General features: G+C 50.5%; 38 protein-coding genes (1 of these 38 only partly in view). 14 read left to right on the forward strand and 24 right to left on the reverse strand.

What is annotated here, in order from left to right:
- From AC1RVX_RS19075 to mutS, 3 genes are all read left to right on the forward strand, one after another.
- Positions 1–247, forward strand: the end of a protein-coding gene (locus AC1RVX_RS19075; protein ID WP_186945702.1) for an inositol monophosphatase family protein. It extends 545 nt beyond the left edge of the window; only the last 247 of its 792 coding nucleotides appear in the window; the start codon falls outside the window, past its left edge; it ends in the stop codon at positions 245–247.
- 92 nt (positions 248–339) lie between these two features.
- Positions 340–1,725: a DEAD/DEAH box helicase gene (locus AC1RVX_RS19080; protein ID WP_493218182.1), complete on the forward strand. Its 1,386-nt coding sequence runs from the start codon at positions 340–342 to the stop codon at positions 1,723–1,725.
- Between the two features lie 486 nt (positions 1,726–2,211).
- The gene (gene mutS, locus AC1RVX_RS19085) at positions 2,212–4,842 is read left to right on the forward strand and encodes a DNA mismatch repair protein MutS (RefSeq protein ID WP_493218183.1); all 2,631 of its coding nucleotides are present in this window, start codon (positions 2,212–2,214) and stop codon (positions 4,840–4,842) included.
- 69 nt (positions 4,843–4,911) lie between these two features.
- Here the strand turns inward: mutS and AC1RVX_RS19090 are convergent, their stop codons facing one another.
- The gene (locus AC1RVX_RS19090; RefSeq protein WP_493218184.1) at positions 4,912–5,472 is read right to left on the reverse strand and encodes an FKBP-type peptidyl-prolyl cis-trans isomerase; all 561 of its coding nucleotides are present in this window, start codon (positions 5,470–5,472) and stop codon (positions 4,912–4,914) included.
- A 78-nt stretch (positions 5,473–5,550) separates the two neighbouring features.
- On the opposite strand from AC1RVX_RS19090, the gene AC1RVX_RS19095 reads away from it, so the two are divergent.
- Both AC1RVX_RS19095 and AC1RVX_RS19100 read left to right on the forward strand, forming a co-directional pair.
- Positions 5,551–6,684 (forward strand): JmjC domain-containing protein, encoded by a 1,134-nt coding sequence (locus tag AC1RVX_RS19095; protein ID WP_493218185.1) that lies wholly within the window; start codon positions 5,551–5,553, stop codon positions 6,682–6,684.
- Positions 6,685–7,028: 344 nt separating this feature from the next.
- Complete coding sequence (locus AC1RVX_RS19100; RefSeq protein WP_422982528.1) at positions 7,029–7,283, forward strand: hypothetical protein; 255 nt, start codon at positions 7,029–7,031, stop codon at positions 7,281–7,283.
- Positions 7,284–7,604: 321 nt separating this feature from the next.
- On the opposite strand, the gene AC1RVX_RS19105 is transcribed toward AC1RVX_RS19100, so the two are convergent.
- Together AC1RVX_RS19105 and AC1RVX_RS19110 are read right to left on the reverse strand one after the other, a co-directional pair.
- Positions 7,605–7,958: a c-type cytochrome gene (locus tag AC1RVX_RS19105; protein WP_493218186.1), complete on the reverse strand. Its 354-nt coding sequence runs from the start codon at positions 7,956–7,958 to the stop codon at positions 7,605–7,607.
- Positions 7,959–7,973: 15 nt separating this feature from the next.
- Positions 7,974–8,297, reverse strand: coding sequence for a c-type cytochrome (locus AC1RVX_RS19110; protein ID WP_423033160.1), 324 nt, complete (start codon positions 8,295–8,297; stop codon positions 7,974–7,976).
- A 338-nt stretch (positions 8,298–8,635) separates the two neighbouring features.
- Here AC1RVX_RS19110 and AC1RVX_RS19115 point away from each other — a divergent pair, with 338 nt between their 5' ends.
- Positions 8,636–9,499 (forward strand): AAA family ATPase, encoded by an 864-nt coding sequence (locus tag AC1RVX_RS19115; RefSeq protein ID WP_493218187.1) that lies wholly within the window; start codon positions 8,636–8,638, stop codon positions 9,497–9,499.
- Between the two features lie 183 nt (positions 9,500–9,682).
- On the opposite strand, the gene acs is transcribed toward AC1RVX_RS19115, so the two are convergent.
- Entirely contained in the window at positions 9,683–11,677 is a 1,995-nt protein-coding gene (gene acs / locus AC1RVX_RS19120) for an acetate--CoA ligase (RefSeq protein WP_493218188.1), read from the reverse strand.
- 364 nt (positions 11,678–12,041) lie between these two features.
- On the opposite strand from acs, the gene AC1RVX_RS19125 reads away from it, so the two are divergent.
- The 3 genes from AC1RVX_RS19125 (at position 12,042) to murI (ending at position 15,150) form a co-directional block, all read left to right on the forward strand.
- Positions 12,042–12,641, forward strand: coding sequence for a YqhA family protein (locus AC1RVX_RS19125; protein WP_493218189.1), 600 nt, complete (start codon positions 12,042–12,044; stop codon positions 12,639–12,641).
- 70 nt (positions 12,642–12,711) lie between these two features.
- On the forward strand, positions 12,712–14,232 hold the full coding sequence (locus AC1RVX_RS19130; RefSeq protein ID WP_493218190.1) for a fumarate hydratase: 1,521 nt from the start codon (positions 12,712–12,714) through the stop codon (positions 14,230–14,232).
- A 57-nt stretch (positions 14,233–14,289) separates the two neighbouring features.
- Positions 14,290–15,150: a glutamate racemase gene (gene murI, locus AC1RVX_RS19135; protein WP_493218191.1), complete on the forward strand. Its 861-nt coding sequence runs from the start codon at positions 14,290–14,292 to the stop codon at positions 15,148–15,150.
- Positions 15,151–15,174: 24 nt separating this feature from the next.
- Here the strand turns inward: murI and AC1RVX_RS19140 are convergent, their stop codons facing one another.
- The 5 genes from AC1RVX_RS19140 to AC1RVX_RS19160 form a co-directional block, all read right to left on the reverse strand.
- Complete coding sequence (locus tag AC1RVX_RS19140; protein WP_493218192.1) at positions 15,175–15,522, reverse strand: hypothetical protein; 348 nt, start codon at positions 15,520–15,522, stop codon at positions 15,175–15,177.
- Between the two features lie 19 nt (positions 15,523–15,541).
- Positions 15,542–16,057, reverse strand: coding sequence for a hypothetical protein (locus AC1RVX_RS19145; RefSeq protein WP_493218193.1), 516 nt, complete (start codon positions 16,055–16,057; stop codon positions 15,542–15,544).
- Positions 16,058–16,159: 102 nt separating this feature from the next.
- Positions 16,160–16,633 carry a hypothetical protein gene (locus tag AC1RVX_RS19150; RefSeq protein WP_493218194.1) on the reverse strand — a complete coding sequence of 158 codons (474 nt, stop codon included), beginning with the start codon at positions 16,631–16,633 and terminating at the stop codon, positions 16,160–16,162.
- A gap of 59 nt (positions 16,634–16,692) precedes the next feature.
- The gene (locus AC1RVX_RS19155) at positions 16,693–17,886 is read right to left on the reverse strand and encodes an amino acid aminotransferase (protein ID WP_493218195.1); all 1,194 of its coding nucleotides are present in this window, start codon (positions 17,884–17,886) and stop codon (positions 16,693–16,695) included.
- A 232-nt stretch (positions 17,887–18,118) separates the two neighbouring features.
- Positions 18,119–21,391 carry an amidohydrolase family protein gene (locus AC1RVX_RS19160; protein WP_493218196.1) on the reverse strand — a complete coding sequence of 1,091 codons (3,273 nt, stop codon included), beginning with the start codon at positions 21,389–21,391 and terminating at the stop codon, positions 18,119–18,121.
- 228 nt (positions 21,392–21,619) lie between these two features.
- On the opposite strand from AC1RVX_RS19160, the gene AC1RVX_RS19165 reads away from it, so the two are divergent.
- Positions 21,620–25,540 (forward strand): ATP-binding protein, encoded by a 3,921-nt coding sequence (locus AC1RVX_RS19165; RefSeq protein WP_493218197.1) that lies wholly within the window; start codon positions 21,620–21,622, stop codon positions 25,538–25,540.
- Positions 25,541–25,554: 14 nt separating this feature from the next.
- Here the strand turns inward: AC1RVX_RS19165 and AC1RVX_RS19170 are convergent, their stop codons facing one another.
- The gene (locus AC1RVX_RS19170; RefSeq protein ID WP_493218198.1) at positions 25,555–26,706 is read right to left on the reverse strand and encodes a CaiB/BaiF CoA transferase family protein; all 1,152 of its coding nucleotides are present in this window, start codon (positions 26,704–26,706) and stop codon (positions 25,555–25,557) included.
- Between the two features lie 37 nt (positions 26,707–26,743).
- Positions 26,744–27,886: an acyl-CoA dehydrogenase family protein gene (locus tag AC1RVX_RS19175; protein WP_493218199.1), complete on the reverse strand. Its 1,143-nt coding sequence runs from the start codon at positions 27,884–27,886 to the stop codon at positions 26,744–26,746.
- Between the two features lie 155 nt (positions 27,887–28,041).
- On the opposite strand from AC1RVX_RS19175, the gene AC1RVX_RS19180 reads away from it, so the two are divergent.
- On the forward strand, positions 28,042–28,689 hold the full coding sequence (locus AC1RVX_RS19180; protein WP_493218200.1) for a TetR/AcrR family transcriptional regulator: 648 nt from the start codon (positions 28,042–28,044) through the stop codon (positions 28,687–28,689).
- 31 nt (positions 28,690–28,720) lie between these two features.
- Here AC1RVX_RS19180 and AC1RVX_RS19185 read toward each other — a convergent pair whose 3' ends face one another.
- The 12 genes from AC1RVX_RS19185 to AC1RVX_RS19240 all read right to left on the reverse strand — a co-directional run bounded on the left by AC1RVX_RS19185 (position 28,721) and on the right by AC1RVX_RS19240 (position 38,049).
- Positions 28,721–29,062: a hypothetical protein gene (locus AC1RVX_RS19185; protein WP_493218201.1), complete on the reverse strand. Its 342-nt coding sequence runs from the start codon at positions 29,060–29,062 to the stop codon at positions 28,721–28,723.
- A 221-nt stretch (positions 29,063–29,283) separates the two neighbouring features.
- Entirely contained in the window at positions 29,284–30,582 is a 1,299-nt protein-coding gene (locus tag AC1RVX_RS19190) for an FAD-dependent oxidoreductase (protein ID WP_493218202.1), read from the reverse strand.
- A complete protein-coding gene (locus tag AC1RVX_RS19195; RefSeq protein WP_493218203.1) occupies positions 30,579–30,848 on the reverse strand; it encodes a 2Fe-2S iron-sulfur cluster-binding protein in 270 nt (89 codons plus the stop codon). Before AC1RVX_RS19195 ends, AC1RVX_RS19190 begins: the two co-directional genes overlap by 4 nt.
- Positions 30,841–31,974 carry an NAD(P)/FAD-dependent oxidoreductase gene (locus AC1RVX_RS19200; RefSeq protein WP_493218204.1) on the reverse strand — a complete coding sequence of 378 codons (1,134 nt, stop codon included), beginning with the start codon at positions 31,972–31,974 and terminating at the stop codon, positions 30,841–30,843. Before AC1RVX_RS19200 ends, AC1RVX_RS19195 begins: the two co-directional genes overlap by 8 nt.
- A 1-nt stretch (position 31,975) precedes the next feature.
- Complete coding sequence (locus AC1RVX_RS19205) at positions 31,976–32,872, reverse strand: dihydrodipicolinate synthase family protein (protein ID WP_493218205.1); 897 nt, start codon at positions 32,870–32,872, stop codon at positions 31,976–31,978.
- A 342-nt stretch (positions 32,873–33,214) separates the two neighbouring features.
- Positions 33,215–33,817, reverse strand: coding sequence for a HupE/UreJ family protein (locus AC1RVX_RS19210; RefSeq protein ID WP_493218206.1), 603 nt, complete (start codon positions 33,815–33,817; stop codon positions 33,215–33,217).
- A gap of 31 nt (positions 33,818–33,848) precedes the next feature.
- Positions 33,849–34,493, reverse strand: coding sequence for an urease accessory protein UreG (gene ureG / locus AC1RVX_RS19215; RefSeq protein WP_493218207.1), 645 nt, complete (start codon positions 34,491–34,493; stop codon positions 33,849–33,851).
- 39 nt (positions 34,494–34,532) lie between these two features.
- The gene (locus AC1RVX_RS19220) at positions 34,533–35,213 is read right to left on the reverse strand and encodes an urease accessory protein UreF (RefSeq protein ID WP_493218208.1); all 681 of its coding nucleotides are present in this window, start codon (positions 35,211–35,213) and stop codon (positions 34,533–34,535) included.
- Between the two features lie 2 nt (positions 35,214–35,215).
- A complete protein-coding gene (ureE, locus tag AC1RVX_RS19225) occupies positions 35,216–35,734 on the reverse strand; it encodes an urease accessory protein UreE (protein ID WP_493218209.1) in 519 nt (172 codons plus the stop codon).
- A gap of 3 nt (positions 35,735–35,737) precedes the next feature.
- Positions 35,738–37,435, reverse strand: coding sequence for an urease subunit alpha (ureC, locus tag AC1RVX_RS19230; RefSeq protein ID WP_493218210.1), 1,698 nt, complete (start codon positions 37,433–37,435; stop codon positions 35,738–35,740).
- On the reverse strand, positions 37,432–37,737 hold the full coding sequence (locus AC1RVX_RS19235; RefSeq protein WP_493218211.1) for an urease subunit beta: 306 nt from the start codon (positions 37,735–37,737) through the stop codon (positions 37,432–37,434). The genes ureC and AC1RVX_RS19235 overlap by 4 nt, the downstream gene beginning before the upstream one ends.
- Before the next feature lie 9 nt (positions 37,738–37,746).
- The gene (locus AC1RVX_RS19240; RefSeq protein ID WP_110253278.1) at positions 37,747–38,049 is read right to left on the reverse strand and encodes an urease subunit gamma; all 303 of its coding nucleotides are present in this window, start codon (positions 38,047–38,049) and stop codon (positions 37,747–37,749) included.
- Between the two features lie 458 nt (positions 38,050–38,507).
- On the opposite strand from AC1RVX_RS19240, the gene AC1RVX_RS19245 reads away from it, so the two are divergent.
- From AC1RVX_RS19245 to AC1RVX_RS19255, 3 genes are read left to right on the forward strand one after another with little or no spacing between them, the layout of a single operon-like run.
- A complete protein-coding gene (locus tag AC1RVX_RS19245) occupies positions 38,508–39,113 on the forward strand; it encodes an RNA polymerase sigma factor (RefSeq protein WP_493218212.1) in 606 nt (201 codons plus the stop codon).
- Positions 39,110–39,616, forward strand: a complete 507-nt coding sequence (locus AC1RVX_RS19250) for a hypothetical protein (RefSeq protein WP_493218213.1) — start codon at positions 39,110–39,112, stop codon at positions 39,614–39,616. Before AC1RVX_RS19245 ends, AC1RVX_RS19250 begins: the two co-directional genes overlap by 4 nt.
- Positions 39,617–39,666: 50 nt before the next feature.
- Positions 39,667–40,842: a hypothetical protein gene (locus AC1RVX_RS19255; RefSeq protein ID WP_493218214.1), complete on the forward strand. Its 1,176-nt coding sequence runs from the start codon at positions 39,667–39,669 to the stop codon at positions 40,840–40,842.
- A gap of 63 nt (positions 40,843–40,905) precedes the next feature.
- Here the strand turns inward: AC1RVX_RS19255 and phnD are convergent, their stop codons facing one another.
- On the reverse strand, positions 40,906–41,910 hold the full coding sequence (phnD, locus tag AC1RVX_RS19260; RefSeq protein WP_493218215.1) for a phosphate/phosphite/phosphonate ABC transporter substrate-binding protein: 1,005 nt from the start codon (positions 41,908–41,910) through the stop codon (positions 40,906–40,908).
- Between the last annotated feature and the right edge of the window lie 190 nt (positions 41,911–42,100).

The raw sequence follows: 42,100 nt of genomic DNA on the forward strand, positions 1-42,100 counted from the left end.
AAGGCCGGGTTCCGCTGCACTTGACCTGGCGTATGTCGCAACTGGCCGTCTGGATGGTTTTTTTGAAAAAGGCCTGGCCCCCTGGGATATCGCCGCAGGTGCCTTGCTGATTACTGAAGCTGGCGGCATCGTCGGTAATTTCTCTGGTGATTCAGATTACCTGTACAAAGGTGATGTACTGGCCGGTACACCCAAGGTATTTGCGCAGATGGTCAATGCAATGCAACCGTTTTCAGCTATCAAGTAATTTCTCACGCTCCGAAAATTGGAGCGCCCCACTGCCCCATATGCCGGACTGATGGCTATCAGTCCGGTCACTTAGAAACACAGTCAAACCAAATGGCATCATTCAACGAACTCGGCTTATCCGAGAACATTGTTCGCGCAGTAAGCGAACAAGGCTACACATCGCCAACCCCGATTCAGCAACAGGCTATTCCTGCTGTGATCAAAGGCGGTGATCTGCTGGCCGGCGCACAAACCGGCACCGGCAAAACAGCGGGCTTCACCCTGCCCATATTGCAGCGTCTTTCCACCTCACCCAATGCACCCAAGGACAAAACCAGCAGACGCCCTATCCGCGCACTGGTACTGACACCTACGCGTGAACTGGCTGCGCAGGTAGAAGAAAGCGTCAACACCTATGGCAAATATGTACCTCTGAATTCTGGCGTGATTTTTGGCGGCGTTGGCATCAATCCGCAAATCAAGCTTCTGAAACAGGGTGTCGATATTTTGGTGGCCACACCTGGCCGCCTGCTGGATCACCATCAGCAAGGCACCATAGACCTGCGCAATATTGAAATCCTCGTACTGGACGAAGCTGACCGCATGCTGGATATGGGCTTTATCCATGACATCAAAAAAGTGCTGGCGATCTTGCCTGCCAAACGTCAGAACCTGCTGTTCTCTGCCACATTCTCGGACGAGATCAAGACACTGGCCGACCGCCTGCTCGACAACCCAGCCATGATAGAAGTGGCACGCCGCAATTCGACGGTAGAAATCATTGCACAAAAAGTGCATCCGGTTGACCGCGACAAGAAACATCCTTTGCTGGCCCACCTGATCAAGACCCATCAATGGTCACAAGTCCTGGTATTTACCCGTACCAAGCACGGTGCCAATAAACTGGTGGAACAATTGATCAAAGATGGCATCGCTGCCATGGCCATACACGGTAACAAGAGCCAGTCTGCGCGCACCAAGGCTCTGGCTGAATTCAAGGACGCCAGCCTGACAGTACTGGTAGCGACTGACATCGCTGCACGAGGCATCGACATTGACCAACTGCCGCACGTCGTCAATTATGACTTGCCGAATGTACCCGAAGATTACGTCCACCGCATAGGCCGTACCGGTCGCGCTGGCGCCACTGGCGAAGCCGTGTCACTGGTGTGCGTGGATGAATTCAAGTTGCTGGCCGACATAGAAAAGCTCATCAAACGCCAGATACCACAAGAAATCATTGATGGCTTCATCCCTGACCCACATGCCAAAGCCCAACCCATACAGTTGCGCAGCCAGGATCACAGAGGCGGTGGCAGAGCACAACCATCAGGCCGTGGACAACGCCCACAAGGCAATGGCGGCGGTCAACAGGCACGTGCGCCAGGCAAGCCTGCGGCACCAGGCGCTGCGCAGTCCAAGCCACGTCCAACTGGCCCTCGTCCAGTAGTCAAACAGGCTGCTCCGCGCAGATCAGGTAGTCGCGGTAACGGTTAATGTAGCCCTGTCAGCCTGCAACAATGACGAAGCCAGCCTACTCGCGTAGCTGGCTTTGTTTTTTTGATGGAGCAGCGTCTGGATGCAATTACATTTACCGTCTAGATTTGCTCGTCATTATCATTGACTTATTGATGGCTTCGTACAAGCCAAACATTCGTTTATTGATCGATGATTCCCCTAACACAGGAATGCAAAAAGATATTTACCATTTTAGTAATGATTTACTACAAGCAAGATGCCAATCTCATGTTTTTTGCGATAATGTGCCATAGGATTTCCTTCGTTTGCTCTGCATATATATGCAATCCCGCATTGCAACCATAGACCACGGCAATCGTCTATGATAAGGTGCGCACCAAAATTAATGGCTAGCCTGACAAAAATACGAAAAAACCTGGCCTGCCATTGATGAGAAACAAGACCTGGATAAAAGCCATCGCAACATCCAAGGCAACAAAAAATACATTAATAAATCAAGGCTTTATGAGCACAAAAGAAATTCAGCACACCCCCATGATGACGCAATATCTGCGCATCAAGGCAGACTATCCGGAAACACTGGTGTTTTATCGCATGGGTGATTTTTACGAACTGTTTTACGGCGATGCCGAAAAAGTGTCGCGCTTGCTGGGCATTACCCTGACCCAGCGTGGCAGTTCTGGTGGCGAACCGATCAAGATGGCGGGTGTGCCCTTTCATTCGCTGGAACCCTATCTGGCCAAGCTGGTCAAGATTGGTGAATCCGCCGCCATTTGTGAACAGATAGGCGACCCGGCCACCAGCAAGGGACCGGTAGAACGCAAAGTGATGCGCGTCATCACCCCCGGTACGCTCACTGATACCGATCTGTTGCCAGAAAAGTCTGACCGCCCTTTGCTGTCGCTGTGCATGCTGCAGCAAAGAAAAACCGTCAGCATAGGCCTGGCCTGGCTGTCACTGGCTAGTGGGGCATTGAAACTGATGGAAGTATCCACCGACGAAAAATCGCTGCCACAACGCTTGCAGCAAGAGCTGGAGCGTATCAGTCCTGCTGAAGTCCTGCTGTCTGCCGGTACGCTTTTGCTGGATGAACACTATAGCCAGTTACCAGGTAAATTCTCTGAACTGCCGGACTGGCATTTTGATGTCAAGCAAGGGCAAAAAGCCTTGCAGGATCAACTCGGCACGACGTCATTGACAGGCTTTGGGGTAGAAAACCTGAACGCGGCCCTTGGTGCAGCCGGTGCCTTGCTGCGCTATGCGGAAAGCACCCAAGGCCGTGGCCTCAAGCATGTGAATACCCTGAATGTTGAGACCGAGCATGAATTCATCGGTCTGGACACAGCCACACGACGCAATCTGGAATTGACTGAAACCTTGCGCGGTCAAGAATCGCCAACGCTGTTTTCCCTGCTCGATCATTGCCGTACCGCGATGGGTTCACGCCTGCTGCGTCACTGGCTGCATCATGCACGCCGTGATCAGTCAGTTGCACGGGCCCGCCATGATGCCATCAAGGCCTTGATACAGGCAGATTCTACCGATGGTCTGGCAACGACATTGAGATCGATTCCGGATATTGAACGCATTACTACCCGCATCGCCCTGCAGTCGGCCCGCCCGCGTGATTTGTCTGCGTTGCGCGACGGCATGCAGCATTTGCCCGGGCTGCGTAACTACGTCAGCCTGTGCATCGCCGATAATCAGACCAGCCTTCTGACCAAAGTCTTGTCTGACCTGGATACCCCGACAGAATGCCTGGACTTGCTGGAACGCGGCCTGATGCTGCAACCGGCCACCATGGTGCGCGATGGCGGCGTGATTGCGACTGGCTTTGATGCCGAGTTGGATGAATTACGGGCATTATCAGAAAATGCCGGGCAATTCTTGATAGAACTTGAAGCGTCCGAACGTGAACGAACCGGTATTGCCAACCTGCGCGTCGAATACAACCGTGTTCACGGTTTTTATATTGAAGTGACCAACGGCCAGAGTGATAAAGTCCCCGACAACTATCGTCGTCGCCAGACCCTGAAAAATGCCGAGCGTTACATCACGCCAGAATTAAAGGCATTTGAAGACAAGGCCCTGTCAGCCCAGGAGCGGGCGCTGGTGCGCGAAAAAATGTTGTATGAACGGCTGTTGCAAGACTTGTTGCCACAAGTTCCAGCCTTGCAGAAAATTGCGAATGCGATTGCCCAGCTTGATACTCTGGTCAGTCTGGCCGAACACGCAACCAAGAACAACTGGTGTGCGCCACAACTGCTTAACGAGCCTGTGCTGCATATCGCACAAGGTCGTCACCCTGTAGTGGAAAATCAGATTGAGCGTTTTATCGCCAATGATTGCGATTTTTCTGCTGAACGTAAATTATTGCTAATCACGGGTCCCAACATGGGCGGTAAATCGACCTTCATGCGCCAGGTAGCCTTAATTACCTTGCTGGCCTATGTGGGTAGCTATGTACCCGCGACAGAAGCCAGCATAGGCCCCATAGACCGCATATTCACCCGTATAGGTGCGGCGGATGATCTGGCTGGTGGACGTTCTACCTTCATGGTGGAAATGACAGAATCAGCAGCGATATTGAACGGCGCCAGTGAACATTCCCTGGTCTTGATGGATGAGGTAGGCCGTGGCACGTCCACTTTCGATGGGCTGGCATTGGCCTGGGCCATTGCCAAACACCTTATCCAGGTATCCAAAAGCTATACCCTGTTTGCCACGCATTATTTTGAACTGACACAATTGCCTGACGTGCACCCCTCAGCAGAAAACGTGCATTTGTCGGCGGTGGAACATAAAGAGAATATCGTCTTCCTGCATGCTGTGCAGGCTGGGCCAGCTTCACAAAGCTATGGCTTGCAGGTGGCACAGCTGGCGGGCATACCGCAGGTCGTCATCAAATCGGCACGCAAACATCTGGCTGATCTGGAAGCACAATCCCTGCAATCGACCTCGCAGTTTGATTTATTCTCGACTGCGGTGGCTGCACCGGAACCTGAGCTTGTCGAGACCACACCTGCCAATACCGAATTGCTGGAAACACTGGATTCCATGGAACCTGACAGCATGACGCCCCGGGAAGCACTGGCAGCACTTTATGAATTAAAGGGTTTGCTAGGTAAAAACTGATACCAGTCCCAAAATAAGAGCATAAGAGCAAAAAAATGCCGCTGAATAAAGCGGCATTTTCATTTCAAATTAGTGCAACTGGTGGCTGCGATATTCATCCCCCATGCCATCGTCGTCTTCATCCTCTCCATGATGATGTCCGTGGGCACCATGTACATGACCATGAGCGATTTCTTCTTCCGTTGCTTCACGCACATCATCCACTGTCAGGCTGAAACGCAGGGCAATACCTGCCAGAGGGTGATTACCGTCAAGCACCACCTTATCTTCAGCGATATCAGTCACGGTAAAAATATGGGCGTCGCTGTCTTCAGATTCTTCAGATTCTTCAGATTCTTCGGGCATACCTTCGAATTGCATGCCGACTTCGAGCGGCGAAGGAAAGCGTTCGCGTGGCTCAACCTTGACCAGCTCCGCATCATAATCACCAAAGGCATCTTCGGGATTGAGCTGTATCGTGGTGCTATAACCTTTTTCCTTGCCTTCCAGGGCTTCTTCTATCTTGGGGAAGATAGCATCGTACCCGCCATGCAGGTACACCATAGGATCTTGCCCCTCTTCTATCAGATTGTCTTGCGTATCTTTCAAAGTATAGCGCGCGGTAACAACTGAATTCTTGCCTATCTTCATAGCAATTCCTTAAAAATTTATCTGTTTCCGAATTATACCCGTCTAGTCGGGTGCTTTACCTCGGCCTATAATGCTGGCATGAAAAAAATCACCTCCCCCCTCCCCTTGCTTGGTGGCATCTCGCCCGAAGAGTTTCTCAGTGAATACTGGCACAAGAAGCCTTTGCTGATCCGCCAGGCCATTCCCGGCTTTCAACCTTTATTATCCAAAGCTGATTTATTTGACCTGGCAGGTCGCGACGATGTTGAATCCCGCCTGATCAGCTTTTTTGGCAAGCATTGGAAAATGCAGTCCGGCCCGCATGAGCACGTACCAGTCAAGGAAAAGAAGGACTGGACACTGCTGATACAAGGCGTCAACCTGCACAATGATGCATCAGATGCCCTTCTGCGGCAATTTCGTTTCATTCCTGATAGCAGGTTGGATGATCTGATGATCAGCTATGCGGCAGATGGCGGCGGCGTTGGCCCACATTTTGATTCATATGATGTCTTCTTGCTGCAAGCGTTTGGGCAGCGCAAATGGCGCATAGGTCCGCAAAAGGACCTGAGCCTGGTAGAAGGCATGCCCTTGAAGATTTTACGCAACTTCAAGGCAGAGCAAGAGTTTGTGCTGGAACCCGGGGATATGCTGTACCTGCCCCCCAAATATGCACATGATGGTGTGGCGATTGGGGAGTGCATGACTTATTCTATCGGCTTCCGCGCGCCGTCGTATCAGGAATTGGGTGAATCCTTCCTGCAATTCATGTCGGAATCGATAGACTTGCCAGGACGCTATGCTGACCCTGACCTGAAATTTAGCGCCAAGCCAGCCGAAATCAGCACGGAGATGCTAAACGATATTTCGGCAGAAATCGCCAAGATCCGCTTCACTGACGATGACATTCTGATCTTTTTAGGTGAACACCTGACCGAGCCCAAGTCCAGTGTCTTCTTTACCGGCCCAGAAAAACCATTGACACCCAAGCGTTTCCAGCAATCTGCTATCAAAAATGGCCTGAAGCTTTCACGCAAATCCCAAATGCTATATAAAGGCAAGCATGTTTTCGTTAATGGCGAATCCTTTGCCGTTGGCAGGGAAGACAAAATTTGCCTGACCAAACTGGCCAATCAAAGGGAACTTGATGGTAGCGATGTCATTAATATATCTGCTGACGTGCTGGAAGCATTTTGCTTGTGGTATGAAGATGGCTGGCTGGAAATTCGTTAATTTCTTGGAAAATAATAAAATAACATGCCGCAGCGCAGCATTCGAATTGAAATTTGAAAGAAAATTTTCGTGCTGAGAAGAGCTATTTTCATGGAAAAATTGAAAACCGAGACTAAAATTGCCCTCTTGCCAGTAAATAATGACAGATTTGAGTGCAAAAATGCATCTATGCCTATTCCAACAATGGAAAAATCATTATAATTCCGGGTTAGGAAACTTTCGTAGGGGCCGAATGTCGTTTTGGCGAGAAGCTCGCGAATTAACCTATAGAGCGATAATTACCGGTAATTATTCATCGCAACGTTTTGATCTTCTTTTTTGATCTATTTATTGAAAGTACAAACATGAAAAAATCACTCTTGCTCGTTTCCCTGTTGGCAATCGCTTTGGCTGCTTGCGGCAAAAAAGAAGAGGCAGCATCTGCTTCTGCAGCAGCTTCCGTAGCAGCACCAGCACCAGCATCTGCTCCAGCAGAAGCCCCGGCAGCAGCTCCTGCTCCAGCAGCAGCATCTGATGCAGCAGCAGCTTCTGGCGCAGCTCCAGCAGCTTCCGCAGCAGCATCTGCTCCAGCAGCAGCTTCCGCATCTGCATCCAAGTAATTTTTAATTACTTAAGAAAAACCGACCTTCGGGTCGGTTTTTTTTCGTCTTTTGCAGGTGCACAAATCATCTTTCCCGACCAAGGACCTGTCTACGATCTGTAGTGAGCGTGCGTCAGCCAGTGAAGAGCAGCACAAAAAGAAGAATGTACTCTGGTATATAAGCCCGATCACGCACACACAGTAAGATAGAAAACAGGTTCTTAGCGAATGTAGGTAGCGCCAGCATTGAATGACAATTGGAAATTGCCCCCTCCCAGGCAAGCTCAAGATATAAAAAAAGCCACGACAAGTCGCGGCTTTTTTTACAAAGTGAAATCACTTATTTTTTCAATACCAGCTCACTTGGCAGGCTATGCAGATAGGCAGCAATATTCTGGATATCTGTATTCGACAATTCTTTTGCCTTAGGACCCATGGTTGCATTGGTACGACCATTTGCACTGGCCACATCGCCGCCACGCTTATAAGCTTTCAGGGCCTGCGCCAGGTAATCAGCGTGCTGACCAGCCAGTTTTGGATAGGACGGATCTTTTGGGGTGCTGAAATTATCGCCGTGGCAAGAAGCACAGTCGAATTTTTTTACAGCTGCTTTGCCAGCTTCAATATCGTCACTGGCTACTGCCGCGAAAGATGCCATAGACAACAGCGTTGCCAACACAATAGATTTCTTCATGGTTCGCTCCTGTTATTATTTTTGTTGGGAATAGTAAGCAGCCAGATCAGCGATGTCCTGCTCAGACAGACTGCCAGCGATACCACGCATACTCGGATGTTTGCGATCACCTTTTTGATAGGCTTTCAAGGCATTTTCTATGTACTTTGCAGATTGTCCGCCAATCATAGGCACTTGATATACTTCAGGGAAGGTAGCCTTGTAGCCAGGAATGCCATGGCAACCTATGCACATTGCGATTTTTTTGTCGGCAGCATCTTTAGCATTGCCAACCGGATCTGCTGCCGCAGCAGCTTGAGCGAGACTCGCCATGGCGAGGAGTGCAAACAATTTTTTCATAGTAGCGATTATTAATTTAGCTGGCAGATCAATAAATACAGTGTTTTGATATAACTCAGCATTTTAGCCGATTACGACCGGATTTGCGCAAAAAACATGCCGCCCATCATCTACAGAAAGATGAAAATGCAGCATTTGCACAATTCCACATGAAATTCTTTATGCGCATTTAGCATTTTCATCGCGATTGCTTTCGCAAAAAAAGAACAGGCGTTCACAAGATTGCAAATTCTGGCTTATACTCTTCAATCAGTTTCGTCGACGCAATGCATGTTATTCATGCTTGGCCACCTGCGTGGTTTTGCGTAAGTCCTATTTATAAAATCCGGGTACAAACCATGACGCAAGCCCCAAATAATTTACGTTTTGATGGTGCCGACAATTATGTCGCCACCGATGACCTTAAACTGGCCGTGAATGCAGCCTTAAGCCTGCAACGCCCGCTGTTGATCAAGGGCGAGCCCGGTACCGGCAAAACCATGCTGGCCGAAGAGGTTGCTGCCGCCCTCAACATGCCACTGATGCAATGGCACATCAAGTCCACCACCAAAGCTCAACAGGGTCTGTATGAATATGATGCTGTCTCACGCCTGCGCGATTCGCAACTCGGTGACGAAAGGGTCAAGGACATCCACAATTACATCGTCAAGGGGGTATTGTGGCAGGCATTTACCACCGATGAACCGGTGGTATTGCTGATCGATGAAATCGACAAGGCCGACATCGAATTCCCAAATGATTTGCTGCGTGAGCTGGATCGCATGGAATTTTATGTCTATGAAACCCGCGAAATGGTCAGGGCCAAACATCGCCCACTGGTCATCATCACATCGAACAATGAGAAAGAATTGCCGGACGCTTTCTTGCGCCGCTGCTTTTTCCACTACATCAAGTTTCCAGACAAGGAAACCATGCAGAAAATCGTCGACGTGCATTTCCCGAAACTGAAATCAGATTTGCTGGCACAGGCCCTGCAGACTTTTTATGAAATCCGCGATGTTGCCGGCTTGAAGAAAAAACCATCCACTTCAGAATTCATAGACTGGCTAAAACTTTTATTGGCCGAAGACATTCCACTGGAAGCCATGCGCAGCAAAGATAACAAGGCTATCGTTCCGCCCCTGCACGGAGCCCTGCTAAAAAATGAGCAAGATGTACATCTGTTCGAACGCCTGGTATTCATGTCACGTACCAACCGCTAGCCTGTATCCTGACATGTTGATCTGGTCAATCTGCTAGCATCGTTGAATAAAAAATGGCACTGCCATATCCTTGGATATGCAGTGCCTTTTTAATATTACCGGTATTTATACCAATGCTTCGTCTATGCGATTGCTGTCAGTATTTTTTCACACTTCATCTTGCTCACAATGATCTCAGGGCGATTACTGCGCCTGTTTCAATTGTTCCAGAATGGCCGGGTTCTCCAGCGTAGAGATATCCTGAGTAATTTCCTCGCCCTTGGCCAACACGCGCAATAAACGGCGCATGATTTTGCCAGACCGCGTTTTCGGTAGATTATCACCAAAACGAATTTCTTTGGGTTTGGCAATTGGTCCAATTTCTTTCGCCACCCAGTTGCGCAATTCCGTTGCTATTTGTTTGGCCTCATCACCAGTAGGACGAGCACGTTTCAAAACAACGAAAGCGCAAATGGCTTCACCTGTTGTTTCATCTGGTTTACCGACCACCGCAGCTTCAGCAACCAGCGGATTGGCAACCAGTGCCGATTCAATTTCCATGGTGCCCATGCGGTGTCCAGATACATTGAGCACATCGTCAATACGGCCAGTAATGGTAAAGTAACCAGTATCCTTATTGCGGATAGCGCCGTCACCCGCCAGATAAACCTTGCCACCAAACTCTTCAGGGAAATAGCTTTTCTTAAAACGCTCAGGGTCGCCCCATATGGTGCGTATCATTGATGGCCATGGACGTTTTACCACCAGAATACCGCCCTGCCCGTTTGGTAGATCATGGCCAGTTTCATCCACAATGGCTGCCATGATGCCAGGTAAAGGCAAGGTGCAGGAACCTGGCACCAGCGGTGTTGCGCCTGGCAATGGCGTCATCATGTGACCGCCAGTTTCTGTCTGCCAGAAAGTATCGACGACAGGGCAATTACCACGACCAATATTATTGTAGTACCACATCCAGGCTTCTGGATTGATAGGCTCGCCGACGGATCCCAGCAGACGCAGCGAAGACAGGTCAAATTTATTCGGATGAATATTAGCATCGCCATCTGCCGCCTTGATCAGGGAACGAATAGCTGTCGGCGCAGTATAGAAAATAGTTGCCTTGTGTTTCTCTATCATGCTCCAGAAACGTCCAGCATTCGGGAAGGTGGGAATACCTTCAAATACGATTTCAGTTGCGCCAACTGCCAGCGGACCATAGGTAATGTAGGTGTGGCCAGTGACCCAGCCTATATCGGCGGTACACCAGAACACATCAGCCGGCTTGATGTCAAAGGTCCACTTCATCGTCAAAATAGCCCACAGCAAATAACCGCCAGATGAATGCTGTACGCCTTTTGGCTTGCCAGTAGACCCGGAGGTATAAAGGATGAACAAAGGATGTTCGGCGCTGACCCATTCAGGTTCGCAGACTGCCGATTGGGTGGCAACCAGTTCATGCATCCACAAATCGCGCCCGGCTACGACATTGATGTTGCCGCCGGTACGTTTGTAAATAACTACATTCTTTACTTTTTCGCAATCACCCAGCCCCAGTGCCTCGTCCACAATGGCCTTGAGTGGCAAATGCTTGCCTCCCCGCACCTGTTCATCAGCAGTAATAACGGCAACCGCGCCCACGTCTACAATACGCTCCTGTAGCGATTTGGCAGAAAAACCACCAAATACAACAGAATGCGTAGCACCTATACGTGCGCAGGCCTGCATGGCAACCACACCTTCTACCGACATAGGCATATAAATAACGACGCGATCGCCCTTCGCAATACCCAATGATTTCAGGCCATTGGCAAACTGGCAGACCTTTTGATGAAGCTCTTTGTAGGTGACCTTGGTCACTTCGCCGCCATCAGCTTCAAATATCACTGCTACTTTGTCAGCATTGCCATTTTGCAGATTCACATCCAGGCAATTGTAAGAAACATTCAACAAGCCATCTTCAAACCATTTGTACAAAGGCGCATTCGATTCGTCGAGTGTGGTTTGGAAAGGTTTGTGCCAGTGCAGATTTTCACGTGCAAGACGAGCCCAGAAGCCTTCGTAGTCCTGTTCGGCTTCCTTACACAGTACATTGTAAGCATCCATCCCCGAAATGGCGGCGTTGGCCACAAAAGCAGCGGGTGGATAGAAAATGCGTGATTCGGATTTGACTTCGTGTTGAGCAGCATTGAGGTCAGACATTTGTATCTCCAACTTGTTATAGTTTGATTGAAATCATCACTTCTGTTAAGCATGGCAAAATTTTTATCGGTCGACAAAAATTTTTACACAATTTGGTAACCCATTCAGCATTCAGTATAGACGCCAGTACAGGTGCCATGCATAAAGTAGTTTTACAGGCAAACCTTAAACTTGGAGACTTACTCAAGCCTTACGGTTGTTTTTATGGAAAATGATACCACAAAGATACCATTCAATCACCACTACATAACTGATCATTTCAGTTGCTCCACACGAGCCTTGCCGGGCCATGTAAAATGTCGTTTTGCCTTAAATCAGGTGTCCACTGAGTCGCCGCCTCAGCCTCGTCAAGCAGATTGCAAACATGTCAAAACCGGAATCTCCAGTTAAATTAACCCCTCTCGCCAATTTGATTTTTTTCAGCCGCTGGCTACAACTCCCACTTTATCTGGGATTGATATTGGCGCAATGCGTGTATGTATTTCACTTTTGGGTTGAACTGGTTGATTTGATCGGTGCCGCAATGGGTAATGAAGCTGCGCTGAAACATATCGTCGATGCCGTTGCTACCGGCAGTGTCAAACCGACCAAACTGACTGAAACGACTATCATGCTGGTGGTGCTGGGGCTGATTGATGTTGTCATGATTTCCAACCTGCTGATCATGGTCATTATTGGTGGCTATGAAACCTTTGTATCCCGCCTGGGACTGGATGGTCATCCCGATCAACCTGAATGGCTGTCGCACGTAAATGCATCCGTGCTGAAGGTTAAACTTGCCATGGCAATCATCGGTATTTCGTCTATCCATTTGCTAAAAACCTTCATTAATGCGGGCAATTATGAACCTCATGTAGTGCTGTCGCAAACTGGCATACACCTGGTGTTTTTGCTTTCAGCCCTGGCCATTGCCCATTGCGACCGGATCATGACCCAAACTGCGCAAGTAGCCAGTAAGCATTGAAGTACACAATATTGCGCGCGTCCATATTTAGACACATACAGTTTTCCTTCACCTAGCCAAGAGCCATATCATGACAGTCATCAAGCAAGACGATCTGATCGAATCCGTAGCAGCAGCGCTGCAGTACATCAGTTATTATCATCCAGCCGACTATATCGCCCACCTGGCGCGCGCCTATGAGGCAGAACAAAGCCCAGCCGCCAAGGATGCGATTGCACAAATCCTTACCAACTCGCGCATGTGCGCCGAAGGCCATCGTCCTATCTGCCAGGACACCGGCATCGTGAATGTCTTCCTGAAAATTGGTATGAGCGTGCGTTTTGAAGGTTTCAGCGGCTCCATTATCGATGCCGTGAATGAAGGCGTACGTCGTGGTTACAATGATCCGGACAACAAGCTGCGTGCCTCTATCGTCGCCGACCCGCACTTCGAGCGTAAAAACACCAAGGACAATACACCTGCCGTGGTGCATATGGAACTGGTTCCTGGCGACACGGTAGATGTCAAAGTCGCAGCCAAAGGCGGCGGTTCAGAAAACAAAACCAAGTTTGTCATGTTGAATCCTTCTGATTCGCTGATTGACTGGGTCATGAAAACCGTACCGACCATGGGTGCAGGCTGGTGTCCTCCTGGCATGCTGGGCATAGGTATAGGCGGTACCGCCGAGAAAGCCATGCTGATGGCGAAAGAGTCCTTGATGGATGATATCGACATGTATGAGCTCAAGCAACGTGGTCCGCAAAACAAGACTGAAGAATTGCGTATAGAACTGTGCGACAAGATCAATGCGCTAGGCATAGGTGCACAAGGCCTGGGTGGTTTGACGACAGTACTCGACGTCAAGATCAATATGTACCCTACCCATGCCGCATCCAAACCTGTTGCCATGATCCCTAACTGCGCGGCAACCCGTCATGCGCATTTTGTGCTGGATGGTTCTGGCCCCAGCTACATAGAACCGCCAAAACTGTCTGACTGGCCAGATGTAAGCTGGGCACCTGATACAGAAAAGTCCAAACGCGTAGATCTGAACACGCTGACCAAGGAAGAAGTGGCCTCTTGGAAACCAGGACAGACTTTGCTGTTGAACGGCAAAATGCTGACTGGCCGTGATGCCGCCCACAAGCGCATCCAGGACATGCTGGCCAAAGGTGAGCAATTGCCCGTCGATTTCACCAACCGCTTAATTTATTACGTGGGCCCGGTTGATCCGGTGCGCGATGAAGCAGTTGGCCCGGCTGGCCCGACAACAGCAACGCGCATGGATAAATTCACCGACATGATGCTGGAAAAAACTGGCTTGATTTCCATGATCGGCAAAGCAGAACGCGGCCCGGTCGCCATCGAATCCATACGCAAACACCAGTCAGCCTACCTGATGGCAGTCGGTGGCGCAGCTTACCTGGTATCAAAAGCAATCAAATCAGCCACCGTGGTTGGCTTTGCCGACCTGGGTATGGAAGCCATCTATGAGTTTGATGTCGTTGATATGCCAGTGACAGTTGCCGTTGATTCCACGGGCACATCTGTCCACAATACCGGCCCTAGAGAATGGCAGGCTAAAATCGGTATTATCCCAGTCAGCGCTTGAGTCATAACAAGTAACTGAGCAAGAAACTAAGCAAACACCTGACATGAACAACCCTATATGACACACGAAATATCTGCGCCTGTAGGGGTGTTTGATTCGGGAATTGGTGGTTTGTCGGTTTTACGGCACATACAGCAGGCATTGCCAAATGAATCCCTGTTGTATGTTGCAGATTCCGGTTTTGCGCCTTATGGTGACAAATCTGCCGCCCTGATACTCGAACGCAGTATCGCTGTAACAGAATTTTTACTCAGTCAACATATCAAAGCCCTGGTGATAGCCTGTAACACGGCAACAGCTACAGCCATTGCCCATTTGCGCCAACACTATCCCGAGCTGATCATCGTCGGCATGGAGCCAGGTCTGAAACCCGCAGCGCTTCTCAGCCAGACTAAAACTGTCGGCGTTCTGGCTACACGTTCCACTCTGAACAGCGAAAAATACAAGCATCTGCGCTCGCAGTTGGGCACAGAAACCGGGGTTGAATTCATTTCGCAGGCGTGCGTCGGTCTGGTTGATCTGATTGAAAATCAGCTTGAAAATCAGATTGAAAAAGTGAATAGTGGCACAGAGCAGATACGCAGTCTGCTGAAACGATACCTGACACCCTTGCTGGATGCCAATGTAGATACCCTGGTGCTGGGCTGCACGCATTATCCCCTTGTCGCCGACCTCATACATGAACTTGTAGTGCAGCACGTCACCAGCAGCAGGCCGGTTCAATTGGTGGATACAGGCCAGGCAGTTACCCTGCAATTAAAACGTCTGCTAGTGCAGCAAGGGCTGGACATGAACACTGAAGTAAGACCTGCTTTTGCAGCCTACTCAACTGGTAATATTGAACGATTGCAGCGGGCCTGCACACAGTGGCTGGATATCGCACCCGAAAATGTCAGCAAGGCGGTATTCGACGCCTGATCTGAAGCCTGCCTCCCAAAAAACTTACTGATTCATCACAGGTACCGGCAACACCAGATTTGTCGCTTTGGAAATGGCACTCCACAGCACACCAACAACGGCATTCCAGACCTTTTCTACGGTCACCATCAACAGGCCACGCAAGGTCTTTGCAAAACTCAGGGCCATGTCTTCCAGCCCGTCAAGGAAAAATTGTTGTGTTGCCGGGGTAATCTGTTTGGTCAATATGCCGGTGCTGACCAATTCCGCCTGTTGAGCAATGGCCTGTAATTGTTGCTGGGTGAAACCACGCAAGGTAGTCACATCAGTTTGTAAAACACCCGTGGCCGCTGCCTGCATATCAGCGACGAGTTGATCAAGATCCAGGGCCATATTGCTCTTCCTTTTTGTATTAACGCTGCAAGAAATTTTCGTAAGTGATGGCCTGATCCAGATAGATCACAGCCTGGCCTTTGAATGCCAGTGCCTCGTAGGCAGTCACGCCTTGCTGGCGATCGGTGTCACGCATTTTACTCAAGGTATCCGAGACTTTCTTGATTGCATAAGCACTGGGTGGTGTACTGTCGTCATCGACCATGCCTGCACTGCCGCGCTTGTCAAGCGCGCGATTAATAGCATCGGTGACCTTGTTTTTTGGCATGGGGCGGGCACCGGCCTGTAAACTCAACGCGTCCAGGCGACCTATGAGGGAATTATATTGATCTGCCCGACTGGTAAAGCTGTTTTTATCCGTACCATTTGATGCGCTGGCAAACAGGATCATGGCATCCGTATTGACCGCCGCCAATCCATCAACCACAGTCTTGTCATAGGCAGGTGCCAATTGTGTAGCGCAGGCGGCCAACATCATGCACATACCCACCAGCCATAATCGCGTCAATAACAAGATGTTTGCAGTCCGCTTCATGGCTCTCCGCATTTTATGGTGTTAAAAACTTTATCTTAACATCATGAAATGCAATTTCAACCAAAATACTTATAACACCAGACGATTTTGAGACTATTGTGTTTATGGTTTGAAAGAAGCGGCAATATGCTTAGTGGCTTCGCCATATTTTTCACGATTGCTGCTGGCATAAGTCCATTGAAACAGACTGCACCACTTTCCATCGGTAATCAGTTTTTCGTAAAAAATCTGTTGGGCTTTGGTACCCGAAACAACAGCAAAATTTTTGCCCTTGGCATGATAGCTAATCTGTCTGGCATCCTCGACTTGATTTTTCTTTGCTTTTGCCAGAAATTCTGCAGGCGTGGTGTCCCATCCATCTGTGCAGGCACTTGCATAGACCCTTAGTTCGGCATCCTGCTTTGCTGATAAAAACACTTGACCATCGCCATTGTCAGCCTCACCTTGCGGCTGCAAATAATCAGGGTAGTCAATCGCATACCCGTAGCGGTGATTGACATAGGTGTTATAGACAGTGTCTGCGCTTGCAGAAAAGCTCAGACAGGCAAACAGGCAAACGATGGGATGTAGTCGCATAATATTCAAAGATGGCCCCCATCCCCATTTCCGTACGGAAAATGAGAGCCAGCAAATGTTTAAGCCAGCACCGCAGCAATAGCGCTTGCCGTTGCTTCAACGTTACCAGTATTCAAACCAGCAACACACATACGACCAGAACGCACCAGATAGACGCCAAACTCTTCTTTCAGGCGATCGCATTGGTCCGCCGTCAAGCCGGTGTAGCTGAACATGCCACGCTGGGTCAGGAAATAACTAAAGTCACGGCCAGGCAATTTAGCACTGAGTACATCATGCAATTTGCGACGCATGAGCTGGATACGGTCGCGCATGGCAACCACTTCAGCTTCCCACATTGGGCGCAGTTCAGGATCACTCAGAACACGCGCCACCAGCTGGCCACCATGCAAAGGAGGGTTGGAATAATTGCGGCGTATGGTTGCCTTCAATTGTCCCAATACATTGACGGCCTGTGCCGCGTCTGGACAAACCACGCTCAGAGCGCCACAGCGTTCACCGTACAGGCTCATGCTCTTGGAGAAAGAATTGGCGACGAAGAAACTCAAACCTTCATCTGCCAACAAGCGCACGGCATAGGCATCTTCTTCGATGCCGTCGCCGTAACCTTGATACGCCAGATCCAGGAAAGGAATCAGCTCACGCTCTTTCAGCACCGGCACCAGTTGTTGCCACTGTGCTTTGGTCAAATCGACACCAGTAGGGTTGTGGCAGCAGGCATGCAACAAAACGACACTTTTTTTCGCTGCACCTTTCAGTGCTTCCAGCATGGCGTCAAAACGCAGTCCACCTGTCGCTGCATCGTAGTAGGGGTAAGTTTTAACTGTCAGGCCACAACCTTCGAATACGGCACGGTGATTATCCCAGGTTGGGTCGCTGACCAGCATGGTTGTTTCTGGGAAATAACGCTTGATGAAATCGCCACCGACCTTCAAGCCGCCACTGGAACCGACGGATTGTATCGTCACTACGCGGCCAGCCTTGACCGCCGCGTTGTCGGCACCGAACAGCAAATGCTGGACTGCCGTACGGAAATTAGCCGCACCTTCCATTGGCAAATAAGGGCGGGCTCCTGCTTCTGCCACCACCTTGTGCTCTGCCGCACGGACAGATGGCAGCATAGGAATCTTGCCAGCATCATCAAAATAAATACCGATGGACAAATTGATCTTGTTAGGACGAGGGTCTTTGCCAAACGCCTCGTTCAGGGACAAGATGGGATCGCCAGGATAGGCTTCGACGTGCTGAAACATGATAAAACTCCAGATGGTTGGACATAAGATCAAAGCTACATTGATTGTATTTTTATTAAAATCAAATACAAAGCGATGTGCGTCATACCTCTATTGTGACACAAGCCGCCTTCCGCTTAGGATACAGCTACCCCTTCACGGCAATGAAAACTGTATTATCCTGATTGAAATCACCCCAAAAATGCTGCTACCAGCCATGCATAGCAGCATTAATTTCCATGCAACAATAAAATCAATGTCCGTGCGAGTGCTCCTCTGCTTCTACTGGCATGTCAGCACCGTTTTTGCCTTCAAAAAAGAAAGGCCTGCGGGTTTTAGGTGTTTTTCCAACTTCATTCATGGTCGCCGATTCATACAAACGGCCATTCAGCATCACATGGCTGACACGGTCTGAAACACGGATGTCTTTCAACACGTCACCATCAATGATCATCAGGTCTGCCAGCTTACCAGTTTCCAGCGAACCGATATCCTTGTCCAAGCCCAGATAACGTGCTCCATTCATGGTGCCGCTACGTATCGCTTCCATTGGTGTCATGCCGCCCTTGACCAAAGTCCACAGCTCCCAATGGGCAGCCAAGCCTTCACGCTGGCCATGGGCACCCAGATTTACCGTGACACCGGCACGCTGCAAGGAGGTTGCCGTTTCTGCGACTCTGAAGACATTAAAGTCTTCTTCAGGGGCGGTTTCGCGTCTGACGCTACGCGGTTCGAGGACAGATTTGGGAACATACCTGGTCAATAAAGGATGTTTCCATACATCCGTGCGAGCATACCAGTAATGCTCGCCATCCAGACCTCCATAGGCAACCCCAAGTGTAGGCGTGTAACCAACCTGGGTTTGTGACCATAACTGCCTGACATCGTCATACACTTTCTCGACTGGCAAAGCATGTTCAACGCCGGTATGGCCATCCACCACCATGGTCATATTAGTCTGGAATAATGAACCACCTTCAGGCACCACCATCATTTGTGTCTGACGCGCTGCTTCCAGAATTTGCTGGCGCTGCTCGCGCCGTGGTTGGTTATAACTCTTGACCGAAATTGCTCCGGCTGCCTTGAGGCGTTTCAGGTGCGTCAAGGCATCATCCAGATTATTGACAATGGCAGCGAAGTTACCCTTGGCACCGTACAGTATGGTGCCGGTCGAGTAGATGCGTGGCCCCAATACCTGTCCCGCTTTTTGCAATTCACTCTGGGTAAAGATTTCGCCGGTATCGTTGGAAGGATCATGAATGGTGGTGACGCCAAACGCCAGCGATGCAAAATTTACCCAGCTTTGCTGAGGAATAATGCCATTTTCCCCCATGCTGCCATGCCAGTGCACGTCAACCAGTCCTGGCAATATGGTCTTACCTTTTGCGTCAATTTGTATAGCACCGTCTGGTATGGCGATATCGCTGGCCTTGCCTACATTGACTATGCGGTTATCCTTGACGACGATGCGGCCATCTTCAATGACTTCATCCCCTTTCATGGTGACTATCCGGGCACCAGAAATCACAGTCAAGCCGGCAGGCTTGTCTGCCTGTTGACGGAAACCTATCTTAATGCCCTGCTCAACAGGTTTAGGTAATTCGGCAGATGCGCCTGGCACAAATGCAAACGCATCTTTCAATTCACGACTGAATAATTCATCGCCCAAAGAAAAATGTATGCGTTTGCTGTCGCCTGACCAGTGCAAATACTGCCCTGCGTTCACATCCAGCTGTTTTACCGGCAAGGCATCCATCTTCTGCCCTATAGTGACGGCCTTGCCAGCCAGCGGTAATGGCACGACATAGGCGTGATAACGCTCACCAAATGCCAGCCATTCACCATCTGGTGAAATCGCAAATTCGCCAGCGAATTCGCTTTTTGCCACCGGCTGTTCAGGTTTGCCATCCAGTGGCAGGCGTATCAGCGAAGTAGTCCAGTCAACCTCACCCGTATATTGGGTACGGGTTACATACACGGCTTCGCCATCCTTACCAAACTGAGGCGCACTGCCCTCTTCAGTCAGCAGACGTGGCTCGGATTTGCCATCAACATTTGCCAGATAGACCCCGGTATCCATTCCAAACCAGGGCGTCGTCAGGAAACCTCCCTTGGCTTTGACGTAAGTTACTTGCTTACCATCCGGTGAAAAACGCGCCTGCATGTATTTGCCCGGGGCCTTGGTGACCACGGCTTCTTTACCACTGGCAAGATCGACCACTCTGACTGAGCCCAGTTTTTCGTCATTCCAGCTACTGAATACCACCGATTTGCCATCGCGTGAAAAACTGGGGAAGAATTCAAAATGGGTGTTTTGCCTGGTCAGGCGGCGCGGCGTTCCATTTGGCAAGTCTTTTACGTAGATATGTCCCAGCGCCGAATACACGACCTTATCACCCTGCGGTGCCACGTTCACCCAGCGCAACTGGTGCACGTCAAACTGATCGGGAGCCACTTCATGCGAGAAGCGCAAGGCATCGCGGACTTCTCTGGTATCTTTCACATGGAAAGGAATTTCTACCGCCTTGCGGGAGAATGGATCAAGACGCCAGATTTTGCCTTTAGCCCAGACCACGATTTCCTTGCTATCAGGCATCCAGGCAAATGCCGGATAAACGCCCTGTATGGCCCAGGCTTCCTGCATGTCACGTTCCAGTTCTGGCCAGGCAGCCGCCTCTTCACCTGTCTGCAAATTTTTCAGGAATAAGGTGGACTGGTTACGGACACGGCGTACAAATGCCAGGTATTTGCCATCAGGTGATGGAACCGGCCGTACCGCGCCACCAGGGCCGCTGACCAGCGCCTTGACCTTGCCATCCTGCATGTCACGCCGGAAAATCTGGTAAATCTGCCCATTGGAATTTTTATTGTATTCAAAGGAAATCCCAGGCGTTGTGTCCTGCGAATAATAGACATAGCGACCGTCAGGCGAAAATGCCGGTTCACCCAGGTCTTTTTGCCAGTTTGGTTTTTCATTCAACTGTACGCCAGTACCACCGCTTTGATGGTACAGCCAGATTTCGCCTGACCCCAGTGAACGTGTACCCGTATAGTGCTTGCGAGCCGCGATATATTGGCCGTTGGGATGCCAGACCGGGTTATTCAAGAGACGAAAGTCTTCCTTGCTGACGGCATGGGCATTGGTACCATCAACATTCATGACCCAGATATTGTCACCACCACCCGCATCAGACATATAGGCGATCTGCTTGCCATCAGGTGAAAAACGGGCCTGCATTTCCCAGGCCATGGAGTGGGTCAATGCCCTGGCTTCACCACCGGCGATTGGCAGCGTGTACAAATCACCCAGCAGATCAAAAACCAGTTGTTTGCCGTCTGGGCTGACGTCCACACTCATCCAGGTGCCACTGCGGGTGTCAATATTGACTGTTTTGCTTTCGCCGGGGGGATGATTGACATCCCATTTCTTTTTCTCTGCATCCGGCTTGCTGGCTGGTTCTGCCGCCAATGCCGGCAAACACAGCATGACAGCGCATGCCACAGGCAATAGTCGTGAAACACACATACAATTTCCCCCTCGTTGGTTTTTATTTGGTTTTGTAGATAGTCAATAATATATTCAAAGAATATTAGCCAGACTATTTCAGATGCGTCCTCAGGTAAAAAGTTCCCTGTGACAAGCATGCCACCATGCAGCATCACGTGCCAACATCTTGAATTACAACAAAGCAGCAAGCTATACACCGTCAAATCGACTGGCATCAGGTATGATTTGAGCAATTGCATCTTGTCCATGACCATGAATCTATTTGCGCTAGAGGACGAAGTAACACAGCTTGCCGCCAGGCTGACTTCCGCACATGGCCTGGAAAAATTCATGGCGCAATTGAGTCTGGCCTGGTATTTACGGCAAAGGGATAGCAGACGCGCATCCGGGCTTGCCGCAGAAGTATTGGCAGAATTGGCTGAACTTGATGCCCCAGAAACCCTGCGCAGGCAATTTCATGCGCGCCTGTGCCTGATCAGGGCGGAAATTGCTGCCCTGTCCGGCAACCTGACCGCTGCCGAACACTTGCTGGCCGACGGCATAGCCGTTTTCACAGATCTCAACGACGTAACTGGTATGGGTGATGCCTGCCTGACCGATGCTGCACTGGCATTGGAACAGGGTGATGCCGGGCGTGAAGCGCAGGCCTGCAATAATGCCATTACCTGGTACACCCGGGCTCATGACCAGCTCAGGTTATCCGTCGCAGAATCATGGGCCATCTATGAACTGGCATTTTATGACCCCATGGCAGCATCAGTCAGGCATACTGCTTTTGACAGGCAATATCAGCATCAGTCTCACCCGGCAGTTGCAGCACACCTGGCAGCAGCCTTGGGGGTGATTCAAGGAAGGCGCGAACCGGCGCGGGCATCAGTCTATTATCTGCAAGCAAGCGAACTGGCACGTCAGGCAGGCATGATACGGCTGGCCATCATTTCTGCTGGTAACTCAGGCGAATCAATGCAGGCTGTGGGGGATCTGGAAGGTGCTGCTGGTGTCTTTGACTGGGCTGCAGAGCGCGCCCATGAGACCGAATGGCCTGCCCTGGTCGGCTATGCCATGTCGCATCTGGGTAGTCTGCTGCGACAATTGGGGCAACTGGAACGCAGTCAAAAGACGCTGGAAGAGGCACTCAACGGTTTCTCGCATGCACCAGGGGGCATCAATAAAGCCATCGTCCATGCGGAACTGGCAGAATGCCTGCTACTCCAGGGTAAAACAGAAAAAGCCATACTGTCCTTTAGTGAAGCTATTGCCCTATTTCGTGCCGCCCATTCCATGGACGACTTGCCACAGGCGCTGATACGCTATGCACGGGCACTGTCCATCGCTGGTCAGGCCACCGCCGCCCTGGATGCCGTAGAAGAAGCGCGAAATCTTATTCACCTGCACCAGTTCACTGCGCTGGGTGTAACGCTAAACCAGACGCTGGCAGAAATTCATGCTCGCCACGTAGTGAACCAGCCGGAAAACATGGATGCGCCAAATGCCACCATTTATTACCTGGAAGAGTCACTGCAGACCGGCAAACTGACTGAAGGTTGGCAAGCCAGTACAGAATTGCTGATGGCATTAAGCAATGCATGGTCGGATATTGGCGATACCAGCAAGGCACTAGTATATGCAAAAATGGCCGTTGCAGCAGAACAGCAGGAAAGTAAAAAGCAAGCCAACAACCGCACTGCCATGGCACAGGTCCGGCATGAAACAGAGCTGATACGGGCAGAAGCCGAACAGCATAGGCTGGTTGCTGCATCAGAAGCCCGCCGGGCAGCTACTTTGCAAGAGGCGGGAGCCACTCTGGAACGGCTTGGTAAAATCGGACAACAAATCACCTCCAATCTGGAACCGGAAGCTGTCTTTGAAGCTATTCATCATCATTTAAGAGATTTGCTCGATGCCACCACTTTCGTCATCTATCTGCTGTCGGAAGATGGCAATACCCTGACCCAGGCCTTTGGCATAGAAGAAAATCTGCCACATCCCCATCATGAAGTTGCCGTCAACGATGAGCGTGCCTTTAGCGCCCGCTGTGTACGTGAAAGGCGTGAAATCAGACTGGAACTGCAAGCTGAAAATGAATTCCCTGTCGTGCTCGATACGCTGCAGACGCTCAGTCTGTTGTTTGCTCCACTGAGTATCAATGAACGTATCCTTGGTGTGATGACCATACAAACTCCACGCGAACATGCTTATGGTGAAAGAGAATGTCTGGTGTTTCGCACCTTGTGTGCCTATGGTGCCATTGCGCTCGACAATGCCAATGCTTATCGTGAATTACGGCTAACACAACAGCAACTGGAAGCCGCCAGTATCACTGAAAGGCAGGCGCGAAAAAAAGCCGAAGACGCCACACGACTGAAGAGTGAATTCCTGGCCAACATGAGTCATGAAATCCGCACCCCTATGAATGCTGTCATTGGCCTCGCCCACCTGGCCTTGCAGACCAGACTGACGCCCAAACAATATGATTACGTCAGCAAGATACATCACGCCGGCGAATCGCTACTTGGCATCATCAATGACATTCTGGATTTTTCCAAGATAGAAGCAGGCATGCTGGATGTCGAGTGCATACCGTTTTCCATAGAAGAAGTGCTGACCGGCATATCAACCGTCACCAGCCAAAAGGCAGCGGAAAAACAGGTCAACTATCTGGTTCACGTTGATCACGATGTGCCTGCAAGCCTGCTCGGTGACCCTTTGCGCCTGGGACAAGTATTGATTAATCTGGTGAATAACGCAGTCAAATTTACCCCGCCTGGTGGCACAATCAATATGCATGTGCATAGTTTACCATCGCATGCACATGCACCTGCCACTTCACTGCTACGTTTTTCAGTCAGCGACACTGGCATAGGCATGTCGACAGAACAGCAGCAAACCCTGTTCCAGCCCTTTACCCAGGCGGATGGTTCAACCACCCGCAAATATGGCGGCACCGGCCTAGGCTTATCCATTTCTCGTCGGTTGGTGGAACTGATGGGTGGAAACATTAGCGTCCACAGTGTCGAAAACCAGGGCGCTACCTTTGTCTTTGAACTGACTTTCGATGTGGATGCAAATCCAGTCAACAAGCAACATCAAGCAAGCAGTTTATCTGAGCAACATGCAAAGCACCGGCCAGCAAAGCCATCACAAAACCATGCTGGTCACCGCGTCTTGCTGGCAGAAGACAATCCCGTCAACCAACAGATAGCACTGGAACTGTTGAGCATGGTCGGCATCACTGCTGAGGTTGCCGAAAATGGCATGGAAGCAGTTCGCATGGCTCTTGCCTCTGATCCAGGTTATTACGCCATGATTTTTATGGATTTGCAGATGCCCGTCATGGATGGGCATGAAGCCGCGGCCTTGATACGCAAAGAAGCCCGAATTAACGATACTCCCATCATTGCCCTGACTGCCCACGCAGTTGGTGATATTCGCGAACGCTGCATACGCGACGGTATGCAGGATTACCTGACCAAACCTGTGCAACCAGAAGCCCTGTTCAGGATAGTGTCACACTGGATCAAAGACAGCCCGGAACAGACCGGGCAGATAAACGTAGCTTTGGCAGCACCCCAGGATGAAACTGAGATCATCTTGCCGTACTTTACTCAACTGGATGCCAGACAGGGCTTGCATTATATGGGCGGACGTCAGGATTTTTACCTGACCATGTTGCACCGCTTTCAACAAAGTCAGGCAGACACCCTGTCTGAACTACAACGGCTGTTAAGCGATAACGATAATAAAAATGCGGAAAGATTAAGCCATACTCTGAAAGGCCTGGCCGGTAGCATAGGTGCAGTAGAATTGCAAAAAATCGCAGCGGAGATGGAACTTGCCCTATCCGATGGAAAAGACCGGGAATTAATTTTTACCTTGCAAGAACGGCTGCAGCAATCACTGAATGCCGTCCTCGACGAATTGGCGGCGCAATTACCGGATAGTTTACCCAGACCGGCAGAAGCAGCATTCAGTGAAGCTGAGGCAAGAAAATTGCTATCAGATTTACATCATTTGTTGCTGGCATCTGACGCCGATGCACAGACCCTGTTTGATGAACACCAGAATGCCATTGCCAGCCAGCTAAGTAACGACAGCATGACGCAGCTCAGGCATTTCATGCATCAGTTTGAATTTGAGGCAGCAGCCGGGGTTATCGCTCAACAATGATTACGGGCGGCACGTTAAATCACTTTGCGCTCTTTCAAACTGCTGATTCGATCTTCAGCAATACCCCAGTCATGCAAAATAGCTGCGCTATGCTGTCCTGCTGATGCGGGTGGGAAACCCAGTTCCGGGCTGGTACGGCTGAACCGGGGTGCGGGTGCTGGCTGGGTGACGCCATCCACATTCACAAAATTGCCCCTTGCCTGATTATGCGGATGTGCGGGTGCTTCTGCCATGTCCAGAACCGGAGCAAAGCAGATATCCGTCCCTTCCATCAAATCACACCATTCCTGCCTTGTCCTTGTTTTGAACAGGGCGGCACATTTTGCTTTTAATTCCGTCCACTTGCTGGCATCCATCTGCGCATCAAATGCAGTATCTGTGATGCCAGTGCGTTGCAACAACAGGGCGTAAAACTGTGGTTCAATCGAAGCAATTGAGATGTATTTTCCATCAGCACAGGTGTAGGTATCATAAAAATGCGCTCCACCATCCAGCATATTGGCACCACGCTGGTCGCTCCAGGCACCAAAGGCACGGAAGCCGTATATCATGGCCCCCAGCAAGGCGGAACCATCAACCATGGCAGCATCAACAACCTGCCCCTTGCCAGAATTGCGCGCCTCCAATGCGGCGCAGACCACTCCAAATGCCAGCATCATGGCACCACCACCAAAATCCCCCACCAGGTTCAGTGGTGGCACGGGTGGCGTATCCGCTCTGCCCATGGCGTGCAACATGCCAGTGAGGGCGATGTAGTTCAAATCATGCCCTGCCGCCTGAGCCAATGGGCCATCCTGCCCCCAACCGGTAATGCGTCCATATACCAGCCTTGGATTGGCTTGCATGCATGGTTCCGGTCCCAGGCCCAGTCTTTCCATGACGCCGGGACGAAAACCTTCCAGCAAAATATCTGCCTGCCCCTGCAATTCCAGCACCAGTTCCCGCGCTTCTTCCTGCTTCAAATCCAGCGCCAGCGAACGTCTGCCACGTGCCATGACATCGTATTTACTTCCCAGCATGGGGAAAGGATTATTACCACCAGCCGCCATTTTGCGGTCTATGCGTATGACGTCCGCGCCCATGTCGGCCAGCATCATGGCAGCAAACGGACAAGGGCCCAGACCCACCATTTCAATGACGCGTATTCCTGCTAAAGGTCCAGCCATGTTTCATCCTTCATCTATGATTCTGATCTGTGCTTGTCTACAGATTGCGCGCAATAATTTCTTTCATGATTTCATTGGCACCGCCGTAGATGCGCTGCACCCTGGCATCCACATACATTTGCGCTATGGGATATTCCATCATATAACCATAGCCACCAAACAATTGCAGGCACTGGTCAATGACCTTGCATTGCAAGTCGGATATCCAGTATTTCGCCATGGAGGCCAATTCGGTATCCATACGTCCTTCCATCATATCGACTATACAACGGTCAATGAAGGTACGGGCAATGGTTGCCTCGGTCTTGATTTCAGCCAGCACAAAGCGGGTGTTCTGCATATCTATCAGGGCCTGGCCAAAGGCCTTGCGTTCACGCGTATGCTCTATGGTCAGGCGCAACGCCCGCTCTATGGCAGCGACACCGGCCACACCCAGTATCGTGCGTTCATACGGCAATTCTGTCATCAACTGGCTAAAGCCCTTGCCTTCCACACCACCCAGTACACGATCAACTGGCACATGTACGTCGTCAAAAAACAGTTCACAGGTATCCTGGCCTTTTTGTCCTATTTTTTCCAGTATGCGACCGACCCGGTAACCAAGGCAATCTTTGGTCTCGACCAGAATCAGCGAAATACCTTTGGCACCAGCATCTGGGTCCGTCTTGGTAACGACCACCACCAGATCAGCCAGGTAACCATTGGAAATAAAAGTCTTGGAACCATTGATGACGTAGCCATCGTCCTGGCGCAGGGCACTGGTGCGTATGCCCTTCAGGTCAGAACCGGCACCTGGCTCTGACATGGCAATGGCAGCCACCATCTCACCACTTGCCAACTTGGGCAGATAATGGTGTTTTTGTTCTTCTGTACCCTGATTCAAAATATAATGCGCAACGATGGCATGCACATGAATACCCAAAGCCATGTCGCCAGCGTAGGTCAGTTCTTCAAAAACGATGGCCTGATGGGCGAAGGTGCCGCCTGAACCGCCATATTCTTCAGGTATATCTGCCAGCAATATGCCCATAGCGCCAGCCTTGTTCCAGACATCGCGATCTACATGTTGCTGTTTTTTCCAGCGCTCCTGATGCGGGATGACTTCAGCATCCACAAAACGATGCACGGCATCACGAAAGCTGTCCAGTTCAGGCGTCATCCAGCAGGGTTGGGTTTGCATATCGTCTCCATCTATTATGGTTAGCTTGCTTGTCAATTGGCTTTTATGTTTTAGTTTAAATTGCCGCAAGTCTGCTTTAAGGTTACCATCTTCGCCAGCCATTAGATCCGTGATTTTTTAGAAGATTATCCCCATTCGCCATGCCCGATAAAGTGATGACTACCGCCCCAGCGACTGGTGACACAACACAACAAGACAAGCCGCCCACCAGAAAGCGTGGTCGACCAGTATTGGATGAATCAGAGAGCATACGGCAAGAACTGATCAAACAGTCAGCCCTTCTGTTCCGTAAGCAAGGCTATGACAACACCACTGTGCGCGACATTGCCGCAGCGGTCGGCATACAGTCTGGCAGCTGGTTTTATCACTTCAAGACCAAGCAGGATATTCTGGTAGCGGTGATGGAACAGGGCATGCAAAGATCATTGCAGGAAATTGAACAACTGAACCTGGCCGATTTGCCACCACGCCTGGCCTTTCAGCGCCTGGTGGAAGTGCACCTGAATACCCTGCTGGCACCAGATCATGATTTCATTGCCGTCTTGCTATATGAATGGCGTTCGCTGGATAAGCCTGCCCGTGCCATGATCATTGCCCTCAAGGACAGGTATGAAGCCGTGTGGGAACAGGTCATCGCCGCCCTGCATGCCTCGGGCGACTGGGCCATGCCTACACCGTTGGACAAATTGCTGATGTTTGGCACACTGAACTGGACGGCCCAATGGTATCGCCGTGGCAGAGGAATCAGCATAGAGGAACTGGCTGCGCAGTCCGTACAATTCATCCTGCGTACCAAGGCATGACAAACAAAGATGCATACCTCAAAAAAACATCTTACTCAGGATTGCGTTTTGAAAACAGTGCCACCAAACCGACGATCAGTAAGATGGGGAATAATAGTGGCAACAGCGCCAGGGCGATAGAGCCGAGGACGACGGCAAAGATGAAGAACAATAAAATGCCAACACCTGCCAGCACCACTCCCGTCAGGCCCAAGGCAAACAATACGGCAAGTGCACCTATCCCGCAGGCAAGAACGAATCCAAAAAAGCCGCCGACCACACCCATCTCATGACCACTGACATGCATGTTCATGTCGCTGAATGAACCTATACTGATGAAAGCCAGCAACATAAGGAAAAACAGGATCAGCGCGGTGCGTTTGTTGGAAGTCATGATGTGCCTCTCGTCAATGTGGGTTGGGCTTTTCAGGGCCAGTTCTGTGTATCGATGCAGCCATCTTAGACACAACAATCCTCACCTGCCACGTGCTTGCGACAGAATGCATAAATCACGGATCAAGCAGTCGATTTGAAGGAAAATTTGCTGAAAAGAAAAAAACCAAAGCAGGTTTTCAAGCTGCTTTGGTTTAAATTACTGCTGCCACCATCGAATGGTCAGGGTGCTTCCTCGCCAGCGCTGATCGCCCCTAACGCTGCAAGCGTTGCTACTTTTACCGGAAAGACCGGCTGCCGCATGCCAGGCGCTTGCCAGCCAAACAAAAATTGACAGGCTGCGCCACAAATGCGCCCCTGGCAAGCACCCATGCCGGCCCGGGTCATCAGCTTGGCGCTACGCCAGTCGCCATGCTCAGCCAATTGCTGGGAGCTAACATCTTCACAACGGCAAACCAAGGTGTCGGGCTGACATAGGTGACGCCATTCTTCATCCGCGGCAAAGCTGCTATTGAGCAGACGGGCAAATGCCCGGGCCTGATCGCGCACCGCAAGTGCATCGGCGCTGATAGTCTGGTCAGTGGCTGCCAGGCCAGCAATGTGTCCTTCTGCCAGGGCTTTATCGACGCCACCTATGCCGCAGGCTTCACCGGCGGCCCAGATTGCTGGCTGACTGCTGGCCTGATGTGCATCTACCTGAATACTGCCGTCGTGAACTTCACACGCCAGCAAACTGCCAAGCTCAAGGTTGGGCAGCAACCCAAAACCACAGGCCAGAAAATCGCAGGGTATGTCCAATATCTTGCCGCCATGTTGCAGGCTGACATGGCTTAACTGATGTTCACCGCTGGCCTTGATAACTCTGGCATCATGCCGATAAGCAATTTGTTTCAGATGCCAGAACAATTTCACAGCCTGCAAAAACTTGCCGCGATGATGGCGTAGCAAGTACAGGAAAAAGCGCATCAATTCACCAGTGCCGCGATGTTCTGCGATGGTCAGCACCATAGCCCCTGCCCGCCTTGCTGTATCGGCCACTGCCAGCAACAAAGGGCCGCTGCCAGCAATCACCACGCGCTTACCCTCTACGGGCATACCACCTTTGATCATGGCTTGCAGCCCACCCGCCCCGGTGACGCCGGGCAATGTCCAGCCAGGGAAAGGTAGCAATAGCTCGCGTGCTCCAGTACAGAGTATGAGTTTTTCCCAGTGTATTTTTTGCGCGCCATGGGCAGTTTCCAGCAAAAATTCCCGTTCACTGGTCCTGGCCACGATACGCGCGCCATATACCATACGCAGATTGGGGCGCTGGCACAGCTTTTCCCAGAGTACCTGTGCACGGCCATCAGGCCACTTCTCTGAGCCACCTCGCCAGATCTGGCCACCTGGTGCAGGATTTTCATCAATGATGGTCACCGTGCCGACCTGTGCAGTAGCTGCCAATGCGGCCGCCAAGCCAGCTGGCCCAGCCCCGATAATCAACACGTCAGTAGAAAAAGGCAAGATTGTAGCAATCATCATTGACCACCATATTCTGTATCGATGACCATGCCTGGGCGACAATATTCCTGGCAGGCCAGATGATGTGGCTGACCGTTGATGCTGACCCGGCACTCCTGGCAGATGCCCATGCCACATACAGCAAAGCGTGGCTGGCCAGATACCGATACATGAGTCTGTAGATGCTGGTATTGCATTAATGCAGCAGCCACCGTCATGTCGCTGCGGCTGTTAACCGGCTGGCCATTGATCCATATTTTTGTCTGTACGTCGGTTTTTTCAGGCATATTTGACACCCTGCTCAGGGAAAAAACGTGAAGGCAGATAGGTGGCAGCATCAATCTTGCCAGGACGTCCGGCAATCTGGTCGGCCAGTATCTGTGCCGTCGCCAATGCCGTCGTCACACCCAGGCCTTCGTGCCCTGCTGCAATCCAGATGCCGGGCAACAATGGATGCGGCCCTATGATAGGTTGCCCGTCGGGCGAGGCTGGTCGCATGCCAGCCCAGGCACGAATAATCTGCATATCTGCCAGACAGGGTAATAGTTGCATGGCTGCCTGCAACACTGCACCCAGAGCGCGCGGATCGATGCTGGTATCGGTCTGATGATCCTGACGGCAAGAACCCAGCAACCATTGCCCGGTTGGGCGCGGCTGTATATTCGCAGCGACAGCCAGGGCATCGGCAGTCACCGCCGCCTGGCCATAATTCATGCTGACTATCTGGTGCGACAGGCGTCCGGGATAACGGTCGGTAATGGCGAGATGCCCTTTGCGACCGAACACGGCAATCTCTGGCAATAGTCTGGCTACATCCAGACCAGCGGCAATGACGATTACATCCGCCACCAACCTGCTGCCATCTTCCAGTTTCAGGCTGGCTGCATGCACGCTGCTGACACGCTGACCCAGTAACAGTTGCCCGCCCTGCTTGCGTAATTGTTGCGCCATAAAATAGGCGATTTGCGGTGAATAAACCACACTGTCACCAACCACCCTGACACCACCGGCCAAACCGGGGCGCAAGGCTGGTTCAAGTTTTTGCACCTGGTCACCAGTCAGTGCATCTGCCTGCCAGTCACGTGCATTCAGCGTGGCGGCCCTGTGCTGTGCTTCTGCCAGTTGCTCCTCATTCTCGGCCACCCACAAGGTGCCGCTGGGGCTGGGTTCGCCAACGCCAGGAAACTCGGCAAAAAAATCCCGCCACAAACGCAAAGACAAGAGACACAGGTCGAGTTCCTGACTGGATTCATCCAGCGCCACCAAATGCCCCATGCCAGCCGCCGTTACACCACAACCGGGTGTAGCAGCGTCAATCAAGCCTACTTGAAAACCATCTTGCTGCAATTTAAGCGCGCAGGCACTACCGACTATGCCCGCTCCTACCACCAGCGCTCTTGGCTTCATACTCATATTAGTCAAACACAGGCAATACCGGGCGGCTTGCCAGGGCTGCGTTGACTATCTGCTCAACACGCGCACGCATGGCACCGGCCAGTGGCAAACGCGGTGCACGTACTCTGTCGTTGGAATCTATCACCAGGGCTTCTACCAGTTTGATGTTTTGCACCAGGTAGGTAGACACATCCAGATCCAGCAAGGGGCGGAACCAGCGATAGATATCCAGCGCCTCGGCATAACGACCAGCCTGTATCAGGCGATAAATTGCTACTGTTTCATGCGGAAAAGCCACCACCAGCCCGGCTACCCAGCCTTTGGCACCGGCAGTCAATGCTTCAAATGCGAGATTGTCCACGCCAGTGAACAAGTCATAGCGATTACCCAGGCGGTTGATGATCTCAGTAGTGCGGCGAATATCGTCCGATGATTCCTTGACCGCTACAAAGCGTGCATCGTCTGCCAGTTCTTCCAGCATGTCCGTGGTCACATCGACGCGATAAGCCAGGCGGTTGGAGTAAATCATGATGGGCAAATCACCCGCAGCAGCAATGCTACGCAGTGTGGCGACGGTTTCACAATGATTGGTGTGATAAATGGTGCTTGGCACGACCATCAAGCCGTCGGCACCAGCTTTGGCAGCTTTTTCGGCCAGGACACAGGCATCGCGCGTCGCCGCTTCAGCCACGGTCAGGATAGCGGGTTTGTTGCCTGTGACTTGTTTAGTCAGCTTCAATACATCAATGCGCTCTGCATGCGATAACAGCGGACCTTCTCCCAAAGAACCGCAGGCAATCAGGCCGTCGCAACCAGCGTCCATCAGATAACGGAAACAACGTTCCATCTCTGTGAAATCCAGGCTATCGTCGCTATTAAATTTTGTCGTTACTGCGGGAATGACACCTTGCCACATGGTATTTGCCTTGCTTTCTCCGGCGAAGACCGGTTAATTTTGGAAATCAGTCAAAGGAAATTTGCGCTGACAGTGTGCTGGAAATCTGGCCGAAGAAATCGATCACGGCAAAAATGAATCCCCACTTGAAACAATTTGAAGCAATTCAGTAGCTGTCAGGCTTAAACATGAGAAAGTGTAAGTCTGCCAGAAGCGGCAGTCTTGATGTTTGTACGCGTTTTGGAAGACGAAATCGGCATAGTCGCAAATGCAGTAGCGACCAGTGTGGGGAAGATCGTAAATCAGGCAAGGATGACATGGCCATCCTTGCTCTTTTTTCAGAACAAAGATTGAGAACCTGAATCAGCTCATTGAAGCAAAAAAGTAAACCCCAGCAATGGCAATACCTGCACCAGCAATACGCGATAACTGGCTTGTCATCCATTGTTGTGCCGTCTTACCTGCCATCCAGCCCACGGCATGAATCAAAGCAGTAGCCAGTACAAAGCCGCTGCAATATTGCAATGCCAATGCGTTTGCCGGCATTTCCTGCCCATGTGCATAGCCATGGGCCACCGCAAATACAGATACCAGGGCCACACCTGCACCGACAGGCAATTTAACTGCAAAGCTGATCAGCAAGCCCAGCGCCACGACAGAAGCAGCAACACCATGTTCTACACCCGGCAGCGCGACACCAGCCAAAGCAAGCACGCCACCAGTGCTCATCATCAAAGGAAAACTGGCCGGTATCAGCCAGGCACGTGCCTGTTTTTGCTGCGCCGCCCAGATACCTATCGCCAGCATGGCCAGCAAATGATCGAACCCGGTGAATGGATGCAGAAAACCATCCAGCAAGGCATTCATCGTATGCAGCACACTGTCATGCGCCGACGCGGGCAATGTGGTCATTACAAGAACCAGTGCGGCGATCATGCCGAAGGATTTCGATTTGCTTGATTTCATGCGTTTCTCCAGCTTCCATCCAGAATAACAATTAGTTTTTGACTTCGTCCAGCATGCCTTGCTTGCGAATAAAGTTCACCACGGCTTCCAACCCGTCACCTGTACGCAGATTGGTAAATACAAAAGGCCGGTCACCACGCATGCGTTTGGCGTCTTGCGCCATGATGTCCAGATTGGCACCCACGTGTGGTGCCAGATCGGTTTTATTGATGATCAACAAGTCTGAACGGGTGATACCTGGCCCACCTTTGCGCGGTATTTTTTCGCCACCGGCCACGTCAATGACATAGATCGTCAGGTCAGACAATTCAGGACTGAAGGTGGCCGCCAGATTATCGCCGCCCGATTCCACCAATATCAAATCAAGATCAGGGAAATCTGCACTCATACGGGCAATCGCTTCCAGATTGATGGAGGCATCTTCACGTATGGCGGTGTGTGGGCAACCACCAGTTTCCACCCCCATTAAACGCTCAGCCGGCAAGGCATCTGCACGCAGCAGGATTTCCATGTCCTCCTTGGTGTAGATATCATTGGTGATGACCGCCATTTCATACTGGTCACGCATGCTTTTGCACAGCATTTCGCACAATGCGGTTTTACCGGAACCGACCGGGCCGCCTATACCTACACGCAAAGGGTTTGGTTCTGAGGATGTATGTGTTTGGGTGTTCATTTTTTTCCAGTTTTAATTTTTATGATCGATCTTGTGCGATTAGGAGCGATACAGACGGCTGTATTGCACCTCATGCTGCATGGACAGCAAAGACAGCCCCGGTGCCCAGTTCGACAATTGATCGTCTTCCAGTTCTTGTGCCAGCCTTGCTGCCTTTTCCAGTTCGGGCCGCAGCGACAGCAGCAAACGCTGCCCTGCTACTTGGCCGAGTGGAATGGATTTGACGCCGACCAGCACCTGATTTTCTGCCCATGAAAACAGCATGCCCAGCAAGACCGATTCTGGCGGCACCTGCAAGGCAATGGCAGCAGCGGCCATGGCCGTGGGCAAAGGCGATTCATTTTGCGCCAGCAACATCGCCAATAAATCGGCATCTGCAATCTTCAAATCATTCACCAGCTTGCCCAGCGAATAGCCCATTTGTATGCTCTCTGCCCTGAATTCTGCCGTGTCCCTTGCAGCGATAAACAAGCTGGTCCAGTGCGATACTGCCGCCAGATCCCTGTCAGCAAAAGCCTGCAACAAGCGCCACAATACCGGTGCTTCAAAACGGGCCACTACTTCATGCAGGGAATTGATAATCCATTCCCTGGCTGTGGCTTCATTGCGCACCAGACCTTTTTCTATCGCTGCTTCCATCCCCTGCGAATAGCTATAGGCACCAATGGGCAAAGACGGGCTGGCCAGTTGCAACAAATGGAGTAAGGCAGCAGACTGCATGCTCAAGCCTTGCTGTCTGAAGGACGATGTATGCGCTGACGCAAAGGTATCGGAGCCAAAGGATTATGCGGATGGCCGTCATCGCCGCCATGGTGATGTCCACCACCATACGCACCGGATTCTGGCTCAAAACTGGCCTGCTCTTCAGTGACGATTGCCCCCAGCCCCTGCAACATTTCCTTTAATACCGGGTCTTTACGTATACGCAAGAAGCCATCGCCGACCTGGGCCTGCGTATGCCGGTTACCCAGATGAAAGGCACAGCGCAATAAATTAAAAGCCGTTTCGCATTCCACCTTATACGTCGGCTCGGCAGCGGCAACGACTTCAATCACGCGGCCATCATTACCCAGCATCAGGTCGCCATGGCGCATGACGGTACCGCGCACGGTAAACACGGCCACATCTTCACCGTTGGCAAGCGTGGCGCGCAAACGGCTTTTTTCACGCAATTCATACGGCAAGACCAGTTGCCCGGCGATGCTGTCGGCAGTCTCGATTTTTGTTTGTAATGTCAGCATTGTTTAAAATAAGAAATAACGTTGGGCCATAGGCAGGATCTTTGCCGGTTCGCACACCAGCAATTCACCATTGGCACGGACTTCATAGGTTTCTGAATCGACTTCCATTTTCGGCGTCAGGCCATTGTGTATCATGTCCTTCTTGCGGATATGGCGTGTGTTCTTGACGGCAATCAGGGTCTTGTTCAGCTTCAGTTGTTCTGCCAAGCCCGCATCCAGCCCCGCCTGCGATACAAAGGTGAACGACTTTTTCAGCCCGCCACCAAAGGCACCAAACATCATGCGGTAATGCACAGGCTGTGGCGTTGGTATCGATGCATTCGGGTCACCCATCTGGGCAGCGGCGATCATGCCACCCTTGATGATCATCGATGGTTTCACGCCGAAGAAAGCAGGCTTCCACAAAACGATATCAGCAATCTTGCCCACTTCCAGCGAGCCTACTGCATGGGCAATGCCGTGGGTCAACGCCGGGTTGATGGTGTATTTGGCGATATAGCGTTTGACACGGAAGTTGTCGTTACGCGCATTGTCTTCCGCCAGCGAACCGCGCTGTTGCTTCATCTTGTCTGCCGTTTGCCAGGTGCGCATGATGACTTCGCCAACACGGCCCATGGCCTGGGAATCGGAGGACATCATCGAGATAGCGCCAATGTCATGCAAGATATCTTCAGCAGCAATGGTTTCGCGTCGTATGCGTGATTCGGCAAAGGCGATATCCTCAGCAATAGCCGGGTCAAGATGGTGGCAGACCATGAGCATGTCGAGATGCTCATCCAGGGTATTGACGGTGTACGGGCGGGTAGGATTGGTGGATGACGGCAACACATTCGCCTCGCCCACCGCCGCAATAATATCCGGCGCATGGCCACCACCCGCACCTTCGGTATGGAAGGTATGGATAGTCCTGTCCTTGAATGCCGCCAGGGTGTGCTCCAAAAAACCACCCTCGTTGAGCGTATCGCTATGAATCGCAACCTGCACATCCATCTGGTCCGCCACGGTCAGGCAATTGTCGATGGCTTGTGGCGTCGTGCCCCAGTCTTCATGCAGTTTCAAGCCTATGGCACCTGCCCTCACCTGCTCTTCCAATGGCAAAGGCAAGCTGACATTACCCTTACCCATAAAACCCAGGTTCATGGGGAATGCATCTGCCGCCATTAGCATGGAATGCAAATGCCAGGGGCCAGGCGTACATGTGGTTGCTGCCGTCCCGGTTGCCGGGCCAGTGCCGCCACCCAGCATGGTAGTGACACCACTCATCAACGCTTCCTCTATCTGCTGCGGACAAATAAAATGGATGTGCGAATCGATGCCGCCCGCGGTCACGATCTTGCCTTCACCGGCAATGATTTCCGTCGCACCACCAATTGCCATGTCAACGCCGGACTGTATGTCTGGGTTACCAGCTTTTCCTATGCAGGCGATAAGGCCATTTTTGATGCCGATGTCGGCCTTGACGATGCCCCAGTGGTCAATAATCACGGCATTGGTGATGACAGTATCCATGACTTCGGCATGTGGTCTTTGCGACTGGCCCATGCCATCACGAATCACCTTGCCGCCACCAAATTTTACTTCTTCACCATAGATGGCGAAGTCTTTTTCAATTTCTATGAACAGGCCAGTATCTGCCAGACGGATGCGGTCACCCGTGGTTGGCCCAAACATTTCAGCATAAGCATGACGTGAAATTTTCATAGTGCCCCCATCACTTTGCCGCTGAAACCATAGACTTTTCTGTCACCGGCCAAGGCCACCAGTTCTATGCTGCGTTGCTGCCCGGGTTCAAAACGGATGGCTGTGCCAGCAGCAATATTGAGGCGCATGCCATAAGCCAGCTGGCGGTCAAATTGCAGGGAGGGATTGGTTTCAAAAAAATGAAAATGTGAGCCCACCTGTATCGGCCTGTCGCCGCTATTGGCCACAGTAATACTGACCACTGGACGGCCCACGTTCAATTCGATATCCCCATCCTCTATCAGGGTTTCGCCTGGTATCATGGTTTTCTCCTAAGGAATGGGGTGATGGACGGTAACCAGCTTGCTACCATCCGGGAAGGTTGCTTCGACCTGGATATCCGGAATCATTTCCGGCACGCCTTCCATGACATCGGCACGGCTGAGTATTTGCGTACCTTCCGACATCAGTTCAGCCACCGTGCGGCCATCACGCGCACCTTCCATGATGGCGGCAGTGATCAGAGCGACCGCTTCCGGGTAATTCAATTTAAGGCCTCGCGCCTTGCGCCGCTCCGCCAGCAAGGCAGCGGTAAATATCAACAATTTGTCTTTTTCTCTGGGTGTCAGATCCATATCTTCTTTCTCGCTCCATGTAGTGACTGCTCTTTCCTATTATTTCGGTTGATTTTCAAAATAACAAGTAGTCAGATACTGAATGTCCACTTTTACTACCAAAGGATTATCAAAAGCAACACTGCAAGTTTTGAACCAAGTAGATTCATGCATGAGCAAGCAATATTGCATAGAGATGCACCAAATAAATGCAGAAAATCACCACTCAGGTGCATTTTCATTAAATATCAGGCTAACAGCCTTTCCAGCAAAATAGTTGGAACTTTTAAGCTTGCTCAGAGTAATACCTATCAAGAGACTTGATTTCACTAAAGCCAAGCCGAACACAACAGTAAACAAATTAGGACTTACGCAAAATTGTCCCAACAAGGCGCAGTGACGAAGACAGTACTTTAGTACGGTTAGGAGCTGCAACGCAGTTGGGGCGGTTTTGCGTAAGTCCTACACTTCAAATGAATATGGATACCGGGAATACAGACTCCAGCTTGCTAAGGCAAATGCGCGATGGCGATGTCGCTGCGTTTCAACGTCTGTACCAGCGCCATCAAGGGCCGATTTATCGCTATGCCCTGATGCGCTGCGGCCAGAGCGCGCTGGCAGCCGATGTTGTACAAGACGTATTCATGGGCTTGCTGACCAGATCGTATCGCTATGACGCGGGCCTGGGCAATTTGCAGAATTTTTTGTTTGGCATCGCCAGGAACTTGCTGCTGAAACAGGATCAGGCCCAACGCCGCCATCAGCCGTTGTCAGGTTTGGAGGATGAAGACGAAGAAGAAGTATTGATGAGCGAAGCAGCAGAACCCACAGATGCCATTTTCAACCAGCAATTGACTGAACATGTAAGACAGGCAGTGGCCGTGCTGCGCCCGCATTATCGTGACGTGATTATTTTGTATGAGCTGCAAGAGCTGTCATATGCAGAAATCGCCGTAATTTGCAGCATAGACATAGGCACGGTACGTTCCCGCTTATCGAGAGCACGTGCAGCGATGCTGCAATATAGCGAACGACTTGGCTGGCGCCCCGAGGTAATCGCTGCTAAAAATGGAACAGAAAGATGAAATACAATATGAATACCCATCAGGATTTCTGCAGTAAAGATGCCATGCTGGATCAGCAATTCAGCCTTTTGCGTAAAAACTTGCAAGAACTGAATACACCTGAAGCAGCAGAGCAAGCTTTATTGCAAGCCTTCGCCAGGCAGCAAGCCAAGGATAAAACACGGGTCCGTTCCAAACGTCTTCGCCCCTGGCTGGCCAGTTTGCTGACGCTGGGCGGTAGCCTTAGCCTGGTAATGTTGATGGTGTTATTTCCCGCACCCAGACAGCAGTTACCACCAGAAAATTCCTCAACCATGAACGAAGAGCTTCCACCCTTTGTCGCTCTGGTACCACTGGAACGCCTGGACAACGAAACCCCGCACATGCTGGAGGCAGAAATTCCTGCAGCTTGGCTCACCAGCCTTGGCATGCCAGTTTCACCAGAAATGGCCGGTGATCTGGTACAAGCACAAATGTTGGTCACGGCAGATGGAGAGCCTCTAGCCATGCGTCTCTTAAAATAAATGCCAACGACTACCGACACCCATCTCTGACTAACGAAAAAGGAAACATCATGAACGTCAAATTTCCGCTTTTTATACTATTGGGTTCTTCCTGTGTGATGGCCCATGCGAATGTGGACAATGACGCTGCGACCCCGGCAGATGAAAAGCAGCCACATCGGCATGTAGAAATCATTCAAATGCCTGCAATACCGCCCCTATCACCCATGCCACCCATGCCACCCATGCCACCCATGCCTGCACTGGCGGCAATGGCTGAAGTGCCAGATACAAAAACCGTCAATCGTATTGTGTCAGATGCGATGAATCAGGCATTTGTCAGCATGCAAGGCATACAAACCGTCAAACCAATAAAAAATGCACCTTACAGTGCAGAAGTCATCGCGGAGAAAACCCAGACACTGGCCGATGGCAACCAGATCAGCAACAAAACCACCAGCCTGACCTATAGAGACGCTGCTGGCCGCACCCGCCTGGAAATGCGCGACAGCAAGGGAAATATCCAACATATCCTGATAGTTGATCCGGTTGAAAACATCCGCTATATCCTCATGCCCGAAAAGAAGGTAGCAACCAAAATGCATATGGGACAAGAACTTGATGAAAAGCTGTCCAGCGTCAAGGAAAAACTGGACAAGATGAAGCAAGAAGGAAAAACCGTTAGTGTAGAAACAACGCGCAGTGGCAATGAAGTCATCGTCAAACGGCTGGAACGCAAAGCCAGTGATGACAAGGCCGAGACCAATAAAGATATTCATGAAGAAATCCAGGTCAGAGTTGTCCGTGCTGGCAGAGATATGCCGGTTGTGCAAACCGTTACCAGCCTGAATCAAATGCCGGGTAATTTCACCAGTTTGATGGCCATGAGCCCCCTACCCATGGCGTTCATGGACAGCCGCTGGACAGCAAAAGGTAACACCAAGGATCTCGGCAGTCGTGATTTTGATGGCATACGTGCCGAGGGAAAAATGCGTTCTTACCAAATTCCTGCAGGTGAAGTCGGCAATAAAAATCCCATCATCGTCAGCTCTGAAGCCTGGTATGCGCCAGAGCTGCAAATGACCGTATATGTAAAACAGACTGACCCGCGTACGGGGGAATGGAGCTACAGGCTCAATAATTTGAAACGTACAGAACCTGCTGCAAGCCTGTTCAGCATACCGGAGGGTTATACAATCAAAGAAATTCCAGTACTGCAAAAGGTAATTGTGGAGAAACATGGATAAATCGCTATAAACCCACACCTGAATGGAATTAGCCCGCAAGGGCTAATCTACATCTAATCCTTTTTAAACAGGATTTCTTAAAATCATCTCCAGCTTAGATGCCCTTTTAACAATCTCGTCTACTTTTAGCGATCTGTCTTTTTCACTCAAGCTGGAATCATTTAATATCTTTTGCCGCTCTTGAAACATTTCCAGATCAGCAATTCGCAACAATTGAAAATTAGAAGCTTCGCGAAACGACGTAATCTTATTAATATTCCACAATATCTGTTTTTCATTTTTGTCTTTTCGCCCAAAATTTAAAATAAAAGAATTGATTTTCTTTTTCATATCTGGGGCCAACTCTTTTTTCCAAATGAGTGGAGATTCAGGAATATCTACTGATTCCCAAATGACACGTATCGACTTGGCCATTTCTGGATATTTTGAACGAAAAATGTCTAACTCAGAACTATTGCAAGTCGCCAAATCAACCTGACCACGAGCAACGGCGATTAAATTGTCTTCATGACTCCCATGTTTGACTTCTTTAAAAAAACTTTCAGTATTATTTATTCCAAATTTTACGAACGCATAATAGTCAGGCACCAAATGGCCGGACGTACTTTTCAAATCGCCATCTCCAAAAATCAGATTTTTTCCATCTCTGTGAATGTCAGATAATTGTTGAATTTTGCTGCTGCCGTGTACTATCAAAATAGATTTATATGATTTTTTTCCATTTACTTCCATTGATGCAAAAATACTGGCTTTCCCAGTTTCGATCAAATTAAGTGCTTGAGAATTACCTAACCAGGCCAAATCAATATTACCTTGCATAAAGTCTCGCACTAATTCAGCCTGCCGGGTATATGCACGAAGCTCAATTTTCAATCCGAGGTTGACAGACATTCTTGAAAAAAAGAGATTCCAATCTGAAAGCATTTGGTCAGCATTTCTTGGCAACATCAATCCAAAGACCAATTTTTGACCAGGTTTTATAACGGTGTTATTTGTGTCTTGGCTTGCATTGACATTTAACGTCAATCCAAGCGTGCAGACTCCGACGAAAAAAAGCCGTCTATTCATGTCTCACTCCTGTAAATTAAATACAGCCACCTCAATTGGGATGAATAATCCTCTAATTTTTTTGTGGTGATTGAAGTACCAACTTCTTTTTTTTAATTAATAAGGATAGAAACTGAGCTTCCCCTGAAATTTAGTTCCCCAAAGGTGACGTAAAATAAACGTAACTTTGGAAAAACAAATGATGAACAGG

The organism is Undibacterium sp. GW821-FHT11B02, from assembly GCF_058808955.1.

Bases quoted from the DNA above. Each gene is read 5' to 3' on its own strand.
- AC1RVX_RS19080 (WP_493218182.1), top strand. From the start codon at position 340: ATGGCATCATTCAACGAACTCGGCTTATCCGAGAACATTGTTCGCGCA.
- mutS (WP_493218183.1), top strand. From the start codon at position 2,212: ATGAGCACAAAAGAAATTCAGCACACCCCCATGATGACGCAATATCTG.
- AC1RVX_RS19090 (WP_493218184.1), bottom strand. From the start codon at position 5,472: ATGAAGATAGGCAAGAATTCAGTTGTTACCGCGCGCTATACTTTGAAA.
- AC1RVX_RS19095 (WP_493218185.1), top strand. From the start codon at position 5,551: ATGAAAAAAATCACCTCCCCCCTCCCCTTGCTTGGTGGCATCTCGCCC.
- AC1RVX_RS19100 (WP_422982528.1), top strand. From the start codon at position 7,029: ATGAAAAAATCACTCTTGCTCGTTTCCCTGTTGGCAATCGCTTTGGCT.
- AC1RVX_RS19105 (WP_493218186.1), bottom strand. From the start codon at position 7,958: ATGAAGAAATCTATTGTGTTGGCAACGCTGTTGTCTATGGCATCTTTC.
- AC1RVX_RS19110 (WP_423033160.1), bottom strand. From the start codon at position 8,297: ATGAAAAAATTGTTTGCACTCCTCGCCATGGCGAGTCTCGCTCAAGCT.
- AC1RVX_RS19115 (WP_493218187.1), top strand. From the start codon at position 8,636: ATGACGCAAGCCCCAAATAATTTACGTTTTGATGGTGCCGACAATTAT.
- acs (WP_493218188.1), bottom strand. From the start codon at position 11,677: ATGTCTGACCTCAATGCTGCTCAACACGAAGTCAAATCCGAATCACGC.
- AC1RVX_RS19125 (WP_493218189.1), top strand. From the start codon at position 12,042: ATGTCAAAACCGGAATCTCCAGTTAAATTAACCCCTCTCGCCAATTTG.
- AC1RVX_RS19130 (WP_493218190.1), top strand. From the start codon at position 12,712: ATGACAGTCATCAAGCAAGACGATCTGATCGAATCCGTAGCAGCAGCG.
- murI (WP_493218191.1), top strand. From the start codon at position 14,290: ATGACACACGAAATATCTGCGCCTGTAGGGGTGTTTGATTCGGGAATT.
- AC1RVX_RS19140 (WP_493218192.1), bottom strand. From the start codon at position 15,522: ATGGCCCTGGATCTTGATCAACTCGTCGCTGATATGCAGGCAGCGGCC.
- AC1RVX_RS19145 (WP_493218193.1), bottom strand. From the start codon at position 16,057: ATGAAGCGGACTGCAAACATCTTGTTATTGACGCGATTATGGCTGGTG.
- AC1RVX_RS19150 (WP_493218194.1), bottom strand. From the start codon at position 16,633: ATGCGACTACATCCCATCGTTTGCCTGTTTGCCTGTCTGAGCTTTTCT.
- AC1RVX_RS19155 (WP_493218195.1), bottom strand. From the start codon at position 17,886: ATGTTTCAGCACGTCGAAGCCTATCCTGGCGATCCCATCTTGTCCCTG.
- AC1RVX_RS19160 (WP_493218196.1), bottom strand. From the start codon at position 21,391: ATGTGTGTTTCACGACTATTGCCTGTGGCATGCGCTGTCATGCTGTGT.
- AC1RVX_RS19165 (WP_493218197.1), top strand. From the start codon at position 21,620: ATGACCATGAATCTATTTGCGCTAGAGGACGAAGTAACACAGCTTGCC.
- AC1RVX_RS19170 (WP_493218198.1), bottom strand. From the start codon at position 26,706: ATGGCTGGACCTTTAGCAGGAATACGCGTCATTGAAATGGTGGGTCTG.
- AC1RVX_RS19175 (WP_493218199.1), bottom strand. From the start codon at position 27,886: ATGCAAACCCAACCCTGCTGGATGACGCCTGAACTGGACAGCTTTCGT.
- AC1RVX_RS19180 (WP_493218200.1), top strand. From the start codon at position 28,042: ATGACTACCGCCCCAGCGACTGGTGACACAACACAACAAGACAAGCCG.
- AC1RVX_RS19185 (WP_493218201.1), bottom strand. From the start codon at position 29,062: ATGACTTCCAACAAACGCACCGCGCTGATCCTGTTTTTCCTTATGTTG.
- AC1RVX_RS19190 (WP_493218202.1), bottom strand. From the start codon at position 30,582: ATGATGATTGCTACAATCTTGCCTTTTTCTACTGACGTGTTGATTATC.
- AC1RVX_RS19195 (WP_493218203.1), bottom strand. From the start codon at position 30,848: ATGCCTGAAAAAACCGACGTACAGACAAAAATATGGATCAATGGCCAG.
- AC1RVX_RS19200 (WP_493218204.1), bottom strand. From the start codon at position 31,974: ATGAGTATGAAGCCAAGAGCGCTGGTGGTAGGAGCGGGCATAGTCGGT.
- AC1RVX_RS19205 (WP_493218205.1), bottom strand. From the start codon at position 32,872: ATGTGGCAAGGTGTCATTCCCGCAGTAACGACAAAATTTAATAGCGAC.
- AC1RVX_RS19210 (WP_493218206.1), bottom strand. From the start codon at position 33,817: ATGAAATCAAGCAAATCGAAATCCTTCGGCATGATCGCCGCACTGGTT.
- ureG (WP_493218207.1), bottom strand. From the start codon at position 34,493: ATGAACACCCAAACACATACATCCTCAGAACCAAACCCTTTGCGTGTA.
- AC1RVX_RS19220 (WP_493218208.1), bottom strand. From the start codon at position 35,213: ATGCAGTCTGCTGCCTTACTCCATTTGTTGCAACTGGCCAGCCCGTCT.
- ureE (WP_493218209.1), bottom strand. From the start codon at position 35,734: ATGCTGACATTACAAACAAAAATCGAGACTGCCGACAGCATCGCCGGG.
- ureC (WP_493218210.1), bottom strand. From the start codon at position 37,435: ATGAAAATTTCACGTCATGCTTATGCTGAAATGTTTGGGCCAACCACG.
- AC1RVX_RS19235 (WP_493218211.1), bottom strand. From the start codon at position 37,737: ATGATACCAGGCGAAACCCTGATAGAGGATGGGGATATCGAATTGAAC.
- AC1RVX_RS19240 (WP_110253278.1), bottom strand. From the start codon at position 38,049: ATGGATCTGACACCCAGAGAAAAAGACAAATTGTTGATATTTACCGCT.
- AC1RVX_RS19245 (WP_493218212.1), top strand. From the start codon at position 38,508: ATGGATACCGGGAATACAGACTCCAGCTTGCTAAGGCAAATGCGCGAT.
- AC1RVX_RS19250 (WP_493218213.1), top strand. From the start codon at position 39,110: ATGAAATACAATATGAATACCCATCAGGATTTCTGCAGTAAAGATGCC.
- AC1RVX_RS19255 (WP_493218214.1), top strand. From the start codon at position 39,667: ATGAACGTCAAATTTCCGCTTTTTATACTATTGGGTTCTTCCTGTGTG.
- phnD (WP_493218215.1), bottom strand. From the start codon at position 41,910: ATGAATAGACGGCTTTTTTTCGTCGGAGTCTGCACGCTTGGATTGACG.